This is a genomic window from [Ruminococcus] torques ATCC 27756 (assembly GCF_000153925.1).
GTDB classification, from domain to species: domain Bacteria; phylum Bacillota; class Clostridia; order Lachnospirales; family Lachnospiraceae; genus Mediterraneibacter; species Mediterraneibacter torques.
The window spans coordinates 1-57,671 of record NZ_DS264376.1 but is presented as its reverse complement, the minus strand read 5'-3'; the positions used below and the strand labels follow the sequence as shown (position 1 = coordinate 57,671).

The 57,671-nt window shown below is 39.0% G+C and carries 52 protein-coding genes (1 of these 52 running past the window's edge); 3 read left to right on the top strand and 49 right to left on the bottom strand.

Features of this window, described 5'->3' with window-relative positions; genetic code table 11:
• The 16 genes from RUMTOR_RS11305 to RUMTOR_RS11230 all read right to left on the bottom strand — a co-directional run.
• Positions 1-389, bottom strand: the 5' end (the start) of a protein-coding gene (locus RUMTOR_RS11305; RefSeq protein WP_004848023.1) for an ABC transporter permease. 1,762 nt of this gene lie to the left of the window's left edge; 389 of the gene's 2,151 nt are visible here — the first part of the coding sequence; it begins with the start codon at positions 387-389; its stop codon lies off the left edge, out of view.
• Positions 386-1,150, bottom strand: a complete 765-nt coding sequence (locus RUMTOR_RS11300; RefSeq protein ID WP_009320018.1) for an ABC transporter ATP-binding protein — start codon at positions 1,148-1,150, stop codon at positions 386-388. Before RUMTOR_RS11300 ends, RUMTOR_RS11305 begins: the two co-directional genes overlap by 4 nt.
• 127 nt (positions 1,151-1,277) lie before the next feature.
• Complete coding sequence (locus RUMTOR_RS11295) at positions 1,278-2,270, bottom strand: sensor histidine kinase (RefSeq protein WP_004848019.1); 993 nt, start codon at positions 2,268-2,270, stop codon at positions 1,278-1,280.
• The gene (locus RUMTOR_RS11290) at positions 2,267-2,959 is read right to left on the bottom strand and encodes a response regulator transcription factor (RefSeq protein ID WP_004848017.1); all 693 of its coding nucleotides are present in this window, start codon (positions 2,957-2,959) and stop codon (positions 2,267-2,269) included. Before RUMTOR_RS11290 ends, RUMTOR_RS11295 begins: the two co-directional genes overlap by 4 nt.
• 27 nt (positions 2,960-2,986) lie before the next feature.
• Positions 2,987-3,409, bottom strand: coding sequence for a GNAT family protein (locus RUMTOR_RS11285; protein WP_004848015.1), 423 nt, complete (start codon positions 3,407-3,409; stop codon positions 2,987-2,989).
• The gene (locus RUMTOR_RS11280) at positions 3,410-4,168 is read right to left on the bottom strand and encodes an SseB family protein (protein ID WP_004848013.1); all 759 of its coding nucleotides are present in this window, start codon (positions 4,166-4,168) and stop codon (positions 3,410-3,412) included.
• A 77-nt stretch (positions 4,169-4,245) separates the two neighbouring features.
• Entirely contained in the window at positions 4,246-4,644 is a 399-nt protein-coding gene (locus RUMTOR_RS11275; RefSeq protein ID WP_004848010.1) for a diacylglycerol kinase family protein, read from the bottom strand.
• A gap of 16 nt (positions 4,645-4,660) precedes the next feature.
• A complete protein-coding gene (locus RUMTOR_RS11270; RefSeq protein ID WP_004848009.1) occupies positions 4,661-6,244 on the bottom strand; it encodes an ABC1 kinase family protein in 1,584 nt (527 codons plus the stop codon).
• 2 nt (positions 6,245-6,246) lie between these two features.
• Positions 6,247-6,570 carry a phasin family protein gene (locus RUMTOR_RS11265; RefSeq protein ID WP_004848007.1) on the bottom strand — a complete coding sequence of 108 codons (324 nt, stop codon included), beginning with the start codon at positions 6,568-6,570 and terminating at the stop codon, positions 6,247-6,249.
• Between the two features lie 110 nt (positions 6,571-6,680).
• Positions 6,681-7,238, bottom strand: a complete 558-nt coding sequence (locus RUMTOR_RS11260; protein WP_004848005.1) for an inorganic diphosphatase — start codon at positions 7,236-7,238, stop codon at positions 6,681-6,683.
• Between the two features lie 105 nt (positions 7,239-7,343).
• Complete coding sequence (locus RUMTOR_RS11255; protein WP_009320019.1) at positions 7,344-7,766, bottom strand: hypothetical protein; 423 nt, start codon at positions 7,764-7,766, stop codon at positions 7,344-7,346.
• A gap of 173 nt (positions 7,767-7,939) precedes the next feature.
• Positions 7,940-9,568 (bottom strand): Na/Pi cotransporter family protein, encoded by a 1,629-nt coding sequence (locus RUMTOR_RS11250; protein WP_004847999.1) that lies wholly within the window; start codon positions 9,566-9,568, stop codon positions 7,940-7,942.
• 261 nt (positions 9,569-9,829) lie between these two features.
• Positions 9,830-12,958: an ABC transporter permease gene (locus RUMTOR_RS11245; protein ID WP_004847995.1), complete on the bottom strand. Its 3,129-nt coding sequence runs from the start codon at positions 12,956-12,958 to the stop codon at positions 9,830-9,832.
• A gap of 40 nt (positions 12,959-12,998) precedes the next feature.
• Complete coding sequence (locus RUMTOR_RS11240) at positions 12,999-13,703, bottom strand: ABC transporter ATP-binding protein (RefSeq protein WP_004847993.1); 705 nt, start codon at positions 13,701-13,703, stop codon at positions 12,999-13,001.
• A 42-nt stretch (positions 13,704-13,745) separates the two neighbouring features.
• Positions 13,746-14,987: an MFS transporter gene (locus RUMTOR_RS11235; RefSeq protein ID WP_009243271.1), complete on the bottom strand. Its 1,242-nt coding sequence runs from the start codon at positions 14,985-14,987 to the stop codon at positions 13,746-13,748.
• 121 nt (positions 14,988-15,108) lie between these two features.
• On the bottom strand, positions 15,109-15,930 hold the full coding sequence (locus RUMTOR_RS11230) for a zinc dependent phospholipase C family protein (RefSeq protein WP_004847991.1): 822 nt from the start codon (positions 15,928-15,930) through the stop codon (positions 15,109-15,111).
• Between the two features lie 235 nt (positions 15,931-16,165).
• On the opposite strand from RUMTOR_RS11230, the gene RUMTOR_RS11225 reads away from it, so the two are divergent.
• Positions 16,166-16,423 (top strand): helix-turn-helix domain-containing protein, encoded by a 258-nt coding sequence (locus RUMTOR_RS11225; RefSeq protein ID WP_004847990.1) that lies wholly within the window; start codon positions 16,166-16,168, stop codon positions 16,421-16,423.
• A gap of 139 nt (positions 16,424-16,562) precedes the next feature.
• Here RUMTOR_RS11225 and RUMTOR_RS11220 read toward each other — a convergent pair whose 3' ends face one another.
• The 6 genes from RUMTOR_RS11220 to RUMTOR_RS11195 are packed head-to-tail and all read right to left on the bottom strand — an operon-like array spanning position 16,563 to position 24,133.
• Positions 16,563-17,126, bottom strand: a complete 564-nt coding sequence (locus RUMTOR_RS11220; RefSeq protein WP_004847985.1) for a S24/S26 family peptidase — start codon at positions 17,124-17,126, stop codon at positions 16,563-16,565.
• Positions 17,119-17,400 (bottom strand): PqqD family protein, encoded by a 282-nt coding sequence (locus tag RUMTOR_RS11215; RefSeq protein WP_004847983.1) that lies wholly within the window; start codon positions 17,398-17,400, stop codon positions 17,119-17,121. Before RUMTOR_RS11215 ends, RUMTOR_RS11220 begins: the two co-directional genes overlap by 8 nt.
• Positions 17,397-18,110: a hypothetical protein gene (locus RUMTOR_RS11210; protein ID WP_044998276.1), complete on the bottom strand. Its 714-nt coding sequence runs from the start codon at positions 18,108-18,110 to the stop codon at positions 17,397-17,399. The genes RUMTOR_RS11215 and RUMTOR_RS11210 overlap by 4 nt, the downstream gene beginning before the upstream one ends.
• A 55-nt stretch (positions 18,111-18,165) precedes the next feature.
• On the bottom strand, positions 18,166-19,155 hold the full coding sequence (locus tag RUMTOR_RS11205) for a hypothetical protein (protein ID WP_004847980.1): 990 nt from the start codon (positions 19,153-19,155) through the stop codon (positions 18,166-18,168).
• A gap of 56 nt (positions 19,156-19,211) precedes the next feature.
• Positions 19,212-20,381 carry a nucleotidyltransferase domain-containing protein gene (locus RUMTOR_RS11200; RefSeq protein ID WP_009243276.1) on the bottom strand — a complete coding sequence of 390 codons (1,170 nt, stop codon included), beginning with the start codon at positions 20,379-20,381 and terminating at the stop codon, positions 19,212-19,214.
• 32 nt (positions 20,382-20,413) lie between these two features.
• The gene (locus tag RUMTOR_RS11195) at positions 20,414-24,133 is read right to left on the bottom strand and encodes an N-6 DNA methylase (RefSeq protein ID WP_044998274.1); all 3,720 of its coding nucleotides are present in this window, start codon (positions 24,131-24,133) and stop codon (positions 20,414-20,416) included.
• Positions 24,134-24,372: 239 nt separating this feature from the next.
• Here RUMTOR_RS11195 and RUMTOR_RS11190 point away from each other — a divergent pair, with 239 nt between their 5' ends.
• Both RUMTOR_RS11190 and RUMTOR_RS11185 read left to right on the top strand, forming a co-directional pair.
• Positions 24,373-25,038: a DUF6088 family protein gene (locus tag RUMTOR_RS11190; RefSeq protein WP_173019860.1), complete on the top strand. Its 666-nt coding sequence runs from the start codon at positions 24,373-24,375 to the stop codon at positions 25,036-25,038.
• The gene (locus RUMTOR_RS11185; RefSeq protein WP_004847974.1) at positions 25,035-25,631 is read left to right on the top strand and encodes a nucleotidyl transferase AbiEii/AbiGii toxin family protein; all 597 of its coding nucleotides are present in this window, start codon (positions 25,035-25,037) and stop codon (positions 25,629-25,631) included. The genes RUMTOR_RS11190 and RUMTOR_RS11185 overlap by 4 nt, the downstream gene beginning before the upstream one ends.
• Here RUMTOR_RS11185 and RUMTOR_RS11180 read toward each other — a convergent pair.
• The 27 genes from RUMTOR_RS11180 to RUMTOR_RS11050 all read right to left on the bottom strand — a co-directional run.
• Entirely contained in the window at positions 25,613-26,584 is a 972-nt protein-coding gene (locus tag RUMTOR_RS11180) for an STING domain-containing protein (protein ID WP_004847972.1), read from the bottom strand. The genes RUMTOR_RS11185 and RUMTOR_RS11180 overlap by 19 nt on opposite strands.
• Complete coding sequence (locus RUMTOR_RS13330; RefSeq protein WP_207634939.1) at positions 26,568-27,746, bottom strand: acyltransferase; 1,179 nt, start codon at positions 27,744-27,746, stop codon at positions 26,568-26,570. The genes RUMTOR_RS11180 and RUMTOR_RS13330 overlap by 17 nt, the downstream gene beginning before the upstream one ends.
• Before the next feature lie 37 nt (positions 27,747-27,783).
• On the bottom strand, positions 27,784-28,785 hold the full coding sequence (locus RUMTOR_RS11170) for an acyltransferase (protein WP_004847969.1): 1,002 nt from the start codon (positions 28,783-28,785) through the stop codon (positions 27,784-27,786).
• A 67-nt stretch (positions 28,786-28,852) separates the two neighbouring features.
• Positions 28,853-30,388, bottom strand: a complete 1,536-nt coding sequence (locus RUMTOR_RS11165; RefSeq protein WP_004847966.1) for a lipopolysaccharide biosynthesis protein — start codon at positions 30,386-30,388, stop codon at positions 28,853-28,855.
• A 62-nt stretch (positions 30,389-30,450) separates the two neighbouring features.
• Positions 30,451-31,494 (bottom strand): glycosyltransferase family A protein, encoded by a 1,044-nt coding sequence (locus RUMTOR_RS11160; RefSeq protein ID WP_004847965.1) that lies wholly within the window; start codon positions 31,492-31,494, stop codon positions 30,451-30,453.
• Positions 31,495-31,614: 120 nt separating this feature from the next.
• Complete coding sequence (locus RUMTOR_RS13050; RefSeq protein WP_004847963.1) at positions 31,615-31,773, bottom strand: hypothetical protein; 159 nt, start codon at positions 31,771-31,773, stop codon at positions 31,615-31,617.
• Between the two features lie 527 nt (positions 31,774-32,300).
• Complete coding sequence (locus RUMTOR_RS12550) at positions 32,301-34,688, bottom strand: polysaccharide pyruvyl transferase family protein (protein WP_049936209.1); 2,388 nt, start codon at positions 34,686-34,688, stop codon at positions 32,301-32,303.
• Positions 34,689-34,724: 36 nt separating this feature from the next.
• Positions 34,725-35,684, bottom strand: a complete 960-nt coding sequence (locus RUMTOR_RS11150) for a glycosyltransferase family 2 protein (protein WP_044998272.1) — start codon at positions 35,682-35,684, stop codon at positions 34,725-34,727.
• Positions 35,669-37,639 (bottom strand): HAD hydrolase-like protein, encoded by a 1,971-nt coding sequence (locus tag RUMTOR_RS11145; RefSeq protein ID WP_004847956.1) that lies wholly within the window; start codon positions 37,637-37,639, stop codon positions 35,669-35,671. The genes RUMTOR_RS11150 and RUMTOR_RS11145 overlap by 16 nt, the downstream gene beginning before the upstream one ends.
• Positions 37,640-37,678: 39 nt before the next feature.
• On the bottom strand, positions 37,679-38,794 hold the full coding sequence (locus RUMTOR_RS11140) for an EpsG family protein (protein ID WP_044998270.1): 1,116 nt from the start codon (positions 38,792-38,794) through the stop codon (positions 37,679-37,681).
• A 44-nt stretch (positions 38,795-38,838) separates the two neighbouring features.
• The gene (locus tag RUMTOR_RS11135) at positions 38,839-39,645 is read right to left on the bottom strand and encodes a glycosyltransferase (protein ID WP_242647705.1); all 807 of its coding nucleotides are present in this window, start codon (positions 39,643-39,645) and stop codon (positions 38,839-38,841) included.
• On the bottom strand, positions 39,638-40,765 hold the full coding sequence (locus RUMTOR_RS11130; RefSeq protein ID WP_004847950.1) for a glycosyltransferase family 4 protein: 1,128 nt from the start codon (positions 40,763-40,765) through the stop codon (positions 39,638-39,640). Before RUMTOR_RS11130 ends, RUMTOR_RS11135 begins: the two co-directional genes overlap by 8 nt.
• A gap of 18 nt (positions 40,766-40,783) precedes the next feature.
• The gene (locus tag RUMTOR_RS11125; protein WP_004847948.1) at positions 40,784-42,154 is read right to left on the bottom strand and encodes a Na+/H+ antiporter NhaC family protein; all 1,371 of its coding nucleotides are present in this window, start codon (positions 42,152-42,154) and stop codon (positions 40,784-40,786) included.
• Positions 42,154-43,785 (bottom strand): hypothetical protein, encoded by a 1,632-nt coding sequence (locus RUMTOR_RS11120; RefSeq protein ID WP_004847947.1) that lies wholly within the window; start codon positions 43,783-43,785, stop codon positions 42,154-42,156. Before RUMTOR_RS11120 ends, RUMTOR_RS11125 begins: the two co-directional genes overlap by 1 nt.
• Entirely contained in the window at positions 43,785-44,678 is an 894-nt protein-coding gene (locus tag RUMTOR_RS11115) for a sugar-transfer associated ATP-grasp domain-containing protein (RefSeq protein ID WP_162776434.1), read from the bottom strand. The genes RUMTOR_RS11120 and RUMTOR_RS11115 overlap by 1 nt, the downstream gene beginning before the upstream one ends.
• Before the next feature lie 68 nt (positions 44,679-44,746).
• Positions 44,747-45,676: an NAD(P)-dependent oxidoreductase gene (locus tag RUMTOR_RS11110; RefSeq protein WP_004847944.1), complete on the bottom strand. Its 930-nt coding sequence runs from the start codon at positions 45,674-45,676 to the stop codon at positions 44,747-44,749.
• Positions 45,673-46,515, bottom strand: coding sequence for an aldolase/citrate lyase family protein (locus tag RUMTOR_RS11105; protein WP_004847943.1), 843 nt, complete (start codon positions 46,513-46,515; stop codon positions 45,673-45,675). Before RUMTOR_RS11105 ends, RUMTOR_RS11110 begins: the two co-directional genes overlap by 4 nt.
• Before the next feature lie 83 nt (positions 46,516-46,598).
• Positions 46,599-47,225 (bottom strand): sugar transferase, encoded by a 627-nt coding sequence (locus tag RUMTOR_RS11100; protein ID WP_004847942.1) that lies wholly within the window; start codon positions 47,223-47,225, stop codon positions 46,599-46,601.
• 151 nt (positions 47,226-47,376) lie between these two features.
• Positions 47,377-49,317 (bottom strand): nucleoside-diphosphate sugar epimerase/dehydratase, encoded by a 1,941-nt coding sequence (locus RUMTOR_RS11095; RefSeq protein ID WP_004847937.1) that lies wholly within the window; start codon positions 49,315-49,317, stop codon positions 47,377-47,379.
• A gap of 281 nt (positions 49,318-49,598) precedes the next feature.
• Positions 49,599-50,312, bottom strand: coding sequence for an LPXTG cell wall anchor domain-containing protein (locus tag RUMTOR_RS11085; RefSeq protein ID WP_004847933.1), 714 nt, complete (start codon positions 50,310-50,312; stop codon positions 49,599-49,601).
• Between the two features lie 43 nt (positions 50,313-50,355).
• On the bottom strand, positions 50,356-51,108 hold the full coding sequence (gene srtB, locus RUMTOR_RS11080; protein ID WP_004847932.1) for a class B sortase: 753 nt from the start codon (positions 51,106-51,108) through the stop codon (positions 50,356-50,358).
• Positions 51,109-51,133: 25 nt separating this feature from the next.
• The gene (locus tag RUMTOR_RS11075) at positions 51,134-52,126 is read right to left on the bottom strand and encodes an LCP family protein (protein WP_004847930.1); all 993 of its coding nucleotides are present in this window, start codon (positions 52,124-52,126) and stop codon (positions 51,134-51,136) included.
• Positions 52,127-52,166: 40 nt separating this feature from the next.
• A complete protein-coding gene (locus RUMTOR_RS11070) occupies positions 52,167-52,889 on the bottom strand; it encodes a CpsD/CapB family tyrosine-protein kinase (protein ID WP_004847928.1) in 723 nt (240 codons plus the stop codon).
• On the bottom strand, positions 52,871-53,629 hold the full coding sequence (locus RUMTOR_RS11065; RefSeq protein WP_004847925.1) for a YveK family protein: 759 nt from the start codon (positions 53,627-53,629) through the stop codon (positions 52,871-52,873). Before RUMTOR_RS11065 ends, RUMTOR_RS11070 begins: the two co-directional genes overlap by 19 nt.
• 187 nt (positions 53,630-53,816) lie before the next feature.
• Positions 53,817-54,539 carry a CpsB/CapC family capsule biosynthesis tyrosine phosphatase gene (locus tag RUMTOR_RS11060; protein ID WP_004847923.1) on the bottom strand — a complete coding sequence of 241 codons (723 nt, stop codon included), beginning with the start codon at positions 54,537-54,539 and terminating at the stop codon, positions 53,817-53,819.
• Positions 54,540-54,941: 402 nt separating this feature from the next.
• Complete coding sequence (glmS, locus tag RUMTOR_RS11055; protein WP_004847921.1) at positions 54,942-56,780, bottom strand: glutamine--fructose-6-phosphate transaminase (isomerizing); 1,839 nt, start codon at positions 56,778-56,780, stop codon at positions 54,942-54,944.
• A 199-nt stretch (positions 56,781-56,979) separates the two neighbouring features.
• The coding region (locus tag RUMTOR_RS11050) for a hypothetical protein (protein ID WP_044998267.1) at positions 56,980-57,671 on the bottom strand (692 nt) is incomplete at its 5' end.

The following is a 57,671-nucleotide window of genomic DNA, read 5'->3' as shown; positions in this document are numbered from 1 at the left end:
GAGAACAGAATTCCGAACACGATTCCGATAACCAGAGAAATCACGGCAGTCAGTATATTTTCCCACAAAAGAATTCTTACCAGATTACGTTTGCCCATCCCGAGAATATTATATAATCCAAGTTCTTTCTTCCTTTTCCTTATAAGAAACGAGTTCGTATAATACAGAAAGATCAATGCGAATACCGCAACTACAAACACTCCCATAGAGAGCAGTCTCTGAAGCATTTCCCCGCCCCGGATAGACGCCAGTTCTTTACTTATCGACAGAAAAGAAACGATATAGTACATCATGATCATACAGATACATGTCAAAATATACGGAAAATACAATTTTCTGTTTTTTGAAATGCCTTCCCCTGCCAGCCTGATATAAAATCCTTTTTTCATCGTCTGTCACCACCTGTCGCAAGCATCGTCAGCGTATCCGAAATCTTCTGATAAAGTTGTTCGTCCGTCATCTGACCTCTGTATACCTGATGGAACACTTCTCCGTCACGGATAAACAAAACGCGTCCGGCTTTGCTCGCCGCTTTCACTGAATGAGTTACCATAAGGATCGTCTGACCTCCTGCGTTGATCCGCGCAAACAATCCGAGCAGTTCGTCTGTTGAACGAGAATCAAGCGCTCCTGTCGGCTCATCTGCCAGGATCAGCCGCGGTTCTGTGATCAGCGCCCTTGCAACAGCGGCTCTTTGTTTCTGACCTCCGGAAATTTCATACGGATATTTTTCAAGAAGCGCCGAAATACCAAGTTCCTTTGCAATCGGCTGCAGCTTTGAATCCATATGCTTACAATTTTCACCTTTCAACACAAGAGGGAGCAAGATATTGTCCTTCACATTAAACGTATCCAACAAGTTAAATTCCTGAAAAACAAATCCAAGATTGTCGCGCCGAAACTGTGCGATATCTTTGTCTTTTATAGAAGACAACGGTTTGCCGTCAAGAAGGACTGTTCCTTCCGTCGGTTTATCCAAAGCCGCCATAATATTAAGAAGCGTCGTCTTACCTGAGCCGCTCTCTCCCATGATCGCCACATATTCTCCTTCTTCCACAGAAAAGTTTACACAGGATAATGCCTGCACCTGATTGCCGCCGAAACGCGGTCTGTATATTTTCTTCAAATTTTTGACATCTAAAACTGCCATTTCATACATCCTCCTCTTTTTTACTTGATAGTGAAAGTATAACAAAAGAGCCGGAATGCCAACATCGAATTTGGTGACATTCCGGCCCGCCTATGTGACAAATTTGTAAGGCATTTCCATGCAGCCTTTATTCAACTTCTAACGGATAGGACGACAGATCGATCGTAAAGCTGCTTCCCTTTCCTACAGTTGACTGCGCCGTCAGCTTATGTCCCAGCTTATCCGCCGCCGTCCGGCAAAGGTAAAGTCCTATTCCTGTAGATTTTTTATCCAGCCTTCCGTTATATCCGGTATAACCTTTTTCAAAAATACGGGGAAGATCTTCAGGTGAAATACCGATTCCCGTATCGCTGATACTAAGCTGCTTTTTCTCTCTGTCTACCGTGATCGTCACATTTCCGCTTACCGTATATTTTACTGCGTTCGACAAAAGCTGCTCAATAATAAACACAAGCCATTTTTCATCTGTGAGAACGCAGATATCCGTTCCTTCGTATATGACCCTAAGTTTCCTTCTGATCAACTGTCCCGCATACTTTCGGATCGCTTTTCGGATCATATCATCCAGAGGATATTCTTTGATCACAAGATCGGACGCACCTTCTCCTAAACGCACGTAACAAAGCGCCATTTCCACATACTGTTCTACCCGGAACAATTCTCCTGTAAGCTCTCTGTTGATCGGAGTATCTTCCTGTTGAAGCAAAACCCGCATCACTGCGATCGGAGCTTTGATCTGATGTACCCATGTCGCATAATAATCATTCATATCTTTTCTGGCTGCCTGCCATTCTTCCCTCTGCTTTCTGTACTCTTCTTCGGATCTAAGCAATATCTTCTGATATTCTCTTTCCGTCATACAGTCCGGTTTTGGCAGACTTTCCGATACGATACCGCCGGTCTCACTGATCTGAAAAAGACGTTTGTACTTTTTCTCCCGTCTCAGATACCCTAAAACGAAAAACAGAATCCCAAACACCGCGCTTAAAAGCACGGGATATACCGCCGCTTTAAGCTCCACTTCGTACAACGCAAAACAGAGTACGAAAGCGCCCCCGCTCAAAATAAACCAAATCCACATATAACGGCAGTCATACAGATAGCCTAAAAATCGTTTCATTCGCTCACCTGCCGTTCCTGTCTGATAATATAACCTTCTCCGACTTTTGTGGAAATAAAATCCGTAAGTCCCGCTTTGTCCAGTTTTCTGCGCAGTCTGGCGATATTGACCGTCAACGTATTTTCTTCAATATAATTATCCGTCTCCCACAGCCGGGTCATCAAAGTATCTCTGCTTACGAGACGGCCTTTATTTTCCATCAGTGTCTGAAGAATACGAAATTCATTTTTCGTAAGATCGATCTTCTCCCCATTATAAGTAAGCGACGCGTCATTCAAGTTCAGTATTGCTCCCTGATGCTCAAGAACCGGTACTTTTCCGGACAGGTCGTATGTTCTGCGAAGTACCGCCTGGACCTTCGCCGTCAGCACACTGAGATCGAACGGCTTCGGAACAAAATCATCTCCTCCCATATTCACAGCCATGATAATGTTCATATTATCAGCCGCCGAAGAAATAAAAATTACCGGTACGTTCGATATTTTCCTAATCTCGCTGCACCAGTGGTACCCGTTGTAAAATGGCAGAGTAATGTCCATAAGAACAAGATGCGGGTCAAATTCCGCAAAAGTTTCAAGTACGTTTTTAAAATCCTGAACGTACTGCGCGTCGTTTCCCCACATCTTCATCTCTTTTTGGATTGCCTGCGCCATTGTCAAATCGTCTTCAATAATCAGTATTTTATACATGCCGCCGCTCCCTTTATTCGTCTTTTTTCAGTCAAGGATCTTCATCATCAGATCTCCGTCTCCGCTTGTCGTAAATCCTGTTTTCTCATAAAATCCCGCCATCAGTTCCTTGTACTGCGCCGGACCTGTATAACCAAGCGGAGCAAGATCATAACCTGTCGGAGCATAGATTAAAGTAATCCCTTTTTTGCCAAGCTCTGTCACGATCTCATTCATACATGCCGTTCCATAGCCTTTCCCACGCAGTCCGAAATCTGTCAGGTAAAATTCAATGACTCTTACTTTCGTCCTGTTTTCCATCACGTATTCCATATGAAATACGGACAATCCTTTCTCGTACACGTCGACCGTTTTCGGCATATATTTAAACTCCAATATATGTCCGCTCTTATCTGTAAGATCGACTGCCCTGAAATATTCTTTTCTCAAATACACTACTAATTCTTCCATTTACTCTCTCTTTCTTCGTGCCACCTGAAGCTGCACATTCACTCCGAGAGGATTCAGCACAACGCCTTTTACATCTTCCATCAGCAATTCTGCGATCTTTTCCCCCGGAACAACTGCCGATCTGACCGGTCTTCCTTTCGTGAACTTCTGAAATTCCAGCACATCCGTAAAAACAGGCTGATACAGCGAACCGTCTTTTTGCTTCAGTATCGGAATCTGACCGTTCTCTTCAACAGGAATCAAAAACGTTCCCTTTCCGTAATGAGCCAAAAGTTCTTCCTGAAGTTCTTTTAATTCTTCCGTCATCTGCGGCTGCTCCTGTTTTCTAAGTTCCTGCATAAAATAAGCCGCCGTCAGATGGAGCGCCGGGTTTTCCACGATCTGCTTTCCTTCCGGAAGTTCCTTCGGTATATTTCTCGTTACCAGATCTGAAAGCTGAACTGTAATTTCCATATCTGTTCCGCTGTTGACCGCCAGTGCGTTTACTCCCATTATATAAAGACTTGTGAAAAAAGGAAGCAGCTGCTCTTTCGCAAGCTTTGCCACAGCGCTTACATATTTTTCATCAAGAAGCTTACGCGCCTTGTCTTTTGCATCTTCCATCTGATAATAAAGGAAGATCTCATCGTCAAATGTCTCCTCGTCACATTTTACAAACGGCATCTTTGTCGCTGCCGACATAATAACATATAATTCACCCGGATTGCGCAGAGCCGCCAATGTCTCCTGTTTTGTCACTTTTGTTTCTTTCTCGCTCATTTTCAGCTTTTCCTTTCCTGTCTTCTCTCACCTTTGTCTGTCCTGATGCATTTTGAGTGTCTGTCAATAATAATACACTATCTCTTTGATTTTATCAATTCTAACAAATATGGAACAAAAATAATGCATCCGATGATCGCTGCGGCGATCGCCGATACAAGAACCGCCCCTGCCGCTGTATCTTTCGCGATCTTCGCCAATGGTTTTTTCTCCTTAGTCACAAGATCTACCACCGCTTCCAACGCCGTATTCACAAGCTCCAGCGACAGGATCAGACCAAACAACAGCAAACAGATGCACCACTCGACAGGTTTAATATGAAGAAAAGTTCCGGCAACGGTTACCGCAATCACTGCCAGACAGTGGATCTTCATATTTCTTTCTTTACGGATTCCGGTCCGGATTCCTTCAAAAGCATACCCAAAACTTTTATTCAGAGGATTTTTTCTGTTGTTTTCGTTTCTGTTTTTTTCCATTACTTTGTACCTGATTTTATTTTCTCGAAAAAATATGTTTGATAAATACGTATAGTACGATCAAAAACGCAAGAATATATCCGATCGCCCCAAGCGCCGGAATGCCGAGTATTTTCGGACTCATATCTGTCGTACAGATAATACTTGAACTGATCAGAAGCGCCATGACCCACAAACCCATAACAATGTTTCTTACAAGTCTGCGCAGCAGAAAGGCAAGATCATCCGATGCCCGCAGATCAAGATTCACCTTTGCCTGTCCTTTTAAATATCCCGCCATCATATCAGACACCATCGACGGGATATCCAACGCCTTTCGCATCGATTTCACTGCGCTTTTTCCGCTGCTTTTCAATTCTTTTTTCCAGTCAAAATTACGGAAAAAATCTCCCGAAATACGGGCGGCGGCAATTTCCGCCATATTAATATCAGGCGCGATCGCTGCCAGAACTCCTTCCATATGGGTCAGGCCTCTCGCCAAAAGCGTCAGCCCGTGAGGCATTCTGATCTTATTGACTTTCATCACATCCATCAGATCAACCGTAACTTCCCCGACATTGATCTTGCCCATATCTTCATGACCGTACTTCAACATCAGTCCTTCGATACCTTCGTATAATTTTCTCTGATCCGGACGCTCTTTAAATTCTCCCAGACCGAGCACTGCCTGCCGGATCAAACCGATATCGTTTAAAGCGATCCCTTCGATTGCCTTGCCAAGCATCTCTCTGTCACGCTCCGTAAGCCGCCCCATCATTCCCATATCGATCCATACGATCTTGCCGTCTCGTATCTTTACATTTCCCGAATGAGGATCTGCATGAAAAAATCCGTCGTCCATCACCTGTTTAATGTAGTTATCGACAAGTTTGCTGCCGATCTCCTTAAGGTCATATCCCTCTTCCTTCAGCCGCTCCTTATCGTCTACCGCACATCCATCGATGTATTCCATAACAAGTACATGGACAGTCGTATACTGCTGATATAATTTCGGTGTTCCGACAAAATGAACGTCTTTGTTTCTCCTTGCGAATTCTTCCATATTAGATGCTTCTGTAAGAAAGTTCATCTCGTCTCTCGTCACAGTCCACAATTCGTCTAAAACGAGATCAAAATCAGCCATATTTTTCAAACTGACAGGCGGCATTAATTTGATCGCTTTGCGAAGAAGCTCGATATCCCTTGCCATCTTTTCATAAATTCCCCTGCGCTGGACTTTTACGACAACTTCTTCTCCGCTTTTTAACGTGGCGCGATGCACCTGCGCGATCGACGCCGCCCCCTGACAAGATTCATCTATATGGGAGAAAACTCTTCTCCACGACCGCCCGTAAGATTCTTCTATGACCGATAAAACTTCCTCAAACGGCATCGGTTTTACATCTGAACAAAGCTGCATCAGCTCATCGCAATAACGCTTCGGTAAAATATCAGAATGCATCGCCATGATCTGACCGAGTTTAATAAATGTCGGTCCGAGATCTTCTATGATTTCCCGAAGCTTTAAAGGCGTCACTCCCTTTGTAATACTATGTTTGCGGAGCACAGCCACAATTTCCTTCAGCCTTGAATTATATTCCATCGGTTCTATACTGCTCATAATTATGCTTCATCCGGCGCAGTTTCGCTCGCTTCTTCTTTTTTCAGGATCTGCTCTTTCAAAGCGGCAATCTGCTCCGGCGTCATCTTATCAAGAAGATCCGAAAGTTCCTCTGCCGATGCCGGTTTCAGCGCATTCACCTTCTCTTTTACTGTCTTTTTCACATTGTGCTTTAACTCTTCATTCAGCACTTTTCCCTGCTCTACTGTCAGTTCTCCCTTTTCTACCATTTCATCAAGAAGATCTTTTGACTTTTCGGCAGTAACGGCAACTGCTCCGATCCCTGCCAGAAAGATCTTTTTCAAATTATCACTGAGTTTATCCATAATCGCCTTCAGCTCCTTTCAGCCGGCCTACATTTCGTACGCCTCTGTGCTTTGATACTACGTTTATTGTTCTGCCTTACTCTATCTTTTTATTCTTCTTATTATTCTTATTATTCTGTTGTTTTATCAGACTCGCCCGAACCGTATTTCTCTTTATAGCGGTCGATGCATTCTTCGATGATCTTTACTGCGCCAAGCGCGCCTTCAAACTCGTCCACCGCCGTTCTCTTACCTTCCAGATCTTTGTATACGGTAAAGAAATGTTTGATCTCTTCAAAAATATGTTTTGGAAGCTCGGAAATATCCGTATACGCCTCATATGTAGGATCTGCCCACGGAATCGCTATGATCTTCTCATCTCCCGCTCCTCCGTCTGTCATCTTCATAACGCCGATCGGATAACATCTTACAAGAGTCAAAGGCTCAAGCGGCTCTGAACACATCACGAGCACATCGAGCGGATCGCCGTCGTCTCCGAGGGTTCTCGGGATAAATCCGTAATTCATCGGATAATGCGTTGACGTATACAAGATTCGGTCAAGGATGATATACCCTGTTTCTTTATCTAATTCGTATTTTTTCTTGCTTCCTTTTGAAATCTCGATCACCGAGATAAAATCTGTCGGAAAAATCCTTTCCTCACTGATATCATGCCATATACTTCCCATACTAACCTCCTCACTATTCCCGCATATCAGACGCGCCGTGTTCTTACAGATCCTGTCCGGCTATTTGCTCTGCGGAAACGTCCTGTTTAAATTCATAATATGATTTTACCTCTTTCCGTTGATTCCGTCCAGTATTATATCTCCGTCTTGATAGCGAATCTGAAACAATTCTTCTTTTTCCCCTATCTCTTCCCTTCTTAAATAAACATGAAAGCGAACCAAATCAATATCTTCTCCTAAATCTACCGAAAACTTCGTTGTGCGAAATGAGTTTTCTTCGTATTTTTGAACAACTTTTTCCGCAAATGCTTCTGCATCTTTGATTTCATCACAATTCGCCGCAACGGTCAGATCATACACATTATTTTCACATCGGCTCGCCACAACATCCGGTTCGTTTCCCTCCTGCATCTGCGCGTGACGCATCACCCATATCACAATACACAAAACTGCCGCCGCGCAAAAAATCAACGCCGGAATTTTTCCTGCCGCACCCCTGCATCTTCTCTGATCTCTTTTTCGCTTCACTTTGCATCACCTGTCTTTTTCGTCAATATTTGTATCACTTTTACAACCGATTATATAATCTGTTTTTGCCGGAATCAAGAAAATCGGTTGAAAATATGAGACATTTTTATAACAGATGATTTTCACATATAAAAAAGACACCCCACTTCCTGTGAGATGTCTTCTCTTCTATTCTATTCCATTTCTCTGTACTGCTGTGCGATATTCAATGCGTGATCGCCCATTCTTTCAAAATCTGTCAGTATTTCAGAAAAGACGATACCGCTTTGCGGCTTACATTTTCCTTTTTTCAGACGCTGCATCTGCTTTTTAAAATACTTATCCCGCATATCGTCCGTTTTCTGCTCTATGATAACTGCCTGACTTAGTATCCGTTCTACATTTTCGGAAGTTACTTCTTTCAGATTATCAAGCGCCGCAATACACTGCGCTTTCATCTCATTGAGTTCTTCTTTAACCGTATCTGAAAAATCAATCTCCCATTTTCTCATATCGTCGCCATATTCTGCAAGATTGACAGCATGATCTCCGATCCGTTCCAGATTGCTTATAATCGCATAATATCCGTTGATCTTTCTCGAATCTGACATATTCATCTCGCTTGCCATAAGTGAAACGATATATTCGGATATGCCTTTATTGAGGAAATCAATATATTCTTCTCTCTCAGACACTTTTTTGCGAAGTTTCTCATCATATTGAACAAGCGAGTCAAACGAGTCGCTTATATTTTTCGCCACCATATCTCTCATTCTGTTAACTTCATCACGAACCTGTGACACTGCCACCGCGCTGTGGCCGATCGCATAGGAAGATTCAAACGGACGGATATATTTCAGGCGAAGGTCTTCATCGTCTGCCTTTTTGCTGTCCGGAAGAATGCGAACCGCTATATTCGCCATATGTGTTCCAAACGGAAGAAGCAGCAGTGTCGTCACGATATTAAAGACTGTATGGGCATTTGCGATCTGCGCCACCGGATCTCCGGGCGTCATCGCTTCGATCCATGTCACATACGGCGTCACAAGACAGATCACCGTAAATAATACCGTGCCGATTATATTAAATAACAGATGGATAACCGTCGTACGCTTTGCATTTACCTTCATTCCGATCGATGCCAAAACTGCCGTGATACATGTTCCGATGTTTTGTCCGAACAAAACGAACACCGCGCTTGAGAGCGGGATCATACCGGTAGACGCAAGCGCCTGCAAAATACCGACCGATGCAGAAGATGACTGGATCACTGCCGTAAAAAGCGCGCCTACCAAAATACCGAGAAGCGGATTGTCGAACTTCGTCATCAGACTGATAAACGCTTCCGACTCTTTCAAAGGCGACATTGCCGCCCCCATCATATCCATTCCCATAAAAAGAATACCAAGTCCGGCAAAAATACTGCTGATATGATGTACCTTTTCACTTTTGATAAACATGATCGCTCCTACGCCTGCGATCGCAAAAAGCGGAGCGATCGCTCCGATATCAAGAGCAATGAGCTGACCTGTAATCGTCGTTCCGATATTGGCTCCCATGATCACCCATACCGCCTGTTTTAATGTCATCAATCCTGAATTTACAAACCCTACTACCATGACCGTCGTTGCAGAAGACGACTGAATGACCGCTGTGATGGCTGCTCCGACAAGCACACCTTTTATACGGTTCGATGTCAGTTTTTCAAGGATCGACTTCATCCGGTTGCCGGCTGCTGCTTCCAATCCCGTGCTCATCATCTGCATTCCGTATAAAAACAATGCAAGACCGCCGAGCAAAGCAAGTACGTCTGTTATTCCCATTCCATTTTTCTCCTTTTGTAAATCGTCTTATTTTTTCTATATTCTGTTTTTCTTTATACACACGTCTGCTTCGACGCGCTTTTTTAAATTAACATCCGCCAACCGGTATGTCAATTCCATTTTACCCTTTCCCTACATTTTCCTAACACTTTCTTAACGCTGCCTTAACAGACCGCTCATTGCCGATAATATAAAGCTGCGCGGTGAGGACGATCCGGAATCGCTTCAACGCACAGCCTTGACAAAATGCTTTTTAGGTTTTTATTCCACACTTTTCAGTGATTCGACCATATTGATCTTTTTAAGTTTAAAATACATCGCTCCGTTTACGATCATAGAGAACGCAACCGTCAAAAGAAAACTGTATACAAAACTGCTCATATCGATATTTCTGCCAAACATAACCGTATCTATCTCGACAGTGACAATGATAAAGCGATGAAGTATCTTTCCGAGAGCGACGCCGAAAAGAGCGCCTAAAACCGTAAGTACGATATTTTCCCGATATACATACGCCGAAACTTCATTCGGATAAAATCCTAAAACTTTCAGCGTTGCCAGTTCTCTCTTTCGCTCTGTAATATTAATGTTGTTCAGATTATACAAAACGACAAATGCCAGCATTCCTGCCGATATTGTCAGAACAACGATCACAATGTCAAGCGCTCCCAACATATCGTCTACCTGTTGTTTCAAATCAGTCGTATAGCTCACACTCAACGCTCCCGGAAGCTGAAGAATATCTTCGCCGACACTTTGCGCTTCTTTTGTCGTTCCTGAAACCGTCTTATAGAAAACGGCATTGTACTCCGGTTTTTCGTTATAAACAGCCTCATACGCATCTGCCGTCATGTACAGGTAATGTCCCATATAATTTTCGCAGACAGCTTTGATCTTGACCTTGAGATCTCCTTTCTCTTCATCACGGATCGTAATCATGTCTCCTGCCTGTACTTCCAGTTCCTTCGCGATTTTTTCTGTCAAAACAACTTCTTTTTCATCCAGAGAATATCTTCTATCCGTCGTCCTTTCTTTCAAAGTCACAAACTCCGGGAATTGCTTTTTATCTTTCGGCACATCCAGATAGACATCGTGCCATTTACTTCCGTTTCCGATTGTAATCTGAGTCAGTATGCCTTCCATCGCATCGTCTACTTCTGTTTCTTTTCCAAGCATCTGCGCGACTTCACCTTTTTCTTTTTCCGAAGCGCCTTCCGCCATAATGACCGTTCCGTCATATCGCTGAATCTCGCCGTACTGAATATCGACAACCGCAAAGATCGAATCTTTCAAACCGAACCCTACGATCATCAGTCCCATACATCCTCCGATGCCGAAAATCGTCATAAAAAACCGTTTCTTATATCTGACAAGATTACGCACGCTTGCTTTCCAGGAAAAATTCAGCCGCTTCCACAAAAATGTAATCTTCTCAAAAACGACTCTCTGACCCTGCTTCGGCGTCGGCGGACGCATCAGTTGAGCCGCCTGTTCGCGCAGTTCCTTATAACATGCCAGTATCGTCGCCGCCAATGTACAAAACAGCGCCGTTCCCGCCGCTCCTATCCCGTACATCACATTATACGGTATGAGCAGTTCATTCATGTGTTTATACATTATCCCGTATGCATTGATGATAATATACGGAAATATCTTCTCCCCGGTAAAAATACCGGCCGCGCTTCCAAGAAGGGTCGCCAGAAACGCATATCCCAAATATTTCCCCGCTATCGAATGTCTCGCGTATCCAAGCGCTTTTAATGTTCCGATCTGAGTCCTCTGCTCTTCTACCATACGGGTCATCGTCGTAAGACTGATCAGTGCCGCCACTAGGAAAAATATCACCGGGAACACTTCGCCGATCGCTTTCATTCGGTCCGCATTATCACCGTATCCCGAATAATCCGGAAGGTCATTTCGGTCATAAATGTACCATTTCGGCTTTTCCAGTTCTGCAACTTCCGCTTTCGCATCAGCCAGCTCTGCCTGCGCTTCCGCTATCTTTTGCTCGCCTTCGGCGATCTCGGCGTTTGCCTCTGCTTCACCTGCATAATACTCTTCCCATCCGGAAGCAATCTCCTGCTCGCCGGATATGATCCCGGCTTCCGCGCCTGCGATCTGCTGCCTTGCCGCCTCAAGCTGTGCATACCCGTTATCAATCTGCCCTTGCGCATATTGAAGCTGAGCTCTCGTCTGATCGATCTGCGCCTGTGCCTCGACCACAGCTGCGTCTCCGATCTGGATCTGCATGCTCATCTGCTCCAACGCCGCAAGCGTTTCTTCGTCTGTCATTCCGCTTTCTTTCAAAGCCTCATACTGCGCTTTCACCGCATTTAATTGTTCAATCTGCTGATTCAACTGCACAATTCCCTGATCAAGCGCCGCTGTTCCGTTCTGAACTTCTGTCTGCTTCTGTGCCAAGGTCTGCTCTGTTGCGGCAACCTCCGCTTTGGAGTTCTCCAACTGCACTTTCCCACTATCGATCTGTGCCTGCGCGTTTTCCAGTTTCTGCCTTGCATCCGCCAGCTTTGCCGCCGCTTCCGCTTTCCCGTTTTCCAGCTTCGTCTGTGCATCTGTTACTTCGGCTTCCGCCTCCGCAATTTTCCCGTTCGCCTCATCGACAATTTCCGTATACCGGGCTTTTTGTCTCTGCTCCTTGATCTTCTCAATATTTTCTTTTGCTTTCGCGACCGTATCTTCATATTCCGAAGTAAATGCCGTCAATTCTTTTGCTCCTGCCGCCTGAATACAAATCTCTGTATAGACGTCCATTGCAAAGCTTTCTTCCTGTACATATACAAACGCCCGCACACTTCCGTTTCCGATTGTCGTACTGCCCCGCTGAAAAGCAATATACTCCGGACTGCTCACTGTACCTGTGATCCGAAACGTATCCGTTTTCAAAGAATCTGTAACCTCGGCATCCGTACCGCTTGAAAACGTGATCGTATCTCCGATCTTCAGTTTGCTTTTTTCCATGTAATCCACATCAACGACACATTCATTTTCCTTATTCGGAAGCCTGCCGTCCTCAAGCTGTATCTCATTCATCGTCGGAAGCATAGACATGACATGAACAACGATTTGATTATCACCGTCTGCCAAAAGAGCGTCCACAGAATACCGGCCTTCCACATGCCCGATCCCTTCTGCTTTTGAAGCCGCCTTTACGTCATCTTCCGTCAATCCCATCGTACTGATGATCCTAAGATCCATCATATTCTTATTATCAAAATACGCGTCTCCCGAATAACGCATATCCGGCTCCGAGGCACGTATTCCCGAAAAGAAGGCACATCCGATCGCAACGATGAAAAAGATGGAAAGGAAACGCCCGAGGCTGCGTCTGATCTCCATATAAAAATCTTTTCTCAGCGCACGTTTTTTCATTCACACCGCCTGCCATTTCCATTTCTTATTTTTATCCGAACTACCACTCGATCTCATCGATCGACATCGGGTTTTCATTTGTTTCCATATGAGACACCTGCCCGTTCTTAATATGAATCAATCTGTCTGCCATAGGTGCAAGAGCCTGATTATGGGTAATCACGATCACTGTCATCCCCCGTTCCCGGCACATGTTTTGTAAAAGCTTCAAAATTGCCTTTCCCGTATTATAATCAAGCGCTCCTGTCGGCTCGTCGCAAAGGAGCAACTTCGGGTTCTTCGCAAGAGCGCGGGCAATCGAAACACGCTGCTGCTCGCCTCCGGAAAGCTGCGCCGGAAAATTATCCAATCTGTCGCCAAGCCCTACATCTTCCAATACCTTTTTTGCATCAAGAGGATCTTTACATATCTGAAGCGCAAGCTCTACATTTTCAAGCGCGGTCAGATTCGGGATCAGATTGTAAAACTGAAATACGAATCCGATATCATCCCTGCGGTATCCGGTCAACTGTCGGGAATCATACGCCGTAATATCTTTTCCGTCCACTGTCAGCGTTCCGCCTGTCGCGGTATCCATGCCGCCTAAAATATTAAGCACCGTCGTTTTTCCCGCGCCGCTTGGTCCGACAATTACAACAAACTCTCCTTTTTTGATAGAGAAATTAATATTGTCTGCTGCCCGGATCTCCACTTCTCCCATATGATAAACTTTCGTGATATCCTTTAATTTGACAAATTCCTCCATCCTGTCACCTCTTTCATCCCATATGTTTTCCTCATTCGATTTTCATCGCACGCTATTTAATTTTGCCGAATATCTAAATAATACAAGCCCAACTAAAAACATCACGGAAAGTGCGCTGACAGCAATATTGATGCTCCCCGTCATCTGACTGATAAAAGATACGAGCGCCGTTCCGATAACCGATGCGCCTTTGCCGCAAATGTCATAAATGCCGAAATATTCTCCCGACTTCTCCGCCGGTATGATCTTCGCAAAATATGATCTTGAAAGCGCCTGTATCGTTCCCTGGAACATTCCCACAAGAACTGCGAGCATCCAGAAATCAAACTGAGTATCCAGCCAATATGCATACACTGCAATTCCAAAATATGCCATGATACAGACAGTAATGATCTTCTCCGGAGAAACTTTCTTTACGATCCTTCCGAAAATAAGTACAGACGGAAACGCAACGATCTGTGTCACAAGAAGGGCGAGCAAAAGTCCCGTGCTGTCCAATCCAAGAGCCTGTCCGTACGCTGTCGCCATATCAATAACGGTATACACACCGTCAATATAAAAGAAAAACGCAAGTAAAAATACAAAAATATGCTTTTCCTTAACCAACTCCGCAAAAGTTTTCCCAAGCCGCTTAAAACTGTCTTTTACAACATGTCCGTTTACTTCGGCAAAATATTTCTGTCTGTAAGAGCGAAGAAGCGGTACAGACGATAACAGCCACCAAAGCGCAGTAATAATAAACGCAATGATCATCGCAGTCTGCATTCCGATCCCCAACGGTTTTGCTCCGAGCACAACGCCGAGACATGCCACAAACGGAATACAGCTTCCGATATATCCCCACGCATAGCCGTGAGACGAAACTGCGTCCATCCGTTCCGGGTCGGTCACATCAGTAAGCATCGCGTCATAAAAAATCAGACTTGCCGAATATCCGGTCTTTGCCAGTACAAAAATACCTAAAAACCAAATCCACGATGACAGAAACCCTAACAAAATACATCCGAAAACACCTACTCCCATCGCAACAAAAAACACTGTTTTCTTAAAATTTTTCGTATCCGCAATCGCTCCGAGCGTCGGCCCTAAAATCGCCACAAGAAGCGTGCACACAGAAGTTGCATATCCCCAGTACGCCAGATAATCTACGTCCGATATACCGGCGTTTCCCGCAAGATAATTAAAATAAATCGGAAATATGGTCGATACCATCATTGTAAACGCCGAATTTCCCACATCATAAAGAACCCACTTTTTTTCTAACGAAGTCAGTTTAAATTTCATCGCCTTGTCTCCCTTTCCCTCATTCTGCCATCGCCAGACCCGAACCGCATGACGGCTGTACCGCATCCTTTCCACATCTGCCCGGTCTTCGGCTCATGTTTTGCTTTAGCTTATCGCCTGTTTATAAAGGCAGATCTTTCCATCCCTCACCTGCGCCGAACGTTCTTGTAAAACGTTCCGGAATTTCGTCTCCCTCAAACAAAACTTTCTGGTAACGGATGATCAATCCCGCCGCCAGCGGAACTGCCCCGGCAAACAGCCTTTTTAAAAGACGACAGTACTCTTTACACGCCGGATTCGGTTCAAGACTCATAACCATCCCATGCAGAGAATCATACTGCCCTGATAGCCGCATTCCGCCGAAAAGGATCTTCCTTTTTACCGCGCCGGGCGCCAGCAAAAGCTTATGATACATAATCATCCCTTTCAAAGCTTTTTGTACCGTCTCTGCTGTCAGATCTTCAAAAAACGGCGCTATGACCGCCCCGTTCTCCTTCGTCGGACGGATATGCTTTGTGGCAAGATAACGCACAGGATTAATATAATCTTCCTTTAAGAGAAGCCGGTCAAACTCCATCTCGATCTCCGAATGGCTGATTCCGCTTTCATGGATCATCTTCTCAACATACGGATGGCACTCACTGTCTAAAGCAAAATGACAGATGACACCGTAAATATATGCTCTTGCCGCTGCCGGATCTTCCGCTTTTTTCACAGTTTCCGCAGCGTGGCGGAAAAACAGATCCGCCGGCTTATCATGAAGGTCATATCCCTGACCGTTCACTGTATTTCTCTTCATCGGATGATAATAAAAAAGAATATCAGGACCATGAAGTCCGATATCAAATAATTCTCTGTGATTCTCAACTGTGCTGCGAAGCGGCCTCGGAAGCGCGCTGATCACTTCTTTTCCAAATTTGTAATGTGCATATGTCGTAGGCATAAATCTTCCTCTTTTCACGTACTTTTTCTTTTAATTTTATTATCACATATTCAAGACAAAAAATCCAGAATTACACTCCGTTTGATATGTTAAATTTTTGCAAACTTCTCGTTCGATATCCGATATTTTGTATCACTTTTACAACCCCGCGCAGATCTTTTCCCTTGTAAAATCAATAAAAAGTGCAGAAAATGAGACATTTTCAAGCGCACCGTTCTCAGAAAGGAATATACTTATGCCGAAACCAAGAACATCTACCGGAGAAAAAAATCTGATCAGTAAAAGACTCATCAAACTTCGAGAGAAGCATAATATGTCGCAGCGGCTTTTAGCTTATCAGCTTCAATTAAACGGCTATGATATGGATAAAAACGTCATTACAAGAATCGAAACAAATAAACGCTATGTCACAGATGTGGAGCTAAAAGCACTCTCTGAGATTTTCCACGTTTCATACGATTATCTCATCGACGGAAAAGAAGACGAGATATAATATTCGATACTTCCGCCTTGCTTCCCGCGGAGAATCTTATAAATCCATTGCCGAAATATGCGGCATTACCGCTGAAAATGCAAAAGAGATTCTGGAGTAGGCATCCGCCTGTTCCAACTCATTATTGTGCCGCGCCGACTCATCTTTTGCTTGCCCGGCTTCGTATTTTCATCACCGCTTTTACTGCCCATACGGCACACCGTCTCGGAAACAGCGGACTGCACCATAACTTTACGTATTGTTTATATTTTTTATTTTTTTCACAATCTATATACTGATTCCCTCTGTAAAATCCGGTCAGCGCAGCCAGAATCTGCTCCGGCTGCACGCCATATTCTTTCCGATACTGATTATCTCCGCAAAGAACGTAACTATTATGATCCGAATTTTCCATCACTCTGTGCAATACATAAGCGCCGTTCTCTCTTCGATACAAGATTACTTGATGACGACAAACCTCTTCTTTTACAGGTTCTAAGATCAATACGTCCTTTTTCGGGCGGATACATGGCAGCATGCTGTTTCCCTCAGCCGTAAGAACCAGCTTCCCCTGCTCTTTCAGGATTTCTTCTAATCCACGGCTTTTCAAATTCTTATCTTCCCTGCCTTCTTCCTTTTTACCCTCTTGTTTACTTTCCTGTTTACTTTCCTGTTTATCTTCTTTTTTACTATCCTCACATTTTTCTGTTTTAAATTCACTCATTTGTTTCTTCCAATATTTCCGCATTTCGCAGTTGTTGTAAAAAGCGGTCCAAATCATCGGCCGCAACGCTTTCATCAACTTCGTATTTTTCTGCCATTGCCTGTAAAACCTGTTCCTTCGTCGTTTCCTTTCGGCACTGTTCCCACAAAAATGCGCCTGTATCATTTAACCGGATCATCCCGTGAAATACTTTTCCCGCTTCACCGACCGGAACTACGACATGATCTCCTGCCACCTTGCGAAGCAAAAAACCTTCTTTTATTTTTATCTTCATTTTTCTTCTCCTTTCATACAAAAATATGCCGTCTTAGCCGCTTCTTCTTCCATAGTACACTCCATTTTGTAAACCGGAACAGACTGTAAAAAACGATCTAAAAAAGAGAGCAGCAAATTCGTCTCTTCTTCATCTCCGTAAAATAATGTCTGCGGCAATATCAGAGGAAGAGCTTCCCCCGAAGTAATCTTCTGTATTTTATTTGTTTTTCCTCTATGCAGCATACAAAGTCCTTGTATCGGCGCTTTGCGATTCTCATTTTTATCGGTTTTCCCGCTGAACGGAGTCCCGCATGCATAAAATACGCCGTTTTGCAGACAAACTGCGGGCTTGTCATCGTTAATGATCCGAATCGGTTCTCCTTTGAACGTCTGCCGCCAAAGCTGCGCATGCGTAGATTTCCCTGTTCCGCTCGGAGCCGAAAAAAGATAGGCTTTTCCCTCTTTTTCTACTGCCGAAGCATGGATCATAAACCCTTGATGTTTTAACAGTTTCATATAAAATTCAGCTCCGGCACAACTATATTCACACTCTTCTATAGACAGGTGCGGATATTGCTTTCTCAGTTTTTCATAATCTTCTTTCGTACCGTCAAGCGTTATATCAGGCTGCCCCTCTGTATCCGACCGATACGTCTCCATACGCCGCCGAAGCAGACCGTAAAGCGGTTCATAAGATACAACACATCCTGCAAATTCATAAATCCCCACTGTACTTCCTCCCGAATCACAAATCTAATCTGTCCTTTTTCCGAGAAAACTCCCTCTATTTTTTCACTTCTTGTTTTTCAAGCGCTTCATCACGCTGTTTTGTTAACTGTTCGATTTCTTCCAGACACTTCTGTTCGTATTCCGAATATTTCTGACGACGCTGTTCTATTCTGTTCGCTCTGTCTTCTAAAGTTCCTTCATAACATGTAACGCTTCCGACTACAAGATCACTTTCACTTTGTTTTTGTAAGAGCAGATCAAGTATTTCCTCAAAATGCTCCAGCGAAGCCTCGCCTGCAATCTCCATCTGCCGTTCCAAACTAAAATCCGATAAAACAACTACGCTTCTCGCTTCTATGACCTGATCCAAAATATTTTCGATCGTTTCCATATCTTCACGCATGGAAATATTCTGGCATTCTTCTATCTCCATATTGTAATCTGTATTTTTTCCATGCTTCAAAGAAGATGCATCTTTCGCAAAAGCCACCCCGATCTTAAAATCCATTTCTGTAAAATGCGGATATAAAATCTTGCTTCCTCTTCCATATTCCTTACCGTTAAAAAAATAGGCGCCCGCAATCTTTCCCGTACTTTCTTCGTATTGTTTGACAGTACTTTTCAGCATTTCTATATAAGCGTCTTTCTCCTCCCCGATCTCACCTCCAAAAGCGAAATCCCAGCCTTGCTGTCCTAAATACGTCACTGTTTCCTGATGATGCTCCGCTGTGTTTTTCAAAACAAGAGTGGCCTGTATCCCTCTGCCTTCAAGAGCCGGAACGATCCGATCCATCAGTTCCTGATCTTCCTCTGAAAATGCAAGAATTACGTTCGCCGGTTTCTCAATATCATTCACTTCTGCTTTTTTATTTTCCATGTCATTGCGTATCTCTCGGATCTTTTTATCATACTCCTTGTACGTTTCCTGCAACCCGTTTAAGCTCTCCATCTGCTTTTTTTCCCCGTATCTCCAATAGAAAAGCAGACCGAAAAGTCCGATTGCCAAAACAAATACGAGCAAAATCTGTATTTTCTTATTTCTCATAACGCTCCTTAAGTAATCCTGTTATCACTGTGTCTAAAATCTCATTTTGTATTTTATCAAAAATTCTCCGAAACGTCTTCTAAACCGCATCTTTCAAAAAACTGACACCGTTCTTTTTGCTCCTGATCTTCAACACGGTCAAAAGTTTTTGCTCTTTCAATATGATATCCTATATTTCCCCTGCTTGCTGTCAATGCTCTTTTATATCTAACCAACCACGCAGCCGGAAGCAAAATCGGTGTTTTCAGCCACGGACAAGATGTCTTCATCACCTCATAAGACGGAAAGACCAACTGTTTTACAAACTTGTTCTTTGATTCATACAGCACAGTTCCGTTCCTGCGCGCTGTTTCCCTGCTGCCGAAAATACCGCCTGACAAAGCATAGTTTTCCAGTTCATCCGATACTTCCGTTCTCACAGTTTTCTCATCATCCGAAAACCAAAGCTGTGCCAAAGACCTGATATTCTCCTCAAACTTCTGAAGTTTCAAAGCTTTGAGCTGCCGCTGCACATATGCTTTATCCATTCGTGGCGTTTCCGACAAAATATAAATATCAAGAACCATTCGGATTCCGATGCCGCCTCTCACAAAATGCTCGGCAAGATGGCACACCGAATGCAAGTAATGATCTTCCAAACTCATTTCATATATATACTGTTTCCCTTTTGCATGAATTGCCCGCTCCCAAATATCAGCAAAATAGTCGTATGCATTGGTCAGTCTGAACAGAACATCTCTGTGCATTTCAATCGTCACGCCGTCTTTTTCATATTCGTCATGCTTGATGTTATATCCCCCGAACTTGTATCCGGCATCCTGCATAACCTGTTTTAATTTCTTTGTCTGATCTTCTTTATATAAAATATCCAGATCTCCCATCGTACGAAATTCCGGGTACGGATAAAACTGCTTTGTCCGTATTCCTTTCAATGGCATACAATAAATCCCGTTTTTTTCAAACAACTCAAACAACGTCTCTGCCGCATACGCCTGCTGCGCGTCTTTGTATGCATAATCTTTCAAATAAAAAAACAGTTTTTCCCGATACGGTTCCTCCATAAATACAGGACATTCCTGCAAAAACGGTAAGACTCCGTGTACTCTTGCACACTTTATCACACGTTCGATTTCCTCTTTTGAAATCTGCATCGACCACTCGGACTTGTTTTTCCCCGCCAGTACATCTCTGATGATTTCAATTAATCTTTTTTCTTCTTTCTTCAAAACAATCTCCTTTGCGGCAGTCAAAAATATATTCACCTGAAATATTTATGGACAAAAGCATCCTTTTCAATTTCAAACTTTTCCTTTTTACCGATACATTCAAACTTCGATTTCTCAACGGACTGCACAAAATCAGCAAACTCGTCCTGCAGTTGTCTTGTCGGAACAGGTACTACGATTTTCTTCATAGCGTCATTCATCAGCTTATTATTTCCCACACGACTTACAAACTTATAAGCGATCCGATTCAACAAATATGCCAGATATCTCATATTTACCTTATCGTTTTTTGCTTTCAGTGTTCCACATACATTTGTACAGTTGAATTTTCCGTTTCTGTAAAAAACAGTTCCTGCTTTCGCGCCGTCAGTCGTCCACGTAATATACTCTCCGTCAAAATCAAACGTATCAATAGATCCGAATATACCGTCGTTTGTTGTCTGAGAAGAATATACCGGATATGGACCTTTATGATTTTCTATATACTGCTGATTGATCACTCTGCCTCTCCCGTCAATACATAAATCCTCTACGGAATACCCTTCATACTTTGAAAATACTCCATCGGAAATAAACTCCTCCAAATGAAATATTTGATCAAATTTTGTCCTGATACTATTCTCGTATTTTTCAATTTCAGCATTTTGTCCGTTTATCTTATCATCTAACGCTTTAAGCTCATCGATTATATTCTTCTGGATCTTTGTTTCCGGCGCCTGAACAACCAACGATCTGATCCTTTGTGCGGAAGCTCTGTTGTTTCTGGAAAACCTTTCATATTCACCTTCAGCCTGAAGCGCATACATCATATATTCGGGAAGGATTTTTTCGGTTTTGATCCTTAACACGCCGCAATGATCCGTAGGATAAAAAGGCACACCGGCCGGAATGATATTCACCATCCAATCACCGTCGATTCCCCATATCACCGAAGGACGGCTGTAATCTTTCATATTTTCTTTGTCGATCCTGCCAAACTCTTCATACACATTCGCGCTGTAAACAGGCACTCTTCCTCCGGAAACGATCTCTTCCGACAAAACCCGGTCTCCGATCGTTATATCAAACGTCTTTTCATCAGAAAGGGAATATACCGTCAGGCCCGGATCATCTTTCAGAAGCCGCGTCTTCGTAGTTTTTATAGCTTTGTTAAAATACACCTCGCTAAAACTGATCATATCTTTCGTATGAAGATAATAATAATACTCTTCCAGATCATCTAAAGACACTTCCTCTCCGTTAAACATTTTTCGGATCAGACTTGCAATCGTACGATCAGACATCCTGTTTTCCGCATCATACAGCATCCCGCCTTCATCTATGATCTGTATTCCTTCCTGCCCCTTTCGATTGCTCCATTTATAACCTAAAAACTTCTCCTGACCTTTGTTATCATCCGGAGCTGCCACGATCAATGTCCTTTGATCATAAACAAAAGAGAAATATTTCATTTTTTCCCGTTCTATCTTTTTTACATATTGATAATACTGCTTTGTCAGCAGTTTTTTCTGCTCTTTTTCTGATAATTTACCGAACGTCTTTTGTTTCTGCTTTTCTTTCGTTTTTGATAATGCCAAAAAAGCTTCTTTATACTTTAAAAAATATTTATCTTCTATATCGCCGATATCAACCGCTTCTGATAAGAACCGTTCATAGACTTCAGAACTTACGTCGATCTTTTTCAAATACTGTTCCAATATCGCTTTGTCTTCCCATCCGTCCAAATTACATCCGTTAAAAACAGCGTCGATGCTGTCTTCGATCAAATCGGCTTTTTTCGGCGGTTCATTATATTTTTCCAGAAACAACACAACCGTATTCGTTCCTGTCGCGCCAAACGTCTTATTTCCCATAAGAACGATCGCCCTTATCTTGAAATTCTTTAATATAGATTCCCTTGCGCAGATAAAACTTTCATTTTCCTTATTCAATATACTGCTCGGCAAAATAACCGCCGCCACTGCGTTCGGTTTCAAAAGCTGGGAAATCCTCTCGACAAATAATGTTTCTATTTCAGATCCGTTATTTGAAATAGTATCTAATATAGAAAACGAATTATTTTTAAGCTTTAAATGGGGCTTAAACGCAGATACAGAATACGGAGGATTCGCTACTAAAATGTCAAATGTATTCGGTTTTATATTTTTGTCAGGATAGTTTTCCAGACCGTCTCCGAATATAATATTTCCCTCGCCTGCACCATGCATAAACAGCGAGATCTTAGATACGCGGGCTAATCTGTAATCTTTCTCAATCCCGAAAATATTGTTCTCGGCAAAAGATCGGTCAAGCTCTCTTAAACTATCATTTGCCTTAACACATGCTGAGACAGCTTCAAACCCTTCCGTCAAAAAATGTCCGGCTCCGCAGGCATAATCGATGATCTTCGGCAAGCCCGCACCTTCTTCGGTTTTAAGTATTTTCTCGACGGGCAGACTGTTCCATATAAATCTTGTGATCGGAACAGGAGTAAAAAACTGACCTTCATTCTGCTTAAAGCCTTTGCTGAGCAGTTGTTCAAACAAATCTCCTAACATCTGAAGATTTTCAGATCCTATTATTCTGAATTTTTCAAACAACTGAACAACTTCTACTAATATTTTACCGTTTTGTAAAAATAATTGTTCGTTGTGAACGTCTTTGAACGCAAAATCATTGTTTGTATAAAATTTCAATATACGCAGCGTATGTTTCAGATGAGCGATCATATTTTTTCTCTCTTGTCCGGTATATTGACGAACTAAATTTTCGGCATAGTCATCAGGCACATAAAAAATTTCTTCTTTCATAAATTTTTCCATGCCTTCTTTATGTAGACGCTGAAGCCTGTCCTGCAAACTTTCGTAAGTATCCGTGCCGACTTTGTACTGAAAATCTACGATCTCCTCCATATCTTTTTGAATCTCATCGACTAATTTACAAATAAACAGAGCCACTAAACGGTTAAATGCATTTTCCTTATCCGAAACATTATTATGACGTAAAATCTCTTCAAACTTATTTACAATTTTATTATTGTCCGCAAAATCTTTCAGATCCGCTTTTCTAAGCGGTTTTACCCCGATTTGATATGCGCTTGAATCATCTCTGAAAATTACATCTCCCGAAAATCGCTTTTCATACGTTTCATCCCACACCGAATATAATTCCGAAACTGTATGTGCATTTTTAAATAATTTAATAGAGTCATCTTTTTGGGATAAAGCAACAATATTCGCATCGTCAGAACAATCAATACTTTCCGTATCCCATTTTATCTGCTTGCCTTCATATTTCGACGCATAAAGAACGAGAAACTTACAGCTTCTTTCCTGCTGCCAATATGAGAATAACTGGCCACCATCATTTACTATATTTTTATATTCCTTTTCATATTCTCTGCCGTAAGTTTTACACTCAACAATAAACAGCGTATTCCCTTCCTGATCAGATACGCAAATATCAGCCCGTCCGCCTTTCGACTCATGCCCCAGCGTCCACTCTTTTTCTAAATTTAAATGCTCCGGGCGATACCCCTTGTCAAACAGCCTTGTCACACATTCCAATACGACAAAATTTTCAGGAGCGGAAAAATTGCACGTCGTTCTATTAGAAATCGTCATTCCCCGATCTTCAGGATAGATTATTGTTCTGTTTTTCAAATCCACTTTAATATAACAATCGACAGATGGGAAAAATTTTTCATAAATATGATTTTTCTTTATGTAACCCATTGATAAGAGAAGGTCTTTAATATAACTTTCTGATATCATTTTCGTTTCTCCTCCGGTATAATATTCCGATTTATTATTTTTCTTCATCGACAATTATATCACGGATAAATAATACAGTCATGTATTTTCTAAGATAGCGAAAAATGGCTAATCGATAATATATAAAATATGTGACATATATAAAAACTGTACTACCTTTCATAATTTTTGATTTTTGATGTATGAATCAGATTTTTAATAGGAACACTCAAATAAGAGGCATAGAACCTATTGCAATCATGTCACGAATAATATATAATATTCGTGACATGAAGGGAGGCGGTATTGTGGACAACGGATATACAAAACGAATACGAGAGCGTGTTCTTTCTCTTGAAGATGGAACTGTTTTTGTGACGTCCGATTTTGCGGATATTGCAGATACATCCACTATTCGTCAAAGTTTAAGCCGTTTAGTGCAGTCAGGAACATTGCGCCGTATTTTGAAAGGAGTTTATGAAAAGCCAAAATACAGTAAACTTCTGGATGAATATGTGGCGGTCGATCCGGAAGCAGTGGCAACCGCATTGGCACGAAGTTATCACTGGACGATTGCCCCATGTGGGAATACAGCATTGAACCTGTTAGGACTTTCAACACAGGTAACAGCAGTATGGTCCTATATCAGCGATGGTCCATATAAGACCTACGAGTGGAACTCTACAAAGCTGGAATTTAAGCACCGGACCAATAAAGAGATTACCGGATTGTCTTATATGACAAGTTTGGTTATACAGGCATTAAAAACCCTTGGCAGATCAAATGTTACACCAGCAGTCATACAGATGCTTTCCGAAAAACTGACAGACAAGGATAAACAGGCTTGTTTGAAGGAAGCAACCGAGTCTACGGATTGGGTTTACGATACGATACGGCAGATTTGTGGAGGTAAAAAGGTACAATGAGAAATATAGCAAGACTTTCAGATAACGACCGCAGGGAGCTGTTCAGAAATACAGCTGATAAAATGGGGCTGAATGATGCCATTGTGGAAAAAGACTTTTGGGTATGTTTTACGCTGGATTATTTATTTCACCGCTCACCATGGAAAGAGTCCATTACCTTTAAGGGCGGTACCAGCCTTTCCAAAGCCTTTCACCTGATCAGCCGGTTTTCAGAAGATATTGATTTGATTCTGGACTGGCGTGTATTGGGATATGGCAAAGACGAACCCTGGGAGAAACGTTCCAATACAAAACAGGATGCTTTTAACAAAGAAGCCAATGCGCGTGCGGAGGTATTTCTGGCTGAAACATTCTGTCCGGCAGTCAGATCCGGCTTATCCCAGAAAATCGGTTGTGAAGCAAATGTCTACATAGATGAAAAGGATAAACAGACGGTCATTTTCGCCTATCCGCACCTTTTTACAAATACGGCGACCTTACAGGTGATCCGTTTAGAGATTGGTGCGCTGGCAGCGTGGACTCCTGCAAAAACGGCGCAGATTGAACCATACGCGGCAGAATATTATCCGAAGATTTACAGTTTATCTTTATAGACTTTTCTAACGCTTACACTTTTCCGCGTATAAATATCTTCTAAGATCAGATTATTCACAGTTTTTATAAAGTTATTCAATTCTTTTTCTTTCGCAAGTTCCTTAATCTCTTCAATGCCGATATAATCTACTCCCAACGCCAACTCAACTGATCTATATGCAGCCGATAATGTCAACGGAACATCAATAACCGTAAGATCACCTGTGTTCTCCAATTTTCCATAATCAATATTAACACCTATTTTTCTAATACTACTGTCTACTGTCACCTTTTCTACTGCATGATTTTCATAAACATATTCGCTCCACATGCGTAAATCTTCAGATACTTTAGCAGGAATAGCTACTTCTAATCTTTTAGCACTGTTTTTCACATCATACTTTTTTCCGGCAATACAAACTGCATCCAATTTCTGTATTGCTTGAGATACCGGCTTCAGAAAATTTTCAAAATATCCAACTGCCAAGCTAGTAGATGGTAAAAGACTGATTCGAGCAACTTTCTGTTCTTTCTGTATTTTTTCTGTAATCGTTAAAATCTTTTTACTCAAATCCTGCATCTTGTCAAAAAAGACAACATTGACCCCCAGCAGATCGGATGCTATTTGACAGCCTTCTTGAATTAGGAAAAAACATCTCGCATATGTAAGAATTCCCGCATATAACCCAAACTCCAAATAAACATTATCACGAGCGGCATATTTGTGGGTTCTATCTGATTCTCTTCTTACATAATCATCTTTCCCGCCAATAAAAATCGCATAATCAAAACTAAGCGATTTCTTAAGCAATTCATGATAAGTACACTGCCCCAAATCAAAAAAATTATCGCACCATAACTGGCAGACATACTCACCGTCTAAAAGACTTTTTACTTTTTCCGCGATCTTTACGCTTTCTTTAGAAGAACCAATAAAGATTCTAGGTTTCATCCTTTCACCTGCTTTCTTCATATTCACCTGAATTCTGCAATACAGCCCGCAGCTGCTTCATATTTTGATTTCTGTCTTTTACATATCTGCAAGGAGCTCCCGCATAAATCTTCCATCCTTCAAGTGTATGTTTCACAAAACTCATTGCTCCTACGGCTGCTCCTTCTTCTAATTTAACGCCTGGCAAAATTGTACTTCCTGTTCCCACGCTCACATAATCTTCTAAAATAACTCGTCCTTCGATCACGCTGCGATAAGCTGTAGGAATCATAGAGTTATTTAATTGTTCTCCCGAGAAATCATCACTCACCGCATAAACAGCACATCTTGATGATACAGTTACAAAATCTTGCAATATAATTCCCTTTACACCGCCTATCAAACATGTATATGCAGAAATATGTATATACGAACCAAGTTTTATATTTCCACTTAATATACAAAAATCATCTATTCGAATATTATCTCCCAGTACGATCTGTTCCGGATTATAAATACTTGCCTTTCTGCTTACAAGTACATTTGTACCATATTTTAAAAATCCGATTGTCTTTAATTCACTTTCACTAAGGAAACTGGTTTCCTCATTCTGTTTTTTCTCCACCTGCACAGGATTTGTTGCTTCTGAACATTTTAAAACTTTCCGACATTTTCTATATATCCACTCAAAATATTCAGCATATTCCGGATTATCAACTCTCCTTATTTCTATCATTTCCTGAAGTCCCTCATACAATCTTATGACTGCATATCCGGATGCACTTTTAAAAACCCAAAAAGGCAAATATTTTTTCTTTACCATTAATCCCCAAAAGTGAAAAAATGAAACTGTATTACTGGCATCCGCATCATTAGGATCAATCGGTACATTTTCGTCAAATTTCTTATATAAATTATGTCTGGCAGTTGTATACTCTTTATTACCCCCTTGCTGAAAATACTCCTTTACCGCGCCAAGATTAGATATTCTGATACTTGCAACACCAACAAGAATGGCGGAAATTCCTGATAAAATAGCAACGATATTTACAACATCTTTGATATGATATTGTTTAATATATTCTATGATCGGATCAAATAATGTAATATTTCTGCCGTCTAAAATATGAAAACCCACAATAAAAACAATGCACACGAATGAAATCACAACAAAAAAGTACGTCTTATTTTTCTTGTTAATCAAATCATCTCCTCCTGAATATTGAGAAATATTCTTGACTTTATATTTTTACAAGTTCTTTGAGGTATGGAATTCTAGAAAAAATTACACCTATCCCTAACGATGATAAATATATAAGAATAGATATAATTAAATTTAAAAAAAGTGGCAGTGTATCTATTCCTGGTAAAATAAATCTATTAATTACATGTATCAAAATAGAATGAAACAAATATACCGAAAGTACATTCTTTCCCAAAAACAGTATAGGCAATTTCCAAGATTCCTTAATCTTTACTTGGTACAATAACAAAAAGAACCCCACCGCCATAAGAAACGCCCCTATAGTCGGAAAGTTTCCGTTACCTGAATCAAATAATTCTCCTGTGGTTCTTGTGATAACAACTGCTTCAAACAAACATTCTATTAAACCGATTGCAATTAATATAATACTTTGCCAGCTTTTTATTTTCCACTTTTTTTTCACACATATTCCACCGATTAAAAATAATGGGATTGCATATAATGTAAAAAACCCCGTTCTAGGAAAAGATTCTACTTTATACCCCCCCCCGAAAATATTTATACTTTCTACAGAACAGAAGCGTAATATAGATATAATCATATTATATAAATCCGGGAAAATAATGAAACATAATATAACCATCACTAATATTTTAGGAAAGTTATCAAATATTTTCTTCAACAATGGGTACAATACATATAAAATTACTAGAGTCTTTAAAAACCAGCTCGGAAAGCATACAACCTTCCATACAACAATAATAAGCAATAGCTTCCCTATTTTTTTTAATATCAACAAATTATCATATGTTTTATTTAATAACAATGCTCCATTAACCATAAAAAAGAGCGGAATTGAAAATGCTACTAACGTCTGCAAAATATAATTTATGTTAGGAACGTAATTACACGCCTCAAAAAATTCATACTTTCTATGCCCAAAATGATAAAATACAACCATAAATGCTGAAAGTATTTTCATAATATCAATACCATAATTTCTTCCGTCAAATTGACAAGATTGTATCTGTTGCTTCATAATTTTCTATTTTTTCACTTTCTAAATTAATATTCATATAAAAAGCATCTTTCATCTTCTAAATATTCTATTTTCTTTTACCTATAATTATACTATAAATACGATCCTTCCATGCTTTCATTTCCTGAGATTTAAAAAACATCAATAAAAAGCATAAATTTACAACAATACCCACGATAAACACTGCTACAACAAATGTACCAACTTTCGGCACTACCAATAACTTGTAAGTTAATAACTTAGAAATAATTGCCGTAAAAATCACTGCTATAAAATACAATAAAAATTTTTTATAGTATTCAACTGATGATTCCTCAAATAAAAATCTATATGTTGAATACGGCCTACATACCACATATACTAATCGAGATGTCACTGTCCCTATGTAAATCCCTACTAATCCTAAATAATGACCTGCGATAATAGATACAACTAAATTTACCAAAGCCTGTGCTAATGCCCAATTTTTATCTTTCCCAAAATTCCCTTTCGCAATTCGCGCATTATTAAAAGCTGCGGATTGACCTTGTAAGTAACAATTTATAATAATCAAAGAAAAACTCACATTATCAATAAGTTTATCCGAACCAATCCATAACGTAATAAAAGGTGGGACTAAAATCCAAAAACTTATTGAACAAAAACCATATATCCAGAAATTTAAAAAATTAATTTCTTTAAACACTTTATGATAATTTTTTACTGTTGATGTTGCTACTAAGTTTCCAAATCCTGATGTAACGCTATTAAACAGTATTACCACAAAACCAAGCACCGAATTTATTAGCATATTATAGTTACTAATATATCCAACTGCTACAACACCCAGTCCACTTAACATAGATATTAATATATTATCTGTAGAATGCACTGCAACACTTGAAAACTGGTGAACTACTAATCCTTGAACTTCCTTATAAATAGGTTTTTTTTCGCTTTTTGACAGAGGCACATCTGGCTTTTCTTTAAGAATTGGATATTTCTTATTCAAATATACTATAATTATAAATCTTGAAACAACCAGCACGAAAGAATTAACAAGTAAGTATAACAAAAAATCTTTAAATACCAATATGACAACCATCTGCGCGCAATACGATACTGTATTTACGATCGTATCAATATTGGTATTAATATAGTTTTTTTGCAGAGCATTCAAATATGCAAACTTATATGTTACAAAATATCCAACCACAGTGTTTGCCAAAAAAATCAAAAAATAAAGTCTTAATTCCGTAACATTTAGCCACTCCGCACCTTTTACTATATATTGTAGAAAGGGAATCAGACAAAGACCTGCTACTGTAATTATAACTGCAACTATTCGATATACTGTTTTATAAAATCCCAATAACCTCTTTATTTTCTCAGTATCTTTATCCGCAACTGGTTTATACATCGCAAACGTCATAGCACTTCCGAATCCCAATTCTGCAAATGACAATAACGATAATATTTCAGAATACAAGCCATTCACACCTAGGTATGTGCTACCTAAAAAATAAATAAATATTGTTCGAGAAAGAAAAGCTAATATTAAATTGGCTAACTTTCCCAACAAACCAAAACCAGTATTTTTTATTGCATTTGTTGTTCTTGACATTTTTTCCTGCTCACTCTCATCACAATTATTCCTTATTTTATAAAAACACTTAAAACATTTTTCTATCTATGTTCTCTTTCAAATATTTGTTTCATTTCTTTTAACTTTCTAAAAAAGATTAACCGACCTACAATTCTATATAAAACATCAATCACCACTTTTAAAAAAGGAATCTTGAATTTCATATAACCCAAAAAATCTTGTATATCAAGACCTATCGTTGCCTTTTTCTTTCTATATTCTTGAACAAAAACATCGGGTTTAGAATATTTTATCGCAAGTGACATCCTTAACTTTGCATATTTTTCATCAATAAATTTAAAATATTCTTTCATATCCACTTTTTGGACATCTTCAATTTTTTTCAAAACTTTTTTTATAATTTCCTCATGTTCTTCAAAACGATATCGAGATTTCTCATAATTACTATCCCCTCGGGACATTGAATCTTCATAAATCACATAATTATACAACGGTTTATTTAAAAAATATCGTTTATATTTATAATACAGTGGTAGCAACATTTGCCAATTCTGTCCGCGTCTTGCCGGATAAATTGAACCATCTGGATTCACTTTAAAAAACATAGAGCTTTTTGCCATATGGCATCCCGAACAAAAAATACTTTCTTCATTTAAATGATATAAAAACTGCCATGGATCTATATGTTTTCTAATATCTCCATCTACTAACAATGTTACTTCTTGTAAATTTGAACTCTGTCTTACATACGCATTACTTGTTACGACCGCACAATCAGGATGTTCTAAAAATGCTTTCACCCGGTCTTCTACAGCTGTAGGTTCTAAATAATCATCTGCATCCGGCCAACAAAGATACTCCCCTGTTACAAACTGTAATCCAGCATTAATTGCCCCTCCCAAACCATTATTTTCCTGATGAATCAATATATAATCAATTCCCGCTTGTTTAAATTTAGCTTTATATGCTTCTGCTATTCTATAACTTTGATCTGTTGAGCCATCATCAACAAGAACAAATTCTATCGGACGATATGTTTGTTTTATCACTGAATCCATTAAGCGTGAAATATACTTTTCCATATTATAACACGGAGTAATGATACTAACTAAGTCTTTCGTCATCTTAATGTTCCCTTTCTTTTGTTATATCGATCTATTTTTACGCCTCTTTATTCTACTATAAAAATTTCTTTCTGAATCCTTAATGTATAATGTATAAACTATAATTAAATCCATACTTATCTAATTCACTTTTCTCATGTTTTGCAAATAATAAGAATTGTTCATAAAAACTCTCGATTCCTGATTTTTCCTGTACTTAACATAGTACACTTTGGCAAGCAAAACAACCGCTTCAAGTTCTCGATCTTTCCGCTTATTATAATATTCATCTATAAACATAATAGATTTTGTTTGGCTGCTCTCTGCTACACAATTTGATGAAATTATCTCTATTTACCAATGAACATGCTCCAATAATATTATCCCCTTATTGAAACCTCTTTTAATATCGTTGTGTTCATTCCTCTAAAAACATTATTACTAAATAGATACTTTCCAGTCAAAGAAAGTCATGAGAAACCTCCATAAGAATCTTTTACTGAATATTTTTTCTTTTAAAAACACTCGTTTTCATCACAAACTCTTGGAATGCTACACCCACAATATGAAAGCTTACATTCGCAATTTTTTTATCATTCACTGAGGATTATATACTGAATACCTGTCCCCCCCCCCAAAAAAATCCAACTATGCGTTTCTTTTTCTAATTTGTTACACGGTATATACTCAGCATCATTTTGAATAAAAAAATCCAGAAATATTTTTTGACTTTTTACAATAAAATCAACCTTCTCCGAAAAGCAAGAAATCAACTCATTAATTTATTCTAGTCTATTATGACATTAAATACAAATAACTTATTTAAATTACTTATTCTTTCCCATTTTATCCTTTACTTTTATCATGAAAAGTAATTTCGTTTTGTAATAAATTTCTTTACGTTTGATCCTGCGTATCACAGAATCCCCATACCATGATTTTTCTAACTTTGCAAATCCACTTTTCTGTAAGCTTTCAAAAAATACTTTCCTCCTAGGATTGCAAGGTGCAGACTCTATCAGTGCGCTCTGACTACTCAATGCTTTTTCTGCTGCAAGTCTTTCTGTTCTTATACATTGATTTTCTATCAATTTTTTCCATAAGTACTTGCCTTGCTTTGTATGTATAAGAACTAATGATAACCCTCTATCCGTATCCTGTATTTCTTTACAAAGTTTATCAGATCCCCAACAATCAGCCAATGTAATATCTGCCCCGCTACCGCTGCGTTTTACTGGACAATCATAACAAATTGGTCGAAGAGTTGTATTATCTAAAAAAAGTCTCTCATAAAAATCTTCATCTAATCTTTTTCTATATGTGCCTTTCTTTGATTTGATATACATAGAAAAATAATGCCATCCAAACCTTTTATCTCTAAATTTAACTTCCTGCAATTCAGAATATTTATCTATATATTTTTCCCATACCAATGGAGATGGCACACCATGGCAAATAATATCTTGTGTGATCAAATTATCATATTCTTTATTCAAATATGTATGAAGACCCTTTACTTGACATGGAGTTCCTGAAAAATATACAAAGATTCCTTGATTCAGTTTTTCTTTTATTTCTCTATATGTAGAACCCATTTCACTTTGTACATACTTAGATCCGCGCAAATTTTCTAATTGTTTTTCAGAACACGCACTTTTATGTTCTACTTTAAACTCTTCTGAAAATCCAGCGCCATACACAACCCCACCTGTTGATATCACTTCTTGTGCTAACTCACTAAACACTCCTCCTGAAGAACTTTTCTTTCTTATATCTTCTTCCAGCGAATACGCTGCATAACAAGATACATTATCATTTACATTATTTTCTTCTTTTCTAACAGGACAAACCTGCTGACATTTATTGCAATGAATGCATAATTCTTGATCTATTTGAGGATATAAAAATCCTTCTTTATCTGCAACCATTGTAATACATTGCTTCGGACAGGCCATTGCACAAGCACTACAGCCGCAGCATTTATCTTTACTATCATAAATAAGCTGTTCTATTTCCACATCATTCGCAGAACTCTCTTTTTGCACTTTTTTATTCATAGCCTCCCTTAAAAAAGAGAGCATCTCTTCTCGACGAACTTGTAAAATATGGGAAATATGTGTAAAATCAACTTTAAAAACATCCTCGCTGTTAACTTTTCTATAATCTCTATTTTCTAATCCAAACGTTGACAGTAACGTTTGCATTCTTGATTCCATTGAATCTCCCATTTCATTTCTAGCAAACGTAATAAAGCTTGTATTCATCATAATCGAAAAGACTGCTCCATGAAAAGAATCTGTGCATACAAGTTTTGCATGATGAATTAAATAAAGAAACTCTTGAGGAGAAGTTGCATATGCCCGAATATCTGCTATATCAAATAAATTAATAATCTCTAACTGTTCCTCTTTTGCGATTTTATTAATAAACAACTCATATTCTTTATTTTTATCGCCCAAAAAATAAGTCAAAATATAATTAAAATTTTTTAGAAATTCTGGTTTTTTTTCTATTTCAATCCACTTATTTTGCGGAACAGCCATAGTCGGATCACACAAAACTTTTGCTCTCTTACCACTTAATTCTTTAATTATTTTTGCACCTTGTTCTTCTCTTACAGAAAGATATGGAATACTTGCTATCCACTTTCCATAATCATCCTGCAATTCTTTTGGAATTTTGTTAATTCCAAAACTTGGCGAAATGGTAATCCTTTTTTCTTTTGGCGCAAATTGTAAGAAATTAATTGATGAAGTACTAGGATATATTGGATTCCATACTTGATCACTTCCACTTACAAAATAAGAATATTTATCAACTTGTTGAGATGTCCATTTTTTATTAATATCAAGTACTTCTTCTGCATGTACTATATATTCATCTTTAAAAGCTATAAATTTTTCTCTTCTTTTTTCTTTTACCTTTTCTATTTCATCTTTATGTGCCCTATAAAATCGCACTGCTTTCAGTAATCCTTGATTTGAGTTTTTGATATTATATTTATAATTTAACTGGCTCGTCACATATTTCTTAATATATGAAGGTGTTAATTTGTTTATTTTTTCCCCACTATCGGTACAATGTCCGTATTGAGTTCGATTTAAAATTGTTTCAGCTTCCGCACCAACCTCTTTTAACACCTCTTGCACCGCATAATTCTGTAATACATTTCCATAATTCTCATTTCCATTGATTGTTACTATTCCTACCTTCATATATTTTCCATTTATCCTCCTCATCAAAGCGATCCCTTATTTCCATAAAATCTTATGAATTCTACAAAAAATCATCGGAGACCAGTGAAATATTCGATACTTTAATTTCTGCTTTTTCGAGACTTCTTTACATTTAATCGCCTCTTTATAATACTTCTCATATACTTTAACTAATTCCGATTGCTCATCTTTAAAATCAGTTTCATCAGACCACATATCATAAAAAATACTGATTAACTGCCCTGCCATATAAGAAAAAAATCCATTTAATAACTCTGGATATTTTTCTTTGTAAAAAGGAATACAGACATCATATAATCGCATAATTGTTAATTGGGACTTTCTAAATTTACCACGAACCGCGCTTTCTTCTGACTGTACATAATGATATAGTGGTCGTTTGTCAAACCAAAAAGATTCCGCTCTGTCTAACGCCATTTTTGCAAAAAGAGTATCTTCTCCTCTAAGAATTGACTCATCAAAAGTCAAACCTTGAATTATTTTTTGGGGAAATAACTTATTACACGCAAACTGTACATTATAGAGGAGCTGATATTGTGCTCCTTTTTTATCTCTCCATCCATAATCACTGTCCAATAATTTATGCTCTACTTCATGTGTAGGATAAGTAATATAATGTTCATAATTAACTACATCCACTTTTTTTTCATTCAATATCCCTAATAGATATTCATAAGTATCTAAATCTAAATAATCATCGCTGTCAATAAAACTGAAATAATCTCCATGTGCTATTTGAATCCCTCTATTTCGTGCGTGAGACACCCCACTATTTTTCTGTTTTTCTAAAACAACACGTTTATCTATTTGAGCATATTCTTTTGCTATTTCATAACTTCCATCTGTAGACCCGTCATCAATTAAAATAATTTCCAAATTACCATAGGTCTGATGAATCAGTGAATCAAGGCATCTCCTAAAATTGCCCCCTGGATTATAAAATGGTACAATAATGGAAATCAAATATTCCTGCATCTTATATATTCCCTTCTCAGCCTTTTTTCTTCTATTTTCATAAAACATAAACTAATAAAATATAATCTTCTACTATTCATGAAGCGAACTATTAGAGGTATGTTTTTTAATAATTTACGATTACATACAATTTTCTTAAACGCATTTCTTATAGAAAATGCTTCTTTTAATCTTTCTCCACTTCTAACTTGATATCCAAAATTTTCCATTTGCCCTTGAAGAAGTGTTTGCTGCAATACTAAATTACTTTTATATATATGGCAACAACATTTTATATGTAGCTGTACTAAGAGATCTTCTAGTTCATCTGATAATACTGGAAGATAATAAGCTTCACTCACATATTCTTCAAATTGTTTAATAAGCTTTTTTTGTATCGGTTTTATTATTGTATAATTATTTTCCTCACTTCCAAACTCATTAAAAACAGGTTTTATTATTTCTCCACTCTTCTCATATCCTTTAGTAGATGCATGTGATGCAGTCAATAATCTTTCCATAAAATTTGAATCATAGCTCCATACTGCAAAATTTTTCGTTTTATACGGATATTCTGAAAATATTAACCCCTCTTTTTGATTACCCTTTGAGATTCTTGCTTTGTTATTCAATCCACAATAATAACCTCGTATTTCAACTTCTCCTCCCACACACCGTGCAATATTATCTTGTATAGACCCCTTCCATCCAACATCTACAATAGCAACTGACGCTGCATCAAAAAAACCCTTTTGTTTTAAATACTGCCTTAACAATTCATTCTTCTTTGAAATTGTTTTTTTATAAATTTCAACAAATACAACACTTTTTTTCAATCTTTCAAAGAGATCAGATGACCCAAAATTATCAATTATTTCAGAGTACTCTTCTATAAATTCTATTTCTATTTTTTTCTTATCTCTTTCCTCAATCCCTATATTGGTCAAAAATGACTCAATGCTTAATGTTGAATATTCTTTAAATAATGTTTCAAACTGTTCTTCTTCAAGGCATTTTAATGATGCTGGATATGTAGCCTGCCTCGAAACATACAAATACTCACTTTTAATACATGGAGATCCAAACTGCACTTGCATATACTCACAATATCTATCAAAGAGTTGTTTTAATAATTCACCTTCCCTTGCCAAAAAAAACACTTTTCTATCAGAATGTAACAACAATTTGTTATATAACGCACTTATAAATTTAAAAAGCATAAAACTATAATTTGCGTAACTTATTCCATTCTTATGTTCTGTATTCATAAGTTGCGTTAATACTTTTTTACAGTTTATATCTCTGTTAAACTTCTTATTATCTCGAACTCTCACCGCTGAAATTCCATTACTTTTTGCATTTATAAAATCAGAACGATAATTATCGCCGATCATACAACAGTCTTTGGACGAACAATTAAGTAATGTCAATATTTCTTTGTATAAAGAGCCATCTGCCTTATTTTTCAAAAATTCGCAAGACACAAAAATATTGTCAACCAAATGATTTTCTCCCTTTTTTTCTAAAAATCGACTTATACATTGAGAATCCAAATAAAAATCAGAAAGGATGCAGACTTTCTTTCCACAACCTTTTAATTGCTTTATTTGAGATATTACTTCTTCATTTTTTTCCTGCATATTTGTTTCTACATCTAATTCTATTTTTAAACACAACATATAAAATTGTTCAAAATCTAATATATCTGCATAACCTTCAGCTATCCCACTTACTCGATTGTAAATTTCTTTAATTAGTTCTTTATATGTAAACTCATAATGATTTTCCTTTCTACATACATATTTCTCCGCCGATATTCTCAACTCATACCAAATTCTTGAACTCAACTTACATTTACACAAAAGTGCAAGTTGATTACTCCATATTTTCTTTATGTCATCTCCAGAACATTTTCTGTGCATAATCGTTCCAAAAAAATCAAAGAAATATATCTCATATTCTTTACTTATATCCATTACATTTTCCTCACTATCAGTCTGCTTTCCGTCACCATCTTATAAAAATTCCAACTTCAAAAACTTACTAACATACATCAATCCATCCCAAGCAATACACATCTGATAATAAAAACAAATAAAATAGCTTATTGCGCACAAAACCCATACCACTTTTCTCGATCTTTTAGTAAAACAGTTTCTTATCACCCAAGGTAATAAATATAATCCATATACTGTAAAATAAATCGGCATACGCCCAACTAATACACCATTCGTAAATGTTGCTGCAAAATAAAAGCAAATTCCTACCAAATTCATATTAATTGCTAACTTAATAGATTGAGGAGCTATTCGCTTTACATTCCTATAATTTAATAAAACAATAACAATAGGAACACTCGCTATAATTAAGTGTAAAATACTTGCCCCACCATCAACGCCCATTGTATCTGCATAATTCAGGGATTCTGAAGATTCACTTAAAAAATCAAAAACCTGATCCGAATAATAAGTACCAATTACTGTCACTGCCACAAAAAAAAGCATTTTCTTGGTAAAAATATCGTTGACGGAAATAAAAAGGACTATAACTACCATAAATATTGCTGAACTATGAATTGTAGATAGCACTAATGTAAGTAATATATAACGAATCTTCTTCCCTTCAATAATCCAATCTGCAAAACCAAATAACACGCACACAACTAAAAATTGCCTTGTTCCATTCAGCAGCCATGTAAACGTGGCATTTGCTATGAACAAATATGCCGTTAGCGGGAAATCAACAGAATACTTATATAATGTCCTAAACAAACATCCGCAACTAACTAGAGCTAAGAAAAACAGCCATGCATAATAGTTATCAGAAATAAACATTTTGAATACCGCCGACAAAAAATAAAATACTTTTCCATTGTCTATAGCTTCTAAATATATAAAAAGTTCCGTAAAATCAGTTGGCATACTCTTAAAGCTGTTTATATATGTTCCGGTGTCTAATACTCGATCTCTAAAGCCGATAAAAAAAACAATATATGCAACGAATACTACCACAAATCCTATTCTAACTCGAGTTGTCTCTTGCCCTTCTACTATTACTTTTTTTGATGGCATCCCATAGCATAAAAGTCCTATAACTCCAGACACTATCATCATTGACCAATAAATCGGCATAATTAAGTATTCCTTTCCAATTAATCTATATAAAACTCTGATATTTAACTACTTTTCAAGCTTTTTCTATGCATAATACGATAAATAAACGAAGGAACCATTCCTTTCAATATTGGAATCAAACATGTTAAATAGTTGTTTTTTTTCAAATTCAACTCTTTAATTGCATATCCTTTTACATAAGCCTCATTAATCCGATATTTGAATTTTCTCCGTCCTTGTGCATTTCGATCATCTCTCATAGAATACAACGATTCTTGAAGATTCATCCCTTTGAACCCCTTTGCATACATTTTAATCCATAAATGATAATCTTCTACCCTTAATAATCTATCACTTATACTGTATCCTTTTACTTTTTCATATGCCTCTTTCCTTACCATACATGCCGCATGACAAAAGGGAGTCCCTTTCAAAAAGCTTTCTTTTGTCGGATACAATTCTGTATATGTTTTCCCCCACACACCATTCTCATCAAAAAAAGACATATCTGTACTAACAATGGCAATTTTAGGGTTCTTTCTCAATGCTTCTACCTCTTTTTCAAATCGATCTTCTGCACACAAATCATCGCCATCCATACGAGCTATATAATCACCATCTGCAGATTTTAAGCATTTATTAAGCGTATAATTCAATCCTTTATTTTCATCATTTTTTAATAACACAAATTGATTCGGATATTCTATAACATACTTTTCTGCAATTTTAACCGTATGATCTGTAGAACAATCATCGCACATAATTACTTCCCAATTTGTATATGTTTGTTTTACAATACAATCAAGTGCTTCTTCTAATGTTTCTGCACAATTATAAATCCCCATAATCACACTTATTTTTTCATTCATCTTTAAAACCATACACTTTCGAAAGTTCTCTTTTTACATTTCTAAATGTATATGCCTGTGCGTATACATTAGCATTTTTTTGAATTTCTCCATACAACTGCGTATCGGTCAATATCTGTAAAACCTTATCAGCCATCCTTTCACAATCATTTACATCTATAAGAAATCCATTCTTCCCATTTTGTATCAATTCTCTATGTCCTCTATTTACAGAAGCCACAACCGGAGTTCCTGATAACATAGCTTCTACAATATTCAGCGGAAGTCCTTCTCTTTTACTGCAAGAAACTGACACATCAGCAATCTTCTGATATTCCTGAAGATTCGTAACATATCCCAGCATTTTTATATTTTCAGTCAATCTCAAAGATTTTATCAAATTTTCAAGATTTTCTTTTTCTGATCCATTTCCCGCAAGAAGCAGTTGTGCATCCGGATATTTTTTTACAATTTTCTGCATAGCGTGAATAATCATTTGCTGATTTTTGTTTGGAAGCAGTTCCCCTACACATAAAATAATCTTTTGTCCATCAGTAAAGCCAAACTGTTTTCTGATTTCCATTTGTTCTTCTTGAAGTACGGAATGATATCGGTTTTCATCCACGCCTACGCCATGAATCCGCTCCACTTTACAATGAAACTTTTGGCTTGCTAGGTGGTAATCCTCCTTCGTAATGGTAATCAGCTTATCTGTCATTCTTGAAAAGTATTTTTCAATGGGATAAAACACAATCCAGTTCTTTTTCGGCGCACCTTTATAAAAATGAAATCCATGTGCTGTATAATAAACTTTAGTGCCTTGCTTTCTGACCTGCTTTGCAGCCAATCTAGTAACAATTCCTCCCATTGGAGTATTACAATGAATCACATCATAGTTTTCATTATTAATAATATGTTTTAATTCCTTATAAGCCTGTATATTATCTTTACTTTTAGGCGAACGGGCAAATGGTATATCATAAACTTTCTCAACAAAATCAAGTTTTAATCCATTTTTTTCTGCCAAATTATCTCTTGCAGCTACATGGACTTCACACCCATGTTTATGTAATACTTCAACAAGTGGTTTATGAAATTGACAAATGTGACTTTGCACAGTCGCTGTCAAAAGCACTTTCATTTAGCTCTTTCCCCCTTATCAAAAAATGAAACCGGCTATTAAAAACAAAATACTTGCTATACCTGCTGCAATCATCGTATATGGCAACTGTGAATAAACATGTTCCATATTTTCAATCCCACAACTGGAAGATGTTATAACTGTAGCATCTGAATAAAAACAAGCATGACTACAGAAAGTTCCACCACATACAATAGCCGCTATTACAATTAATAAATTTGCTCCACACGCAGCACCTAATGGAATAATAATAGGCGCACAAACCGCCGGTATTCCCCAGTTACTTCCTGTTATAAAGCCCAACACTGCTACAACAATAAATGCTACCAAAGGATATATATTAGCATTTACAAATGGTTCAACTACACTAATCACATAGTCTGGCAAATTAATATCTGCTGATGCCTGCCTCATCCACAAAGCAGCAACAATAATTACCAATGCAGAAACTGAATCCGCAAATCCTTGAACCCATAAATCACAGAACTGATTCGTTCTCATCTTTTTGCGCGGGATATAAATAATTCCTGCTGCAAGTATCGCCGCTATAATTGCAATAAACATATCTCCTACTGTTAATTGAACTATAATCATTGTCAAGATTGGCAAAAGAAAATCCACAACTTTTGCTTCTTTATTAACTTCTTCATTTTCATTTTTATTCCACTTCTGACTTTCTTTGCTATACACTTCTCCTGTTTCTTCAACGCGCTTATATGCTCTTTTCATAGCGCCTAATCTCGGTATTACCCCAAATATAAATAATGGTACGATAATGACTGCTACTAATGCATAAAACATATATGGAATCGCATGTATATACGTTACCATCGCACTACCATATCCCAAATCTACAATTTCTGACTGTTCATAAAAAATTCCTGCAAAGAAAATCGCCCACGTTGAAAATGGCAATAATACACATACAGGTGCACCAGTAGAATCAATAACATATGCAAGTGCTTCCCTTGGCACTTTTCTTAAATCAGATAATTTTTTGGTACAAGCACTAATAGTCATAATATTCATATAATCATCAACAAAAATAATAATTCCCAATAACCATGACGTAAATAATGTACTTTTACCTGTTTTACAAATTTTTCCCAATAAATTAGCAATCGCATGAGTTCCTCTCGCAGCATTTATAACCGCTATCAAACTGCCAAAAAGTCCACAAACAATCAACAACCATACTGTATCATAATCTGTAACTACTTTAAAAAATGAATCTACCATTAATGTTACCGGATTACTTTTATTTGCAGCAGCAATAATCAAATATGATGAAACACATCCTATCAACAATGCCTCTGTCGTTCTTTTAGACTTTATCGCAACAACAATGACCAGCAATGCTGGCAACAGTGTTATTATTCCATACCCCATTAAAACTTCTCCCTTTTTCTTCCAAACCTAATCTTTGAAAATATTTCCAAATAATTACGCACAACAAACGCCCGAAAATTTGTATGTGAAATATCATGCACAGTTATTCCTGTCTCAGCTATTCTCGGTTCCATATATGTAATCAAATCAATCGGTATATCATCTACCTTACGTTTTTCTAATGGAACTGTCAGCATTAATTCCACATATTTTCTATTATTAAATGGAATCGTAATATCATAAGAAACTCTATGTTCTGTAGTCAAAAAAATCCCTTCTCCGCCACTCCACGCAAATTCCCAAAAATATAATTCTAACCACGAAAGATTATCAAAAGTTTTTTTATCATAATACTTTCTTAAATATTCTGCAAATACATTATCTGTCTCTTTGATCAAATATTTACCAACATAAACTTTGTGCATTGCTCTCCAATAACTTGCATACGGATATTGCGGAAATTTCTTTTTATTATATTTATTATAATACCATCCGCGTCCCATCTCATTTACCCATGATTTAATTTCCATATCACATGGAGGATTCTCTGTAAAATATAACCGTTTTTTCAAATCATTTGTATTGTTTGCACCAATGCATCCATTATTACATTCCATAACCTTTTTAAACACTGGCAAATCTTTATATCCATCCCAGTTTTCAGGAATTTCATAAAGTTCATGTTCAAGTCCTAAATGTGCTAAAATCTCTTTCGCCGCATAGGCATCAACAGATTCATCAACATTGGATATATAGCTGAAATAATGTAGCTTATCATACACTTTATTAGCACATGACAATGCTGTCATACTGTCCCTTCCACCAGTCACCGAAATAGACACTTTCTTTTCAGGCCATTTTTTTGCAATACATTCCATTGTATTCGACATAATGTTTCCTAATTCATGAATTGTATTTTCATATTCTTCTTGTGTCTTCGTCTCTACAATTTTCTCAGTTGGATAAAATCTTACCACTTCTATACTATTTTGTTTTTTTTCATATGATCCAAAATGATTCGGAACCATTCTTTTCAGTTCATCAAATGGTGACAAATCCCCCGGAAGCCATGTCCCCCAATAATGCCAATACTTATTTGTTGTAAGCCTCTCTATATATTCAGGTTGTTTCAACCCTTTTAAATCTGCGACTAACTTTGCATGTGAAGTAATATAGAGCTTATCGCCAATTATTCCATGATAAACAAGCTGCATTCCTGCACAATCAGTTGTATAAACAATTTGATTTTCCGTTACATATCCTACACAAAAAACACCCGTCAAATTGCTCTCTGCATCCCAATAATCAGCTTCACTTTTTTCCCTAGCCGAAGCTAATTTTTTCAAAATTTCATTTTCATTAACAAGCATATTATATGGATCATATGCATGTCCTATTATAAAATGTATAACTTGATTTTTTTCAAATGTATAAGCATATGTCTCCTTATGCGTATACATATAAAATGAATGTCCTATCGTTTCTTCTTTCCAATTTGCATAAAACGGATATTCTAAATTTACATTTTGTTTTTCATTTGTAATTAAAAATCCTCTGCAATATAACCTTTTTTGAAACTTTGGGTAATCCTTCAAAGTTTTTTTCATTTCTTCTGCACTATAATATGACATTAGTTTCTCCTTATTTCCTCTATTTTTCTTCTTAATTCTTCATATTGCTTCTTTCTTCCTTTTGCTCCCGCAATTTGAATTACATTTGCCATTCCATTTGGATTAGCTTCAATCAATACACAATCATTTTCTCTGATAGCAATATCCCAAGCCACATATTTCAGCGGATAGTTCTGTGCGCATTCTCGAACAAATTCTATAACAGTTTCCCAATTCGGAATTTTAAATCCTTTCATTCTTATTTTTGAAGTTGGATGCATCTCATATCTTCTTCCGATTGCATCCTCCCCATCATCTCTTACAATCCCCGTTTTTTCATCTATCGAGCCTACAACTCCCCCTGCTGAATAATTATCTATAACGGTATCTCCTACGCCCATCCTTAAAGCTGCCCCTATAATTTCACATTCATTCCCGATCATAACTGTAAATATTCTTATTGTATTTACACTACTAGGGTTTAATTTACTCAATTCTTGATGTTGTGTTACTAATTCATCCAAAACTGCTGGACTTTCTTTAAATTTATTATACAAATCTTCAATACTTCCTTTTGAAACTGTCCATTTTTCTATCCCTCTACCGCAATCAGCCACATCTGGCTTATATAAAAATGAATTATGCTTATCTACAAATTTTTCAAAATCTTCCTTTTTAGATTCGGCTGAATATAATTGATCTCGCTTCACATATTTTTTCAATTCACGATACATTTCTTTTTTACTGCATAACTGAGTAAAAACCTCTTGTGAATCGACATACTGTGCAAAACGCAATCCATCTTTAGATGTCAAATATTCCTTTTTCTCTTTGCTGTTTTTTTCAAAAAACCTCAACTCAAAATAATCGGAAATAGTCGCTTTATATCTTAGATAATTCCAAACAATTCCCATTCCATAACGCATTCTGTAAAAAAGATTTACCCCCCCCCCGGTTCATTTTTATACATGAATCCATTTTATTAAACATTACTTTTAAAACTTGTATATTTATCACTTAATTCTCTCCTTATATTTTCATAGATCACTCCTGCCAGTCTCCGGGCATTTCCATCCCCGACAAAGCTGTTATGCGGTGTCACTATAACTTTCTCCATCTCCCATAACGGACTATCTTCCCGCAGCGGTTCTTCTTCAAACACATCCAGCACCGCTCCGCCAAGTCTTGGCATCTCCCGCATCAACGCTTCTGTATCTACGACAGCGCCTCTTGCAATATTTACAAGGATCGCCCCGTCTTTCATTTGGCTGAATTTTTCTTCGTTCATCAAATGCCTTGTCTCCTTAGTCAGCGGCAAAGTCAATATAACGATATCACTTTTGGAGAGAACGTCGGACAGGTTCTCGATTCCAACCATTTTTCCATAGTTTTCATCTTCTCTCGGATACAGATCTACACCCGTTATTCTGCATCCAAAAGCAGAGAAACGTTTTGCACATTCTGTTCCGACATTGCCGCAGCCTGCAATGCATACTTGCTTTCCGAACAATTCTGACAGATTTCTTTGTTTTTCCCACCGTTTTTCCGCCTGATTCTGCTGAAAGAATTTGCCTTGTTTATACAGTTCTAATACTCCGAATATTGCGAACTCTGCCATTGGGATACTATATACCCCTCTTGCATTATGTATCTCAATATTATGTTTTTTTACATACTGCATATCAACTCTGTCAAATCCGGCGCTTGTCAGTTGAATATATTTTAAATGAGTAAATCGCTTGATCGGATGCGAAAGAAATAGTCCGTTGCATATAACTCCTTCAACCCATTCATATGAACACGGAAGCTCATCTTTTTCAAACTGCAAAAATTCTACCTGATGCCCCAGCGTTTTTAATTGTTCAATCCCGTCTTTTGCTCCTTGCCATGCTCCTGTTACTAATAAATTCATTTCGCATCCTCACATTCGCAGATTTGTCTTATTTTTGTCTCAACCTGTTGTCTGTTTTTCCAAAAATATTCACTATATACTCTGCATTCTTCTTCAAGTTCCCGTATTTTCGGCAATTCAGTTTCAAAAATCTTCTGAATCTCTTTTAAGTCTGTCACTTGATCTGTCCTGCAGAAACTCCGTGACAAAATCGCACATGTAGAACCAAGACGATAATGTTCTTTGATCACATATTCCGAAGGAAGCATTCCTTTCCCTAATGAAGCAATTCCGCCAAATCCATAAGGGATTCCGCCTTTTCTGAATTTCAGACAGAGTTCTTCAACCGTACCGTCAAGCAGCAGTTCAAACATAAAATTTTTACCGTAACCTAGTGATAAATCATTCAATCCGATAAACATCTCATCAATCCCCGGAATTTTTACCAGATTCTCTGCAATAGCCGCCGCTTCGGGTGTTTCAACCAAAAGAACTGTTTTTGCTCTGCCATCCACATATTTTACAAATGTCTGAACTTCCTCTGCCGTTTTAAAATAAGGCAGCATCAAGAGATCCGCTCCGGCTTCGATCACTTCGTCGATTTCTTCTTTTGACGAGCTATATTTATCTGTTTTTTCATGAATCGGATTTACTCTTACAAACAGCTCTGATTTATTTAAGCACTGCGCAAGCCTCCTCACATCATCCGCCGTATGTCTGGACTGCACTGTGTCCATCCCGCCCTGCCGGTCGGTTTTGCCGATATATTCCATATCGACAAAAATACGGTCAACGCCTGCTTCTTCTGCAATGTGAGCGACATCTTCTGAATTTGTAATATACATCAATTTTAATGGCATCTGATCATCCCCTCTGTTTTTGTCTGCTTTTCTTTTGATCGTTTTATTTGATCTTCCGTCATTTTCTATAGCAATATCTGTTTCTATTTTTGTTTCACTGTTTCTCCGACGTTTTCGTTGTCGGCATTTGTAAGTACTTTAAATACTGTCATAAATAAAATCTTTACGTCCAACCAAAAGGAAACATGCTCTGCATACCAACCGTTCAATTCGATACGTTTATTCCATTCAACTGTTTTTCTTCCGTTCACCTGCGCCCAGCCTGTAATTCCCGGACGTACGTTAAACATCTTCTTCTGTTCCTCTGTATATTCACTCCATGGCCACGGATGATATGTAAGCGGACTGCGAAAACCGATCAGCGCCATATCCCCTTTCAAAATATTCACAAGCTGGGGCAGTTCATCAATACTCGTTGCGCGTATGAATTTTCCGACTTTTGTCACGCGGCTGTCTTTATTATCCGAATAAACGCCTCCTTTTTCTGCTCCGACACACATGCTGCGAAATTTATACATTTTATATACTTTTCCCTTATAACCGATTCGATCCTGTTTAAAGATCACAGGACCTTTTGATTCCGCTTTAATAGCAACTGCAACGATTGCCATCGGAATTGCTGCAATGATCAGACCGACCAATGCAAGACAAAAATCAATTCCCCGCTTAATGTATTGATTATAAATCCCGTCATAAGCTTTCCTCTTCATTTTCTCTCTCCTGTAGATTCTTTCTTTTTACTTATGTTTATTATATTATTTTCCTTTTGATTACTCCTGCCGCACACTTTATCTGCCAATGCCGATCCGCACTTTTCATCGTATCTCTTCACCTTATCCAAGAATTTCAGGCTTTCATTCTTCACCGAAGGAAGCTGTTATCCTCCGGCTCTACTTCATCGCCTACTTCCCGGTTCACTTCTTCCGGTCTTTTAAATGTCGGCACAACTTTGCGCAGCATTTCTCTTGCCTGCTCATCGTCTCCGTTTTCACAGACGTCTTTGAGCATTCTTAATTTTTCACGGATTGCTTCTGTCGGCAATGGCTTATCTTTTTCTCTAAAGATGAGATCGTTTTCGGTCTTATCAAGTTCTTCTGTCTTAACAAGAAGTTCTTCATACAGCTTTTCTCCCGGACGGAGTCCTGTCTCTACGATCTTAATATTATTTGCTCCTGACAGATGGATCATATTTTCTGCAAGATCCAGTATCTTGATCGGTTTTCCCATGTCGAGAACAAGCAGTTCGCCATTGTGAGCAATCACGCCGCTCTCCAACACGAGCTGAGACGCCTCCGGAATCGTCATAAAGTAGCGGATGATCCTTTTATCTGTAAGTGTGATCGGTCCACCGTTTTGGATCTGACGTTTAAACAGAGGAATTACACTTCCTGCGCTTCCTAATACGTTTCCGAATCTTGTCGCGCTGTATTTTACTTTTCCGTTAATGCTGGCGCTTTGCACGATCATTTCGCACATTCTCTTCGTTGCACCCATCACGTTAGTCGGATTAACCGCTTTATCTGTCGAAACCATCATAAAGCGTTCTGCGCCGTATTTCTCGCACATCTCAACGACAACCGCCGTTCCGAACACGTTGTTATTGATCGCTTCGATGCAGTTATTTTCCATAAGTGGAACATGTTTATGGGCAGCCGCATTAATAACGATCTGGGGATGATATTTTGAAAATACACGCTCCATTGCTTTTGAATCTGTAATCGAAGCGATTTCCACACTGATGCCCGGTTCGTTGCCATATGCGATTCTTAACTCCTGTTGAAGATCGTAAGCTCCGTTTTCATAAACGTCAAGGATGATCAATTTTTTCGGCCCCATTTTTACAATCTGTCTGCACAGTTCCGATCCGATCGACCCGCCTCCTCCTGTGACGAGGATTACTTTATCATTATAATAAGCATCTGTCTTTTCGTTCGTAAGCTTTCTCGGAGCTCTAAATAGCAGTTCTTCTATATCAAATTCTCGAAGCGATCTCTTTCCGCCTGCCATCTGCATCTTAGGATAATCGTACATCTTCACTTTATATCCGGCATTTTTATAATAAAGATATCGCTCTGTTCTTCTTTCATCCGCCATAGACGGCAGCGCAAAGATAATTTCCTGTATTCCGTATTTTTTCAGTTTCTGAAACGTCGCCTCGTTTTCAGATAATACGGGAAGTCCCTGTATCTCTCGTCCGCCTTTTGATTTATCGATATCCACAAAACATTTCGGCACATAGGATGCCATCTTGTTTGCCAACAGTTCCCCTGCCAGAGTAACTCCGACATTTCCTGCCCCTATGATCGCCACTTTGATCTTCTGATCGTCTCTTGTTTCCCCCACTTCAATTCCGGCAAATATTTTCAGCAGTGCGGCTAAAATTTTACCTGAAAAAGTTTCCAGGTTGCTGCACTTATACGCATAACGGTAAGACATTCTCATGATCAGCGCTCCCATGGTGTTTACCGTACTCAACACCAGAAGGCGCGGAAATGAGATATGAGCGACCGGAAGAACAGATTCCAAAATCACATATATTAAAAATGCCACACAATCCGTACAAACTAAACGCATGTAGCATTGAATTCCCCCGTATCTCCATATCTGCCCATATATCTTTCCGACCAGCCGGCAGGCAAATACGCATACAAATGCAAGAAGCATCTGCTGCAATTCCCCTCTCTGCGTCAATTTTACCGGTCCTTCATATAATACAAGCAGAAATACAGACGTCACTGCAAATACGATCACATCGTAAAAAAATAATTTCCATCTTATATGAAATGTAGTCTTTCCTCTCATCTGTAATTTCCTCTGTTATCTCTCCAAATCCATCTTTCATGTTTTGATGTTTTTAACTGCTGTCCCTCTAGTTTATCTTTCATACTTCTTTAACTGCTATTTCTTTCTTTTTCTTTTTACTGTTTCGTAAATTTTTGTCTTTTGCGTATCCGGTTCTTTTGTTACTATACATTACCGGAAAATAGCCGTTTTTCCCCTGATTTTTGCAAGAAAATAGCCCGAAAATATTTCTTATCATCGAGCCATTCCTTACCGTCAGCCTTTCAAGGCACATTCAATATTTATTTTTCTTTGCGTTTTCTTAACACAATAACGCCTGTCGCACCAAGGATTACTGCTGCACCGATCCAAAGTACGGAAACAGGGAATCTTCCTGTCTGCGGAGACGTTCCGATCGCATTGTCTGCGGACGTATCTACTTTTGCGATCACGGCAACCGGCGAAAGATCTTTAAAGGACGCAGTGATCTCTTTGTTTGTATAATCTACGTCTGACGCTTCCACAACTTCCCATGCCGCGCGGTCTGTGCTGAAGTGAAGAAACGCTACTTCTGTCATAGCTGTGGAAATTGCCGGCACGCTTAATGTTACAAGGTAGTCTCCGTTGTCATCTTTAATCCCGCCGTTTACAGGCTCAAGGTCAAAAAACTTTGTGACAAACGTTCTGGAACCCAGATCTGCCGCCAGAGCGTCGACCTGTTCTTCTGTCATCTTCAGTCCTGCTGCGCCTTCTGCTTTGAGCAGTTCTTTCATATCTGCAACAAGCTGTGCAAGAGTCATGCTTCCGTTATTTACTTCTATGATCGCGTCAACTGTCTGTGGGGAAACTGCCTCTGCCTCTGCAAATGCCTCTCTTGTTCCTTCCGTTACGGTATAATAAGCCGCAAAATCATTCGGAAGCACAACTTCTGACGTTTTACTTCCTGCAAACGCCGTTACTGCCTGTGATACGATAAGCGTTGCCGCCAAAATTACACCCATGATTTTCTTTTTCATATTGTTCACTCTTCCTTTCTCTGATAAATGATTTTCTTTTGCCTTATTGTTCTATGGAAACCAACACTGCCTGAACAAGAAACCTCATATCCGGCTGGTTTGCATAGCATGTTGATAAGGTCAGGATCTTATCGTCCGTCCCCACCTGCGCTGTTGTATCAATGCTCGCATTCATATCGCGGATTGCAAAGATACGGTATAAATACTGCTGATACACTTCTTTATCTGTAAAGTCAAAACTTCTAAGCAAATGTCTGCTGTCATACGGATACGCAGCGAATATTTTATAATGTCGTATTGCATCCGGCGTATAGATCAGCACTTCTTTGTTTTGATCAAAAAATGTTTTATCCCGATAGTCGAGCAGTCCTTTAAACATCGAACCGTTTCTCATGTCATGCCCGTAAATGACCGTATTCGGATCTTCAAAATCAGTATTGTTGTAATTCTCCGTAAAAATCGCTCCTTCGGTCTTTTCTTCATGATCGATCGTGTGATCCAAATAGTATGTGTTGTCATTCTCCCTTTGGAGAACCGGATAGTCTATCGCCGTTCCCGGTATACTGATCCACGCATACACATCGGGATTCTTTTCCTTTAGCGCCGCAAAATCGATCGGGATATCAACTTTTGATTTTGAACCTTCATCTTCCGGTTCTTTTTTCACTTCTTCCGAAAGATCCTGATACCCTTTTCCGGCGTTTTGTTCTTTCGTAAATTGATAAACTCCGATGCCAAGGCAAACTGCTGCGGCTGTGATAAGAACGCTTCCTATTATCTTAGATATCTTTTTCATATGCCGTCTCTGTTCTTTCTGCACTTTATTTTTTCTCTACATAAAATGTCTCAACTGTCTTTTCATACAAAGCATCATCATCTACGACGTATTCATCATATTCTTTACCTTGAATTCCTTCTCCCGGAATCGTCCATCGGTTCACCTTTTTGCCTTCTGATACACTTTCCGTCAGATCAACAAAACGACTTTTCCCCATATTCGTTACCATATACGGTTCAATCGCCTTGTACAGATCGGTAACAAGCGCTTTATCTGCAGATGCCTTTTTTAAAGCTTCGCCGAATGCTCTGATATATTCCTGCTGGCGCTCCATACGTGCGATCGCGCTCTGGCTGATCTCCGTATTTCTGTATCGAACAAACTGTTCTGTATCTTCACCTTTCAAAGTGACCACCGCTCCTTTTGCATATCCGGGGTCAACTTCCGCCAGACTGTCGTTCGGCACGGTTACTGTTACGCCTCCGACGCTGTCTGTCAAAACAGGAAGTCCATCCATATTCAAAGCACAGTACCCGTCTATCGGCAGTCCGTAAAGCAATTCGGAAACTGCATTTTCCGCCAGCTCACAGCTTTCATATCCGCCGTCACCGTATGCATAAGATAAACTGATATGATCTTTGCTCTTTCCGAGACTTTTTCCGCCCGGACCGAACGTTTCGATCTGAGTCATCGTATCTCTCGGAATGCTGATCACTGTAATATCTCCTTCCAGCCGATTCCATGACAGAAGATACAACGCGTCCGCCTGCCCGGCGTCTGCCTGACCTGTTTTTGTCTCTGCCTTTTCTTTTGTATCAATACCGAGGAACAAAAAGTTACTCAAATGTTCATTGTAACTGTATGTCTTGCCGTTCCATGTAATATCCGATGCCGAGGCGGATGTTCCGTCTTTCGTGGCGACGTCTCCCGACGTCTGTGCCGCCTTATACTGCGTATATACAAATATTCCCGCTCCTACAATGAAAACCGCTGATACCGCCGCGATCCACCATTTCAAATATTTTTTCTTTTTCATCTGTTTCTTTCCGATCCCCTCCCATTATCTGAGTACCGTTTTATTTTTCTTTATTTTTTTTTGTAACTTCCTTTTTTTCCTGATATCCATGATAGTAATAGTCATATCTGTGATAGTATTTATTCTTCTTTACATCTACCTTATTAAGCACGGCTCCGATCAGTCTGCACCCTGTCATCAGAAGCTGTTCTTTGACTCGAGCCGCCTCCTTACTGCTCACAAGTTCGCTTTCAAATACGAGCACCGCCCCGTCGCACTGTTTTGCGACGATCGCCGCATCGATAATACTTCCGATCGGCGGCGTATCTACAATGATATAATCATAATGTTCTCTCACCGCTCCCAAAAGCGTTCCAAACGCTTCCTGCCCAAGCAGTTCTGACGGATTCGGCGCAAATGAACCTGAAAAAATGATATCCATATTCTCATAGTTCGTACGATAAATAATCTCCGCGATAGAAGCCTGACCGCTCAAGTAATTTGATAATCCCTGAACCTGTTTTCCCACTCCGTACCGGGATGCGAGTATCGACTTGCGGATATCGGCGTCGAGAAGAAGTACCTTTTTCCCTAATTTTCCGATCTCCTGCGAAAGTTGGAACGTAATATCGCTCTTTCCTTCGTTCGGATAGCAGCTTGTAAACAGAATTGTCTTTACATCCATCCCGGCAAACTGGATATTCGTTCGCAGCGTCTTAATTGCTTCCTGATAAAAATAATCCTCTTGTCTCGGATCTGTCATTATCACCTTTTGTTCCGCCATTTACTCTGCCTCCTTCTTTTGCCTTTCTTCTTTTTACTGCCGCCATGATCATCTATATAATCTTTTCTGTCCGGAATCACGGCAAGTGTCGGAATGCCGAGCGCTCTTTCGATATCATCCTCTGTTTTGATCGAATCATTCATGATCGCAAACAAAATCACGATCGCCGCCGCAAGAGCAAATCCTGCCAGCGCGCCCATCATAACGTTTTTATTCATACTCGGGCTGACCGGGGATGACGGAACTTCCGCCTCTTCGATGATCTTAGGAGGAGCCACCTCCATTTTTTCTTTTATATACTGCGCTGAAACAACCGCCATAGTGTCCGCAATCTTTTTTGCGGTCTCGGGATCGGAACTTCTGGCCGTCACTTCCATAATATGCGTTCCTTCCGGATTGGTGATCGTAATACTTCCTCTCAGTTGGTGATGATTCATGTTCAGACCCAGATCTTCGATCACCTCTTCAAGAACGCTCCGGCTTGTCGCAAGAATACTGTAATCTCCCGTAAGAGCGCTTCCAAGCTGAAGGTCCGCAATAGACGTAAGCGTTGTTTCCTGTGTTGTCACAAGCATCGATGATGTCGCCGTATACATCGGGGTGATGCAAAGTTTTGTATATACACCTGCCACAACACCGCCAAGCAGACACGCCGCCAAAATAATCAGCGCCCGCTTTTTCAGTGCGGAAATTAACTCCCACAGGTCGATTGCCATTTCTTCATCATGTGTTTTTTCCATATTTTATCACTTCCTCTATTATCCGTCTCTCTGTTCGTAATATATTAATCCTTCTAATTATATATCATATTTTTCTATAAGGAAATAAATTAATTCCATTTACCAGTATTTTCTTCACTTTTTCCCTGTTTCTCATTTTACAATGCGTCTTTTTTACATAAATTGACTATGTTTTACAATGTTTTTCTTACAAACGCTCGTTTCTTAAAATCTTCTCGGGATTTTTTAAAAACAGTTTTTTTACATAATCCGGCTCCAGATGCTTCTCCATCCACACTACTGCGGATTCTGTCTCCGGTTTTCTCGTTCTCATATTATGCATATCCGTTCCGACAAAATGAACAAATCCTTCTTTCAGAGCTTTCCTGCACCAACGTGTTGTAAAATCATGCCACTTTCCCCCGATCGCCCTGAAATTCAACTGTATATATGCTCCCTGCTTTCGTAGTTCTTCCAGACGCCCGATATCTTTCAGCGCTTCATATCTCTCTGCATGAGCGATGATCGGACTGTATCCCGACTGTGTAAAGCGCTGTACTGCCCGAAAAATTCCCGAATACCCGATTCCCTGATAAAATTCAGCCAGTACATACCGGCTGTCCGCCAATGTAAGGATCTCGCCGTTTGCAATCCTGTCCGCCGCTTCCTCGGTGTACATCACTTCCTGCCCCTGATAAATTTTCACACTGATATTGTGACGTCTTGCTTTTTCCTGTAATGTAAAACAGAGTTCTCTGATCTGCACCGGATCGGTATAACCGAAAGGTCCTCCCCAGTGAGGAGTTGCGATCACTCTTCTGATTCCCTGAGCCTGCGCTGTTTTCAACATGCAAAGCGCTTCTTTCCATGAACCAGCCCCGTCATCGATCCCGGGTAATATATGACTGTGTGTATCAATTATTTTTGCCATTTTGTGCGCCGCTCCTTAACTTTGAATTCCAATACCTAGTTTCAACATTTTCACGGCGCTTCATTCTATCATTGCGATAACGCATTAATGTGTTTAAGTTTTTTCATGACACGCCAAAACAGCATATCCCTATGTCATTTATCAACTTTCAATAAAACACATTAGATAGATATGCTGCCTTTTATAGACCGCTGTTTAAATTCACTATAAACAAACATTACTTTTATCATAATTTTCACGATACATTTTTAATAATAGGCTAACATCTGTTCCTTGTCAACTCTCCAAAATGTATATTTTCAAATACAAAATGCATATTTTCTCTTATAAATATATTAAAAAGAGAGAATATGCATTTTTATTCAGATATTAAAAGTATAATTTCTTCACACGATGTAAAAATTATTCTACTGTTACGGATTTTGCCAGATTCCGCGGTTTGTCAACATCCAAACCTTTTGCGACACTGACGTAATATCCCATAAGCTGAAGCGGCACGATCGCAAGACTTGCGGAAAAATATTCTTCTGTTTTCGGCACATAAACGGAAAAGTCCGCCGTATCTTCCACGCTGTAGTTTCCATATGTCGTAAGTCCCATCAAATATGCGCCTCTGCTTTTTACCTCGACCATATTGCTCAATGTTTTCTCAAACAGATCGTTCTGAGTTAAGACTCCCACGACAAGAATTCCGTCTTCGATGAGACTGATTGTTCCATGCTTCAGCTCTCCTGCCGCATATGCTTCTGAATGGATATAACTGATCTCCTTCATCTTGAGGCTTCCTTCCAGACTGATTGCATAATCGATGCCGCGCCCGATAAAAAATACATCTTTTGCATTCGCATATTTACTTGCAAACCACTGTATCCGCTCTTTATCGTCAAGCGCTTTCTGAATCTTATCGGGAATTCTGCACAGTTCCTCGAGCAATTCTCCATGCCGTTTCTCATCTATTCTGCCTTTTACTTTTGCCATCTGTACGGCGAGAAGGTACATTGCCGCCAACTGTGCGCTGTACGCCTTTGTCGTCGCAACCGAGATCTCGGGGCCTGCATATGTGTATAAGACATGATCGCTTTCTCTTGCAATGCTTGAGCCGACCACATTGACGATCCCGATAACCGGAATTCCTTTCTCTTTTGCAAGACGCAAGGCGGCAAGACTGTCTGCCGTCTCTCCTGACTGTGATACGACGATCAACGCCGAATTCGGCGCAAGAATCGGGTTGCGATAACGGAATTCAGATGCGAGATCCACTTCTGCCGGAATACCTGCCAGACTTTCCGTCACATATTTTCCGACAACTCCGACATGATACGCCGATCCGCATGCCGCAACATAGATCCTCTCAATGCTTTTTAGTTGCTCGTCTGTCAGACCTGCTTCCGAAAAGTCAATCGCACCGTCTTTTATATAAGCGCCCAGCGTATCCTGAACGGCTTTCGGCTGCTCATGTATCTCTTTTAACATAAAGTGTTCATACCCGCCTTTTTCGGCTGACTCGGCATCCCACTTGATCTCTGTCATTTCTTTTTGTATCTCTTCCCGGTCGATATTATAAAAATGCACTTCCTCCGAAGTCATCTCCGCTATTTCAAGATTGCCTATATAATATACGTTTCTTGTACGATCCAGAATCGCCGGAACGTCTGACGCGATCAGGCAGCCTTTTTTACTCTTTCCGATAATAAGCGGGCTGTCTTTTCTGGCCGCAAACAATCTGCCCGGACAATCGCGGAACATCACTCCGAAAGCATATGATCCTCTTATTCTAAGCATAGCCCTTGTAAGCGCCTCAAGAGGTGTTCCGGTCTTCTTATAATAATAATCTATCAGTTTTACCGCGATCTCCGTGTCTGTCTGTGAATAAAACGTATATCCCGTTTTCTGAAGCTTTGTCTTTAATTCTTGATAGTTTTCGATAATCCCGTTATGCACAAGAACAACGGATTTATCATCCGTGCAGTGAGGATGTGCATTATTCTCGGAAGGTTCGCCGTGAGTGGCCCATCGTGTATGACCGATCCCGCATGTGCCTCGCACACTTTTCCCGTTATCTGTTTTTTCTGCAAGGATCTTCAAACGCCCCTTTGCCTTTACTATCGCGATCTTATCCGTCTTTTCATTACGAACCGCGATTCCCGCCGAATCATACCCTCTGTACTCCAGCTTTGAAAGCCCTTCCAAAAGAATCGGCGCTGCCGGCTGTTCTCCGATGAATCCTACAATTCCACACATTGTTCCACATCCTCCTTTGATGCCTGTATTTATACATAAAAATTTTGTGCATAATAGTACCACCACTTTTTATGAAATGTCAATAGAACAAACGAATTTTTTTATTTTTTTTTGTCTTTTGTTTTTATTTCTTTTGCTGTTTCGGGAAAATCTGTCTGCATATGGGCGCTATCCGATCTCTTGATAAACTGCCGCCGCTCTACACCCGAAGATGAAACTCTTCGATCAGGTGAGCAATATTTTCTTCTGTATCTTCAAGATCATCTGCGATTTGAGAAATTGTTTTCCCCTTTTCAAGTTTTTTCTGAACGAGAGCTCTTTTTTCTTCTTTTCGACCTTCTTCTCTGCCTTCTTCCTTCCCTTGCTTTCTTCCCTCTGCTCGTCCTTGTTCTCGTCCTTCCTCTCTGCCTTCTGCTCGCCCTTGCTCTCTTGCTTCTTCTCTCTGCACTTCGATATCTGTTTCATAATCATATTCATCCAACAGCATATTGACAACCTCGCTTCCTTTTCGCATTAAATAATCAGCAAGAATTCCTTTTTCAACGCACTCTTTAATTGCCTTTTTATACGGTTCTTCCACGCCGGAGATCTGATAGTTCTGTACCGTTTCCATAAACTGGCTGTATTCTTTCAGCACCTGACATTTCTCCAGGATCTCATGATGCTCTTCCGGGCGGATATTGATGACCTTTACTTTTAATTCCAGACTCGGTTCACCGTCTTTTACAATATAGGCGTCTGACAGACGGAGCTCTTTTTCCTTCTCCCATTTTTCTTTTCCGTTATAAAATGTGTAAAATTCCGGCGTCGGAAGGGGAACGAGTTTCTTTTTATATCGGCTTCTCGGCGGCACGAGCCTTTCATATGCCCGTCCGATGTACAACAGACTGC

Coding starts and splice junctions, on each gene's coding strand:
- RUMTOR_RS11085 (WP_004847933.1), bottom strand. CDS start 50,312: ATGAAAAAGAAAATCATGGGTGTAATTTTGGCGGCAACGCTTATCGTA.
- RUMTOR_RS11265 (WP_004848007.1), bottom strand. CDS start 6,570: ATGGATAAACTCAGTGATAATTTGAAAAAGATCTTTCTGGCAGGGATC.
- RUMTOR_RS11300 (WP_009320018.1), bottom strand. CDS start 1,150: ATGGCAGTTTTAGATGTCAAAAATTTGAAGAAAATATACAGACCGCGT.
- RUMTOR_RS11140 (WP_044998270.1), bottom strand. CDS start 38,794: ATGCCGATTTATTGGTCAATGATGATAGTGTCTGGAGTTATAGGACTT.
- RUMTOR_RS11105 (WP_004847943.1), bottom strand. CDS start 46,515: ATGCCATTAAAATTGATGTATATTACAAATTCAGAAGATGTCGCTCAC.
- RUMTOR_RS11295 (WP_004848019.1), bottom strand. CDS start 2,270: ATGAAACGATTTTTAGGCTATCTGTATGACTGCCGTTATATGTGGATT.
- RUMTOR_RS11285 (WP_004848015.1), bottom strand. CDS start 3,409: ATGGAAGAATTAGTAGTGTATTTGAGAAAAGAATATTTCAGGGCAGTC.
- RUMTOR_RS11115 (WP_162776434.1), bottom strand. CDS start 44,678: ATGGGAATTGTTTGGAATTATCTAAGATATAAAGCGACTATTTCCGAT.
- RUMTOR_RS11180 (WP_004847972.1), bottom strand. CDS start 26,584: ATGAAGAAAGCAGGTGAAAGGATGAAACCTAGAATCTTTATTGGTTCT.
- RUMTOR_RS11165 (WP_004847966.1), bottom strand. CDS start 30,388: ATGTCAAGAACAACAAATGCAATAAAAAATACTGGTTTTGGTTTGTTG.
- RUMTOR_RS11130 (WP_004847950.1), bottom strand. CDS start 40,765: ATGAAAGTGCTTTTGACAGCGACTGTGCAAAGTCACATTTGTCAATTT.
- RUMTOR_RS11215 (WP_004847983.1), bottom strand. CDS start 17,400: ATGAAGATAAAAATAAAAGAAGGTTTTTTGCTTCGCAAGGTGGCAGGA.
- RUMTOR_RS11120 (WP_004847947.1), bottom strand. CDS start 43,785: ATGTCATATTATAGTGCAGAAGAAATGAAAAAAACTTTGAAGGATTAC.
- RUMTOR_RS11275 (WP_004848010.1), bottom strand. CDS start 4,644: ATGGAAAAAAACAGAAACGAAAACAACAGAAAAAATCCTCTGAATAAA.
- RUMTOR_RS11235 (WP_009243271.1), bottom strand. CDS start 14,987: ATGAAATTTAAACTGACTTCGTTAGAAAAAAAGTGGGTTCTTTATGAT.
- RUMTOR_RS11135 (WP_242647705.1), bottom strand. CDS start 39,645: ATGAATGAAAAAATAAGTGTGATTATGGGGATTTATAATTGTGCAGAA.
- RUMTOR_RS11260 (WP_004848005.1), bottom strand. CDS start 7,238: ATGGGAAGTATATGGCATGATATCAGTGAGGAAAGGATTTTTCCGACA.
- RUMTOR_RS11065 (WP_004847925.1), bottom strand. CDS start 53,629: ATGGAAAAAACACATGATGAAGAAATGGCAATCGACCTGTGGGAGTTA.
- RUMTOR_RS11075 (WP_004847930.1), bottom strand. CDS start 52,126: ATGAAAAAGAAAAAATATTTGAAATGGTGGATCGCGGCGGTATCAGCG.
- RUMTOR_RS11160 (WP_004847965.1), bottom strand. CDS start 31,494: ATGACGAAAGACTTAGTTAGTATCATTACTCCGTGTTATAATATGGAA.
- RUMTOR_RS12550 (WP_049936209.1), bottom strand. CDS start 34,688: ATGAAGGTAGGAATAGTAACAATCAATGGAAATGAGAATTATGGAAAT.
- RUMTOR_RS11150 (WP_044998272.1), bottom strand. CDS start 35,684: ATGCAGGAATATTTGATTTCCATTATTGTACCATTTTATAATCCAGGG.
- RUMTOR_RS11205 (WP_004847980.1), bottom strand. CDS start 19,155: ATGAGAAATAAGAAAATACAGATTTTGCTCGTATTTGTTTTGGCAATC.
- RUMTOR_RS13050 (WP_004847963.1), bottom strand. CDS start 31,773: ATGTTTATAGATGAATATTATAATAAGCGGAAAGATCGAGAACTTGAA.
- RUMTOR_RS11240 (WP_004847993.1), bottom strand. CDS start 13,703: ATGGAGGAATTTGTCAAATTAAAGGATATCACGAAAGTTTATCATATG.
- RUMTOR_RS11170 (WP_004847969.1), bottom strand. CDS start 28,785: ATGAAGCAACAGATACAATCTTGTCAATTTGACGGAAGAAATTATGGT.
- RUMTOR_RS11250 (WP_004847999.1), bottom strand. CDS start 9,568: ATGGGAATAACAGACGTACTTGCTTTGCTCGGCGGTCTTGCATTGTTT.
- RUMTOR_RS11220 (WP_004847985.1), bottom strand. CDS start 17,126: ATGAGTGAATTTAAAACAGAAAAATGTGAGGATAGTAAAAAAGAAGAT.
- RUMTOR_RS11095 (WP_004847937.1), bottom strand. CDS start 49,317: ATGAGAGGAAAGACTACATTTCATATAAGATGGAAATTATTTTTTTAC.
- RUMTOR_RS11225 (WP_004847990.1), top strand. CDS start 16,166: ATGCCGAAACCAAGAACATCTACCGGAGAAAAAAATCTGATCAGTAAA.
- RUMTOR_RS11290 (WP_004848017.1), bottom strand. CDS start 2,959: ATGTATAAAATACTGATTATTGAAGACGATTTGACAATGGCGCAGGCA.
- RUMTOR_RS11110 (WP_004847944.1), bottom strand. CDS start 45,676: ATGAATTTATTAGTAACAGGAGCATGGCAAGGAGCAAAAGACGGGATT.
- RUMTOR_RS11145 (WP_004847956.1), bottom strand. CDS start 37,639: ATGGATATAAGTAAAGAATATGAGATATATTTCTTTGATTTTTTTGGA.
- RUMTOR_RS11070 (WP_004847928.1), bottom strand. CDS start 52,889: ATGGCGGAACAAAAGGTGATAATGACAGATCCGAGACAAGAGGATTAT.
- glmS (WP_004847921.1), bottom strand. CDS start 56,780: ATGTGTGGAATTGTAGGATTCATCGGAGAACAGCCGGCAGCGCCGATT.
- RUMTOR_RS11190 (WP_173019860.1), top strand. CDS start 24,373: ATGTCACGAATAATATATAATATTCGTGACATGAAGGGAGGCGGTATT.
- RUMTOR_RS11280 (WP_004848013.1), bottom strand. CDS start 4,168: ATGAGCGAGAAAGAAACAAAAGTGACAAAACAGGAGACATTGGCGGCT.
- RUMTOR_RS11245 (WP_004847995.1), bottom strand. CDS start 12,958: ATGAAAAAACGTGCGCTGAGAAAAGATTTTTATATGGAGATCAGACGC.
- RUMTOR_RS11195 (WP_044998274.1), bottom strand. CDS start 24,133: ATGATATCAGAAAGTTATATTAAAGACCTTCTCTTATCAATGGGTTAC.
- RUMTOR_RS11100 (WP_004847942.1), bottom strand. CDS start 47,225: ATGAAGAGGAAAGCTTATGACGGGATTTATAATCAATACATTAAGCGG.
- srtB (WP_004847932.1), bottom strand. CDS start 51,108: ATGAAAAAGATATCTAAGATAATAGGAAGCGTTCTTATCACAGCCGCA.
- RUMTOR_RS11230 (WP_004847991.1), bottom strand. CDS start 15,930: ATGCCTACGACATATGCACATTACAAATTTGGAAAAGAAGTGATCAGC.
- RUMTOR_RS11125 (WP_004847948.1), bottom strand. CDS start 42,154: ATGGGGTATGGAATAATAACACTGTTGCCAGCATTGCTGGTCATTGTT.
- RUMTOR_RS11270 (WP_004848009.1), bottom strand. CDS start 6,244: ATGAGCAGTATAGAACCGATGGAATATAATTCAAGGCTGAAGGAAATT.
- RUMTOR_RS11060 (WP_004847923.1), bottom strand. CDS start 54,539: ATGGCAAAAATAATTGATACACACAGTCATATATTACCCGGGATCGAT.
- RUMTOR_RS11185 (WP_004847974.1), top strand. CDS start 25,035: ATGAGAAATATAGCAAGACTTTCAGATAACGACCGCAGGGAGCTGTTC.